The 49613-nt window shown below is 68.5% G+C and carries 43 protein-coding genes and 1 tRNA gene; 21 read left to right on the top strand and 23 right to left on the bottom strand.

What is annotated here, in order from left to right:
• The 5 genes from AC6EI8_RS05410 to AC6EI8_RS05390 all read left to right on the top strand — a co-directional run.
• The coding region (locus AC6EI8_RS05410) for an EamA family transporter (RefSeq protein ID WP_498381455.1) at positions 1 to 567 on the top strand (567 nt) is incomplete at its 5' end.
• 33 nt (positions 568 to 600) lie between these two features.
• Entirely contained in the window at positions 601 to 1056 is a 456-nt protein-coding gene (locus tag AC6EI8_RS05405; protein WP_149316979.1) for a RidA family protein, read from the top strand.
• 103 nt (positions 1057 to 1159) lie between these two features.
• The gene (locus AC6EI8_RS05400) at positions 1160 to 2347 is read left to right on the top strand and encodes an aminotransferase-like domain-containing protein (RefSeq protein ID WP_498381454.1); all 1188 of its coding nucleotides are present in this window, start codon (positions 1160 to 1162) and stop codon (positions 2345 to 2347) included.
• Positions 2348 to 2394: 47 nt separating this feature from the next.
• Complete coding sequence (locus tag AC6EI8_RS05395) at positions 2395 to 3039, top strand: glutathione S-transferase family protein (RefSeq protein ID WP_498381453.1); 645 nt, start codon at positions 2395 to 2397, stop codon at positions 3037 to 3039.
• 381 nt (positions 3040 to 3420) lie between these two features.
• Entirely contained in the window at positions 3421 to 5097 is a 1677-nt protein-coding gene (locus tag AC6EI8_RS05390) for an L-lactate permease (protein ID WP_149316976.1), read from the top strand.
• A 194-nt stretch (positions 5098 to 5291) separates the two neighbouring features.
• Here the strand turns inward: AC6EI8_RS05390 and AC6EI8_RS05385 are convergent, their stop codons facing one another.
• Together AC6EI8_RS05385 and egtD are read right to left on the bottom strand one after the other, a co-directional pair.
• Positions 5292 to 6566, bottom strand: a complete 1275-nt coding sequence (locus AC6EI8_RS05385; protein WP_265632680.1) for an SUMF1/EgtB/PvdO family nonheme iron enzyme — start codon at positions 6564 to 6566, stop codon at positions 5292 to 5294.
• A gap of 220 nt (positions 6567 to 6786) precedes the next feature.
• Complete coding sequence (gene egtD / locus AC6EI8_RS05380) at positions 6787 to 7728, bottom strand: L-histidine N(alpha)-methyltransferase (protein WP_149316974.1); 942 nt, start codon at positions 7726 to 7728, stop codon at positions 6787 to 6789.
• A gap of 34 nt (positions 7729 to 7762) precedes the next feature.
• On the opposite strand from egtD, the gene AC6EI8_RS05375 reads away from it, so the two are divergent.
• From AC6EI8_RS05375 to AC6EI8_RS05360, 4 genes are all read left to right on the top strand, one after another.
• Positions 7763 to 7969, top strand: coding sequence for a hypothetical protein (locus tag AC6EI8_RS05375; RefSeq protein WP_498381452.1), 207 nt, complete (start codon positions 7763 to 7765; stop codon positions 7967 to 7969).
• A 588-nt stretch (positions 7970 to 8557) separates the two neighbouring features.
• Positions 8558 to 9256: a TerC family protein gene (locus tag AC6EI8_RS05370; RefSeq protein ID WP_149316973.1), complete on the top strand. Its 699-nt coding sequence runs from the start codon at positions 8558 to 8560 to the stop codon at positions 9254 to 9256.
• Between the two features lie 169 nt (positions 9257 to 9425).
• Positions 9426 to 10220, top strand: a complete 795-nt coding sequence (locus AC6EI8_RS05365) for a thymidylate synthase (RefSeq protein WP_149316972.1) — start codon at positions 9426 to 9428, stop codon at positions 10218 to 10220.
• Positions 10217 to 10708, top strand: coding sequence for a dihydrofolate reductase (locus AC6EI8_RS05360; protein ID WP_149316971.1), 492 nt, complete (start codon positions 10217 to 10219; stop codon positions 10706 to 10708). Before AC6EI8_RS05365 ends, AC6EI8_RS05360 begins: the two co-directional genes overlap by 4 nt.
• 119 nt (positions 10709 to 10827) lie before the next feature.
• On the opposite strand, the gene pmbA is transcribed toward AC6EI8_RS05360, so the two are convergent.
• Positions 10828 to 12198, bottom strand: coding sequence for a metalloprotease PmbA (pmbA, locus tag AC6EI8_RS05355; RefSeq protein ID WP_226107489.1), 1371 nt, complete (start codon positions 12196 to 12198; stop codon positions 10828 to 10830).
• A 111-nt stretch (positions 12199 to 12309) separates the two neighbouring features.
• On the opposite strand from pmbA, the gene yjgA reads away from it, so the two are divergent.
• Both yjgA and mog read left to right on the top strand, forming a co-directional pair.
• On the top strand, positions 12310 to 12924 hold the full coding sequence (gene yjgA / locus AC6EI8_RS05350) for a ribosome biogenesis factor YjgA (RefSeq protein ID WP_395897226.1): 615 nt from the start codon (positions 12310 to 12312) through the stop codon (positions 12922 to 12924).
• Entirely contained in the window at positions 12921 to 13613 is a 693-nt protein-coding gene (gene mog, locus AC6EI8_RS05345; protein ID WP_498381451.1) for a molybdopterin adenylyltransferase, read from the top strand. The genes yjgA and mog overlap by 4 nt, the downstream gene beginning before the upstream one ends.
• Positions 13614 to 13747: 134 nt before the next feature.
• On the opposite strand, the gene AC6EI8_RS05340 is transcribed toward mog, so the two are convergent.
• The gene (locus tag AC6EI8_RS05340) at positions 13748 to 14629 is read right to left on the bottom strand and encodes an AEC family transporter (protein ID WP_149316968.1); all 882 of its coding nucleotides are present in this window, start codon (positions 14627 to 14629) and stop codon (positions 13748 to 13750) included.
• Positions 14630 to 14796: 167 nt separating this feature from the next.
• Positions 14797 to 15486 (bottom strand): oligoribonuclease, encoded by a 690-nt coding sequence (gene orn / locus AC6EI8_RS05335; protein ID WP_498381450.1) that lies wholly within the window; start codon positions 15484 to 15486, stop codon positions 14797 to 14799.
• A 220-nt stretch (positions 15487 to 15706) separates the two neighbouring features.
• Here orn and AC6EI8_RS05330 point away from each other — a divergent pair, with 220 nt between their 5' ends.
• The 3 genes from AC6EI8_RS05330 (at position 15707) to AC6EI8_RS05320 (ending at position 18330) form a co-directional block, all read left to right on the top strand.
• Positions 15707 to 16954: a M48 family metallopeptidase gene (locus tag AC6EI8_RS05330; RefSeq protein WP_150084899.1), complete on the top strand. Its 1248-nt coding sequence runs from the start codon at positions 15707 to 15709 to the stop codon at positions 16952 to 16954.
• Positions 16951 to 17949, top strand: a complete 999-nt coding sequence (gene rsgA / locus AC6EI8_RS05325) for a ribosome small subunit-dependent GTPase A (protein ID WP_149316965.1) — start codon at positions 16951 to 16953, stop codon at positions 17947 to 17949. The genes AC6EI8_RS05330 and rsgA overlap by 4 nt, the downstream gene beginning before the upstream one ends.
• 75 nt (positions 17950 to 18024) lie before the next feature.
• Positions 18025 to 18330, top strand: coding sequence for a putative signal transducing protein (locus tag AC6EI8_RS05320; RefSeq protein ID WP_498381449.1), 306 nt, complete (start codon positions 18025 to 18027; stop codon positions 18328 to 18330).
• A 148-nt stretch (positions 18331 to 18478) separates the two neighbouring features.
• Here the strand turns inward: AC6EI8_RS05320 and AC6EI8_RS05315 are convergent, their stop codons facing one another.
• Together AC6EI8_RS05315 and AC6EI8_RS05310 are read right to left on the bottom strand one after the other, a co-directional pair.
• Entirely contained in the window at positions 18479 to 19471 is a 993-nt protein-coding gene (locus tag AC6EI8_RS05315) for a CobD/CbiB family protein (protein WP_498381448.1), read from the bottom strand.
• Positions 19472 to 19711: 240 nt separating this feature from the next.
• Positions 19712 to 20410, bottom strand: a complete 699-nt coding sequence (locus tag AC6EI8_RS05310; RefSeq protein WP_149316962.1) for a pirin family protein — start codon at positions 20408 to 20410, stop codon at positions 19712 to 19714.
• Positions 20411 to 20560: 150 nt separating this feature from the next.
• On the opposite strand from AC6EI8_RS05310, the gene AC6EI8_RS05305 reads away from it, so the two are divergent.
• Both AC6EI8_RS05305 and gluQRS read left to right on the top strand, forming a co-directional pair.
• Positions 20561 to 21484 (top strand): LysR family transcriptional regulator, encoded by a 924-nt coding sequence (locus tag AC6EI8_RS05305; RefSeq protein ID WP_149316961.1) that lies wholly within the window; start codon positions 20561 to 20563, stop codon positions 21482 to 21484.
• A gap of 126 nt (positions 21485 to 21610) precedes the next feature.
• The gene (gluQRS, locus tag AC6EI8_RS05300) at positions 21611 to 22531 is read left to right on the top strand and encodes a tRNA glutamyl-Q(34) synthetase GluQRS (protein WP_498381447.1); all 921 of its coding nucleotides are present in this window, start codon (positions 21611 to 21613) and stop codon (positions 22529 to 22531) included.
• Positions 22532 to 22605: 74 nt separating this feature from the next.
• On the opposite strand, the gene AC6EI8_RS05295 is transcribed toward gluQRS, so the two are convergent.
• Positions 22606 to 24105: a DEAD/DEAH box helicase gene (locus AC6EI8_RS05295; RefSeq protein WP_498381446.1), complete on the bottom strand. Its 1500-nt coding sequence runs from the start codon at positions 24103 to 24105 to the stop codon at positions 22606 to 22608.
• Positions 24106 to 24403: 298 nt separating this feature from the next.
• On the bottom strand, positions 24404 to 25399 hold the full coding sequence (locus AC6EI8_RS05290; protein WP_223819878.1) for a LysR substrate-binding domain-containing protein: 996 nt from the start codon (positions 25397 to 25399) through the stop codon (positions 24404 to 24406).
• A gap of 166 nt (positions 25400 to 25565) precedes the next feature.
• Here AC6EI8_RS05290 and dsdA point away from each other — a divergent pair, with 166 nt between their 5' ends.
• On the top strand, positions 25566 to 27011 hold the full coding sequence (gene dsdA / locus AC6EI8_RS05285; protein ID WP_226107476.1) for a D-serine ammonia-lyase: 1446 nt from the start codon (positions 25566 to 25568) through the stop codon (positions 27009 to 27011).
• A 207-nt stretch (positions 27012 to 27218) separates the two neighbouring features.
• On the opposite strand, the gene AC6EI8_RS05280 is transcribed toward dsdA, so the two are convergent.
• Both AC6EI8_RS05280 and AC6EI8_RS05275 read right to left on the bottom strand, forming a co-directional pair.
• Entirely contained in the window at positions 27219 to 28217 is a 999-nt protein-coding gene (locus AC6EI8_RS05280) for a Bug family tripartite tricarboxylate transporter substrate binding protein (protein WP_149316957.1), read from the bottom strand.
• A gap of 308 nt (positions 28218 to 28525) precedes the next feature.
• Entirely contained in the window at positions 28526 to 30244 is a 1719-nt protein-coding gene (locus AC6EI8_RS05275; RefSeq protein ID WP_498381445.1) for an acyl CoA:acetate/3-ketoacid CoA transferase, read from the bottom strand.
• Between the two features lie 237 nt (positions 30245 to 30481).
• Here AC6EI8_RS05275 and AC6EI8_RS05270 point away from each other — a divergent pair, with 237 nt between their 5' ends.
• From AC6EI8_RS05270 to AC6EI8_RS05260, 3 genes are all read left to right on the top strand, one after another.
• Complete coding sequence (locus tag AC6EI8_RS05270) at positions 30482 to 31267, top strand: IclR family transcriptional regulator domain-containing protein (protein ID WP_149316955.1); 786 nt, start codon at positions 30482 to 30484, stop codon at positions 31265 to 31267.
• A 326-nt stretch (positions 31268 to 31593) separates the two neighbouring features.
• On the top strand, positions 31594 to 32562 hold the full coding sequence (locus tag AC6EI8_RS05265) for a LysR family transcriptional regulator (protein ID WP_149316954.1): 969 nt from the start codon (positions 31594 to 31596) through the stop codon (positions 32560 to 32562).
• Between the two features lie 196 nt (positions 32563 to 32758).
• Positions 32759 to 33445, top strand: a complete 687-nt coding sequence (locus AC6EI8_RS05260) for a hydrolase (protein WP_149316953.1) — start codon at positions 32759 to 32761, stop codon at positions 33443 to 33445.
• Positions 33446 to 33506: 61 nt separating this feature from the next.
• Here AC6EI8_RS05260 and AC6EI8_RS05255 read toward each other — a convergent pair whose 3' ends face one another.
• From AC6EI8_RS05255 to AC6EI8_RS05215, 9 genes are all read right to left on the bottom strand, one after another.
• Entirely contained in the window at positions 33507 to 35912 is a 2406-nt protein-coding gene (locus AC6EI8_RS05255; protein WP_498381444.1) for a DNA polymerase II, read from the bottom strand.
• A 221-nt stretch (positions 35913 to 36133) separates the two neighbouring features.
• The gene (locus AC6EI8_RS05250) at positions 36134 to 36808 is read right to left on the bottom strand and encodes a CPBP family glutamic-type intramembrane protease (protein ID WP_498381443.1); all 675 of its coding nucleotides are present in this window, start codon (positions 36806 to 36808) and stop codon (positions 36134 to 36136) included.
• Between the two features lie 113 nt (positions 36809 to 36921).
• Positions 36922 to 37140 carry a KTSC domain-containing protein gene (locus AC6EI8_RS05245; RefSeq protein WP_226107464.1) on the bottom strand — a complete coding sequence of 73 codons (219 nt, stop codon included), beginning with the start codon at positions 37138 to 37140 and terminating at the stop codon, positions 36922 to 36924.
• Positions 37141 to 37275: 135 nt separating this feature from the next.
• Positions 37276 to 37354, bottom strand: a tRNA-Ile gene (locus tag AC6EI8_RS05240).
• 61 nt (positions 37355 to 37415) lie between these two features.
• Positions 37416 to 39995 (bottom strand): RNA polymerase sigma factor RpoD, encoded by a 2580-nt coding sequence (gene rpoD / locus AC6EI8_RS05235; protein WP_226107462.1) that lies wholly within the window; start codon positions 39993 to 39995, stop codon positions 37416 to 37418.
• Between the two features lie 207 nt (positions 39996 to 40202).
• Positions 40203 to 42014 (bottom strand): DNA primase, encoded by a 1812-nt coding sequence (gene dnaG, locus AC6EI8_RS05230; protein ID WP_498381442.1) that lies wholly within the window; start codon positions 42012 to 42014, stop codon positions 40203 to 40205.
• A gap of 241 nt (positions 42015 to 42255) precedes the next feature.
• Complete coding sequence (locus AC6EI8_RS05225; RefSeq protein WP_498381441.1) at positions 42256 to 42705, bottom strand: GatB/YqeY domain-containing protein; 450 nt, start codon at positions 42703 to 42705, stop codon at positions 42256 to 42258.
• Between the two features lie 152 nt (positions 42706 to 42857).
• A complete protein-coding gene (gene rpsU, locus AC6EI8_RS05220) occupies positions 42858 to 43070 on the bottom strand; it encodes a 30S ribosomal protein S21 (protein WP_006576196.1) in 213 nt (70 codons plus the stop codon).
• A gap of 150 nt (positions 43071 to 43220) precedes the next feature.
• Positions 43221 to 44573: a BaiN/RdsA family NAD(P)/FAD-dependent oxidoreductase gene (locus AC6EI8_RS05215; protein ID WP_498381440.1), complete on the bottom strand. Its 1353-nt coding sequence runs from the start codon at positions 44571 to 44573 to the stop codon at positions 43221 to 43223.
• 116 nt (positions 44574 to 44689) lie between these two features.
• Between AC6EI8_RS05215 and tsaD the strand changes: the two genes are divergently transcribed.
• On the top strand, positions 44690 to 45724 hold the full coding sequence (gene tsaD / locus AC6EI8_RS05210; RefSeq protein ID WP_150084913.1) for a tRNA (adenosine(37)-N6)-threonylcarbamoyltransferase complex transferase subunit TsaD: 1035 nt from the start codon (positions 44690 to 44692) through the stop codon (positions 45722 to 45724).
• A gap of 155 nt (positions 45725 to 45879) precedes the next feature.
• Here the strand turns inward: tsaD and folE2 are convergent, their stop codons facing one another.
• The 3 genes from folE2 to AC6EI8_RS05195 all read right to left on the bottom strand — a co-directional run.
• Positions 45880 to 46695 (bottom strand): GTP cyclohydrolase FolE2, encoded by an 816-nt coding sequence (folE2, locus tag AC6EI8_RS05205; protein ID WP_226107456.1) that lies wholly within the window; start codon positions 46693 to 46695, stop codon positions 45880 to 45882.
• 207 nt (positions 46696 to 46902) lie between these two features.
• Positions 46903 to 48840 (bottom strand): 1-deoxy-D-xylulose-5-phosphate synthase, encoded by a 1938-nt coding sequence (gene dxs / locus AC6EI8_RS05200; protein ID WP_150084915.1) that lies wholly within the window; start codon positions 48838 to 48840, stop codon positions 46903 to 46905.
• Positions 48841 to 48911: 71 nt separating this feature from the next.
• The coding region (locus AC6EI8_RS05195) for a polyprenyl synthetase family protein (RefSeq protein WP_498381439.1) at positions 48912 to 49613 on the bottom strand (702 nt) is incomplete at its 5' end.

Genomic DNA, 49613 nt, shown 5'->3' with positions numbered 1-49613 from the left:
CTGGTGGTCGGCTTCGCGCTGTGGCAAGGCGCCGGCGCGCTGCAGCACGCCGACTGGCTGCTGTTCGCCGCGATGGTGCTGGGCGCGCTGGGCTACGCCGAGGGCGGCAAGCTGTCGCGCGAGCTCGGCGGCCTCGAGACCATCAGCTGGGCGCTGGTCGTGTCGCTGCCGGTGGTGCTGCCGACGGTCGCCTGGATGGCCGCGCAGACGCTGCCGCAGATCGCCGCCGCGTCGGCGCGCGCATGGCTGGGCATGGCCTACGTCTCCCTCTTTTCGATGTTCATCGGCTTCGTCTTCTGGTACGCCGGACTGGCGAAAGGGGGCGTGGCCCGCGTCGGCCAGATACAATTGCTGCAGCCGTTCATGACGCTGGCCGGCGGCGCCTTGCTGCTGGCCGAGCCGCTCGACGCGCCGACCATCGGTTTCGCCGTCGCGGTGATCGCGGTGGTGGCGCTGGGGCGCCGGACCGCGGTGCGTGCCGCGCCCGGGTCCGCCACGTCGGCCACGTCGGCCACGTCGGGCCCGTCCGCTGCGTCCGTGGGCCTGCCGCCCGCACGATCCCGCTGAACCCTCACGAACTCTCGCACAACAGGAGTCTGCATGTCCGTCTATGACACCCTCGCCCGCCTGGGCATCGAACTGCCGACCGCCGGCGCCCCCGCCGCCGCCTACGTGATGGCCGCGCAGACCGGCAACACGGTCTTCCTGTCGGGCCATATCGCCCGCAAGGACGGCAAGCCGTGGGTCGGCAAGCTCGGCGACCAGCTGGGCACCGAAGAGGGCAAGGCGGCGGCGCGCGCGATCGCGATCGACCTGCTGGCGACGCTGCACGCGCACGTCGGCGACCTGAACCGCGTGACGCGCATCGTCAAGGTGATGAGCCTGGTCAATTCGACGCCGGACTTCACCGAGCAGCACCTGGTCACCAACGGCTGCTCCGAGCTGCTGGCCGAAGTGTTCGGCGACAAGGGCAAGCATGCCCGCAGCGCGTTCGGCGTCGCGCAGATTCCGCTGGGCGCCTGCGTCGAGATCGAGATGATCGTCGAGGTCCAATAAGGCCAGCCCCAACTTTTCAGGCGTGCGCGCAGCGCGCATCGCCGCACCGATTTGACCGACATCGCGCGGCGCCGCCGCGCGAGAACCACACCAAGAGACCATCATGCATTGGGCCATCTCCCGCCGGGCGCAACAACTGACCAGCTCGGCCATCCGCGAAATCCTCAAGGTCACCGAGCGTCCGGAAGTCATTTCGTTCGCCGGCGGCTTGCCGTCGCCCGCGACCTTTCCGGTCGCCGCGATGGAACAGGCGGTGGCCCGTGTATTCGCCGACAATCCGCACGCCGCGCTGCAGTACACCGCCACCGAGGGTTATCTGCCGCTGCGCGAATTCATCGCGCGCCGCCATGGCGTCGATGTCGAGCGCGTGCTGATCACCACCGGCTCGCAGCAGGCGCTGGACCTGCTGGCCAAGGTGCTGATCGATCCGGGCAGCCCGGTGCTGGTCGAGACGCCGAGCTATCTCGGGGCGCTGCAGGCCTTCTCGCTGTTCGAGCCTGAGTTCGTCTCGCTGCCGAGCGACGACCAGGGCCTGCAGCCCGAGGCGCTGACCGCCGAGCTGACCGCCGGCGCGCGCTTCCTGTACGCGCTGCCGAACTTCCAGAACCCGACCGGCCGCCGCATGCCGCTGGAGCGCCGCCAGGCGCTGGTGCAGCGCGCGCGCGAACTGAACGTGCTGCTGATCGAGGACGATCCCTACGGCGAGCTGAGCTACACCGGCGACCAGCTGCCCACGCTGCTGTCGATGAACCCGGACGGCGTGATCTACATGGGCTCGTTCTCGAAGGTACTGGCGCCCGGCCTGCGGCTGGGCTACGTGATCGCCCCGCCCGAGCTGCATTTCAAGCTGTGCCAGGCCAAGCAGGCCTCCGACCTGCATACGCCGAGCTTCACGCAGCGCGTCGCCTACGAGACGATCCGCGACGGCCTGCTCGATACGCATATCCCGACCATCCGCGAGCTCTACGGCAACCAGTGCCGCTACATGCTCGATGCGCTGGCGCGCCATATGCCGGCCGGCGTCAAGTGGAACCAGCCCGAGGGCGGCATGTTCATCTGGATGTCGCTGCCGGAAGGGCTGGACAGCATGGCGATCCTGCAGGAAGCGGTCAAACGCAACGTCGCCTATGTGCCCGGTGCCCCGTTCTTCGCCACCAATCCGCGGCAGAATACGCTGCGGCTGGCCTTCGTCACGGTGCCGCCCGAGCGCATCGAGCAAGGCGTGGCGATCCTTGGCAAGCTGTTCGCGGAGGCCATCGCGGCGCAGGCCGGCCACGCCAAGGCGGCCTGATCCGGCGCTGACTGGCCACGGCACCGACCAGAACAAGGAAGACCAATATGTTGCGCATCTGGGGCCGGCTCTCTTCGATCAACGTCCAGAAGGTCGTCTGGTGCGCGCGCGAACTGCATCTCGATCACGAGCGGATCGATATCGGCGTCACGCGCGGCGACCTGGATACCGAGGCCTACGTCCGCCTGAACCCGAACCGGCTGATCCCGGTGATCGAGGACTTCCGCGGCACCGATATCGGCGGCGAGCCGTTCGTGCTGTGGGAATCGAATGCGATCGTGCGCTACCTGTGCGCGCAGTACGGCGAAGGCACGCTGTGGCCGGAGGACGTGCGCACCCGCGCCTCCGCCGACCGCTGGATGGACTGGCAGAACACCGCCTTCACGCCGGCCATGGTCGACGCCTTCGTGCAGACCGTGCGCACGCCGGCGGAGCGGCGCGACGTCGACGCGATCGCCCGTTCGATCGCGCGGGCCGAGCCGCTGGCCGCCCTGCTCGACAAGGCGCTGACCGGGCGCGAATTCATCTGCGACGACCGCTTCAGCATGGCCGACATCTCGCTGGCCTGCGCCGCGCATCGCTGGATGGGCATGCCGATCCAGCGCGAGCCGCGCCCCGAGCTGGAGCGCTGGCTGGCGAAGATGCGCGCGCGGCCGGCCGCGTCGGGCATCCTGGTGCTGCCGCTGGCTTGAACACCTCCGATGGTCCCGGCGCTGGCCCCGGCGCTGGCGCCGGGCCAGCCGCCGGAACACCATCTCCGCAGCGGTTCCCTCCCCCCGCAGTTGTTCCTTCCCCCGCCCGCCGTGCCGGCAAGCAGACATTTCCGTTCCGCAACAATTGGAGTACGCTGCACACCGGACGCGCGCCCCGGGCAAACCCTGATTCCTGAATCCGGTTCACGCCCATCGTGACGCGATGTATCGCGGGTGACCTATAGCCGTCCTTAAAATCCTTCGCTTGCTCGTGCGCGAAGCTTGGGTCACCCCTGCGCGTCCCTGTCGTGCGCAGGCAAACCGGCGAGGATCGCCCGCAGAAGGATGGCTCGCCGGCCCATCACTGAGGAGGATTCAATCGTGTGGAGTCAAGTCTACGACCCGCTCGGCAGCATGGCCCTGTCCACGCTCGCCGCGGGCGTGCCGGTCGCGGTGCTGTTGGGCGCGCTGGCGTTCTTTCATTTGCAGGCCCATCTGGCCGCCGGCCTGGCGCTGGTGGTCGGCATCGTGGTCGCCTCGGCGATCTTCGGCATGCCCGCCGCGATGGCCGGCAAGGCCGCCGGCCTGGGCATCGCTTCCGGCCTGTTCCCGATCGGCTGGATCGTGCTGAACATCATCTTCCTGCACCGGCTGACCACGCTGAACGGCTCGTTCAAGGTGCTGCAGGGCTCGATCGCCGGCATCACCGAGGACAGGCGCCTGCAGCTGCTGCTGGTGGCGTTCAGCTTCGGCGCCTTCTTCGAGGGCGCGGCCGGTTTCGGCACGCCGGTGGCGGTGACCGGCGCCATCCTGATCGGCCTTGGCTTCTCGCCGCTGGCCGCGTCGGGCCTGGCGCTGATCGCCAATACCGCGCCGGTTGCCTACGGCGCGCTTGGCTCGCCAATCATCGCGCTGTCGGCCGTGACCGGCCTTGACCTGCTCGACCTGTCGGCGATGATCGGCCGCCAGCTGCCGCTGTTCTCGGTGCTGGTGCCGTTCTGGCTGATCTGGGCCTTTGCCGGCTTCCGCGGCATGCTGGAAGTCTGGCCCGCCATCCTGGTAGCGGGCGTCAGCTTCGCGATCCCGCAGTTCCTGGTGTCGAACTACCACGGTCCGTGGCTGGTGGACGTGATCGCCGCGCTGGTGTCGATGGGCTCGCTGGCGCTGTTCCTGAAGGTCTGGAGGCCGAAGAAGATCTGGACCACCACCAAGATCCTCGGTCGCCACGACGAGTCGAAGGTCGACGATCCCGAAGCGGTCGCCGCCGAGGCGCGCGCCAACGCCGCTGCCGCCGGCATCTCGACCGCCAAGGCGTGGATGCCCTGGGTCATCCTGACCGTGTTCGTCTTCATCTGGGGCGTGCCGCAGATCAAGAAGGCCTTCGACGCGATCTGGTCCTGGAAGTATGCGATCCCGGGCCTGGACAAGGCCGTGCTGAAGGTGCCGCCGGTGGTGCCGCAGCAGGTCGCCGAGGCCGCGGTGTTCAACTTCAACGTGCTGTCGATGGCCGGCACCGGCATCCTGGTCGCCGCCGTCGTCGGCGGGCTGCTGATGGGCTATTCGGTGCCGCGCCTGCTGCGCGAGTACTGGAACACCATCAAGCTGGTGCGCTACTCGCTGCTGACGATCTGCGCGATGTTCGGCGTCGGCTACCTGACCCGCTATTCGGGCCTGGACGCGACGCTGGGCCTGGCCTTTGCCCACACCGGCGTGTTCTATCCGCTGTTCGGCACCATGCTGGGCTGGCTGGGGGTCGCGCTGACCGGTTCGGACACCGCGTCAAATGTGCTGTTCGGCGGCCTGCAGAAGACCACCGCGGAGCAGCTTGGCCTGTCGCCGGTGCTGATGGCCTCGGCCAACAGCTCGGGCGGCGTGATGGGCAAGATGATCGACGCACAATCGATCGTGGTGGCCTCGACCGCGACCAAGTGGTACGGCCACGAGGGCGACATCCTGCGCTACGTGTTCTTCCACTCGGTCGTGCTGGCGATCCTGGTGGGCCTGTTCGTCACGTTGCAGGCCTATGTGGATCCGTTCACCCGCCTGGTGATCCACTGATCGACCGACGACGATGCCGTTCCCGCGCGAGCGGGACGGCAAGTCCGGCAACGAAAAAGCCCCGCTTCGGCGGGGCTTTTTCATGGCGGGACGATCCGCGTCGCCGGTGCTTCGCCGCTTCGTCGCCGGTTCTTCGGGGCGTTACGCACTCGGAGCGCCCACAGTGCTCAAAGCGCCGACAGCGCTGACACCGCTCACAGCGCGCAGGTACGGAACCCCACGAAGGCCGCGTCTTCCTCGGGCGCCAGCGCCAGCCGTGCGCGCGCATGGCGCAGCCGCGTGGGCCCCACGAAGCAGGCGCCGCGCACGGCCTGGCAAAGGCCGAACCGCGCCTGCATCTCGCTGTCGCCGGGACCCGGGTGCGAGGGCACGTCGGCGAAGCCGGCATAGGGCTCGTACGGCGTCGCGGTCCATTCGCGCACCATGCCCCAGCGGAAGCCGCCGCGATTCTGCACCGCGGCCATCTCCCACTCGGCCTCGTCCGGCAGGCGGCGGCCGGCCCAGGCGCACCAGGCCTGCGCCTCGTACAGCGTCACGTGGCGCACCGCCTCGTCGGGATTGAGCGTGCGCAGCGTGTCGAAGCGCTGCGCCATCCAGGCGCGCGTCTGCGCATGGCGCTCCCAGTAGCGCGGCGCCGAGCGCTCCTGCGTCATCAGCCACTGGCGGCCGGCGGGCGACCACCAGTTGGGCCGCTCGTAGCCGCCGTCGTCGACGAATTCCAGGTATTGCGCGTTGGTGACCGGCGCGGCGTCGATCTCGAAGGCCGGCACATAGGTCGGCTGCGCGGGCAGTTCGTCGGGCATCGCGAAGCCGTCCGGCTCGCCCCAGCCCTGCGTGAAGCGGCCGCCGGGAAACTGCAGCGTGCCGGCGTCGGGCACGCTGACCGGCGGGCGGGTCAGCGCGGGATCGTCGGGCGCCATCGCCAGCGCCTGCAGCAGCGCCGCGATGCGCTCGATCTGCGCGTCCTCGTGCTGCAGGGCCCGGCGGAAGGGATACAGCGTGTCGTCGCCATCGTCGGGCAGCAGCGCGATCCGGCGCAGCACCGCGTCGAGCACCGAGGCCGCGTAGTGCTTCAGCGCGGCGACGTCGGGCAAGGCCACTTCCCAGCGCGCATCGGGGCCGATGCGCTCGGGATCGAACCATTCGTCGGCGCCGTCGAGCAGCGCCGGCGCGGCCGGCACCGGCAGCAGCACGCCGCCGCGCTCCTGCCATTGGACGTCGCGCAGGCACCACCATTCGGCATGCCAGGCGAGATGGCCCAGCGTCCATAGCGGGGGATCGGCATCGTACTGGCGCGGCACGATCCAGCCGCGGCGGGCCGCGCCGAACGCGGACAGCCAGGCCAGCGTGCGGTTGCGGCTGTCGACCAGCGCCTGCGCCAGCCCCTCGCGCGGCAGGCGCCGCGCGTCGCTCCAGTCGTGCCGGCCGCCGGTGAAATACAGATCGGGAAGCATGGTGAAGCCGCTCATCGGATTGCCCGTCTCATCAAACGCCGCTGGAAAAACCGCTCGCAGCGCGGGCGGCATGTCAGCGGACATTATGACACCGCGGCTTTTCCCTTCCCCGGGCGAGCCTTTGGCGCCGGGCCTTCGCATCACCCTCAGGCCCGTCAAGCGCGTCGAGACCCTCAGGGCCGTTGAGACCTCAGGCGCAGTGGGGCCATCGGGCCCGGTGAGACCATCACCCCCGTCAAGCCGGCACCCGCGCGTGGAACACCGCGAACCATTGCCGCGCGTCGGTCCAGCACACCGGATCGGCAAAGCCCGCTTCCTCGAGCAGCGCGGCGAAGCCCTCGACGCGGTACTTGTGCGAGTCCTCGGTATGGATGCGCTCGCCGGCATGGAAGGCGCGGCCGCCGCCGGTCCAGTGGACCTCGACGTCGCGCACCGCTTGCAGATGCATCTGGATACGCGAGCCCTGCCGGTCGAAGCTGGCGACATGGCGCCAGTCGGCCAGCGCGAAGTTGGCGTCGATTGCGCGATTGACGTTGCGCAGCACGTTGCGGTTGAACGCCGCGGTCACGCCCAGCGCATCGTCGTAGGCCGATACCAGCTGCGCCTCGTCCTTGAGCAGGTCGACGCCGATCAGCACGCCGTCGCCCTGGCGCGCCGCCGCGCGCAGGCGCTGCAGCAGCGCCAGCGCGGCGTCGGGCGCGAAGTTGCCGATGCTCGAGCCCGGATAGAAGAACAGCCGCCGGCCCTGCCGGATCGGCGCCGGCAGCGCGAGCGGCGCGCACAGGTCCGCGCCCAGTCCCATCATCGGAATCTGCGGATGCTGCTGTTGCAGGCCGGCCAGCGTGTCGCGCAGGAACTCGACCGAGATATCGAGCGCGACGTACTGGGCGGGGCGCAGCACGCCGAACAGCCGCGCAGCCTTCTGGCAATTGCCGGCGCCCAGGTCGATCAGCACGCCGCCGCTGCCGCAGCGCGCGCCGATCGCGGTGGCATGCGCGGCGAAGATCTCGGCCTCGGTGCGAGTCGGGTAGTACTCGGGCAAGGCGGTGATGGCCTCGAACAGCCGCGAGCCCAGCACGTCGTAGAAGTGCTTGGGCTGGACGCTGGCATGCGGCGCCAGCAGGCCGTCGATCAGGTCGGCGCGCTCGGCCTCGTCGTCGTGGCGGTACTGCTGCACGAAGGCGAGCGGATCGCCGAAGCGCGAGCGGGCTTTGGCGAGGGACGAAGCCGCGGCGGCGGCCCCGTTGGTGGTTGGGGAAGACGAAGAAGAAGAAGAAGAAGAGGACGAAGAAGGGGGCGAAGAAGACGAGGACGATGAAGAAGCGGCGCGCGATCCGGATCCATTGTCCTGGCGGAGACGGCGCGATGGCATACCGATGGAATCAGCCGGCATGGAGTTCTTCCTTCTGGTCGGTTGATGTGGCTGGATGTGGCTGGATGTCACTGGGCACTGCACAACCCCGAACCCCCGGCACACCGCCGCGGCAAGCGGCCGGTGCGGGCAGAAGGACGCGCCGCCATCGCTGTCCGGCGGCGCATCGGCCACTGCCGATCCGGTAAGGATAGGCGCTATCGGGCCCCTCTGCCTGCCGGGCTGCCTCCGACACGCCGCGTGGCGGCCCTCGCCGCACCGCCGCCGTGGCCCCGCCGTGGACCCCGCACGATCGCCCCGGGGCCACGCGCCATGGCCCGCCGCGAGGGTAAACGCCATTTGCCGCAAAGGCGACAATCGCCATGGACCTCGTTTATAATCCGTGCCCAAGCAAGGCCGACCACGGCCAAGCCCCTTCAAAGGGGAGTAGCTCCAGGGCAGCCCGCCCTTAGCACAATCGTCATTACGAGCGCCGCGTCCCCATTGCGGCCTCCGGTTGTGCTGACCGTACCGGCGAATCGCCGGTCGGTCGAGCAAGACCTTTGCAACCTGGATTCATGGTTTGCAGAGGCTCCCGTCCGCGGCTGCATGACTCCAGGCGAACCTGTATTTCACGTTTCCAATAGGAGAGTTCATGGAGTGGCTTACCGATCTGTTCACGATGCAGTTTCTGACGGCACTGCTGTCGATCGTCGTCATCGACCTGGTGCTCGCTGGCGACAATGCCATCGTGATCGCGCTGGCGGCGCGTAATCTGCCGCCGCATCTGCAAAAGAAGGCCATCGTCTGGGGCACCATCGGCGCCGTGGTCGTGCGTTCGGCCATGACCATCGGCGTGGTCTGGCTGCTGAAGATCCCTGGCCTGATGCTGGTCGGTGGCCTCGCGCTGGTGTGGATCGCCTACAAGCTGCTGTCGGACGAAAACGGCGAGGACGAGCACGGCGCCCCGGCGACCACGCTGGCCGGCGCGATGAAGACCATCATCATCGCCGACGCCGTGATGGGCGTCGACAACGTGCTGGCCGTGGCCGGCGCCGCGCACGGCAGCTTCCTGCTGGTGGTGCTGGGCCTGCTGATCAGCATCCCGATCGTGGTCTGGGGCTCGCGCCTGGTGCTCAAGCTGATGTCGCGCTATCCGGTCATCATCTACCTGGGCGCCGGCGTGCTGGCCTTCACCGCGGCCAAGATGATCCTGGGCGAACCGCTGGTCAAGCCGTTCTTCGCCGCCAACCCGGCGCTGGCATGGCTGCTGTATGCCGTGATCATCGGCGGCGTGCTTGGCGCCGGCTATCTGGTGCAGAAGCGCCGCGCACCGGCGGTCGAAAGCCAGTAAGCAGCACGCTCGCTTCCCGCCCGCGCGGGAATGACGAGATCGGATCAAGGGGCGGCTCCACAGGGGCCGCCCCTTTTTTCATGCCGGCGCCCGTTCGAGGCGCATCGGCTAGAATGACGGCCTGGCCCGCATGCCGCCGCGCTGCGGCCCTTTTTCCTTTCCGACGCCGATGAAACAGTATCTCGACTTCATGCGCCATGTGTACGAGCATGGCACCGTCAAGGCGGACCGCACCGGCACCGGCACGCGCTCGGTGTTCGGCTATCAGATGCGCTTCGACCTGCGCGAAGGCTTCCCGGTGGTCACCACCAAGAAGCTGCATCTGAAGTCGATCATCTATGAGCTGCTGTGGTTTCTGCAGGGCTCGACCAATGTTCGCTGGCTGCAGGAAAACGGCGTCACGATCTGGGACGAATGGGCCGACGAGAACGGCGAGCTCGGCCCGATCTACGGCTACCAATGGCGTTCGTGGCCCGCGCCCAACGGCGAGCACATCGACCAGATCGCCCAGCTGATCGAACAGATCCGCGGCAATCCGGATTCGCGCCGGCTGATCGTGTCGGCCTGGAACGTCGGCGACATCCCGCGCATGAAGCTGCCGCCCTGCCACGCGTTCTTCCAGTTCTACGTGGCCGACGGCCGCCTGTCGTGCCAGCTGTACCAGCGCAGCGCCGACATCTTCCTCGGCGTGCCGTTCAATATCGCCAGCTATGCGCTGCTGACGCACATGATCGCGCAGCAGACCGGCCTCGAAGTCGGCGATTTCATCTGGACCGGCGGCGACTGCCACATCTACAGCAATCACGAGGAACAGGTGCGCACGCAGCTGGCGCGCGAGCCGATGGCGCTGCCGAAGCTGCAGATCCTGCGCAAGCCCGATTCGATCTTCGACTACCGCTACGAGGACTTCGCGCTGGTCGGCTACGAATCGCATCCGGCCATCAAGGCCCCGGTCGCGGTATGACGCTGCTGACGTTGATCGTCGCGCGCGCGCGCAACGGCGTGATCGGCCGCGACAACACGCTGCCGTGGCGGCTGCCCGAGGACCTCGCGCACTTCAAGCGCACCACGATGGGCGCGCCGGTGATCATGGGCCGCAAGACCTGGGAATCGATCGGCCGGCCGCTGCCGGGCCGCCGCAATATCGTGGTGAGCCGCAATGCGGGACTGCGGCTGGAAGGCGCGGAAACCGCGTCCTCGCTCGAGGATGCGCTGCGCCTGTGCGTCGGCGTCGAGCAGGTCTTCCTGATCGGCGGCGCGCAGCTCTATGCCGAGGCGCTGCCCAGCGCCGACCGGCTGATCGTCACCGAGATCGACGCCGATATCGAGGGCGATGCCCACTTCCCCGAGATCGATCCGCGGCGGTGGATTGCCACCGAGCGCGAGCGGCATCATTCGGAGTCGAACGGCTTCGACTATGCGTTCGTGACGTACGAACGGGCGCCGGAGTAAGCAGCAGCCAGAATCGGCCAGCGCTGAAGCGAGCGCACTGGCGATAACGGTACTCCCTCTCCCGCATGCGGGAGAGGGGAGAACACCGCCGGCTTCGCTTGAGCGAGCGAGCTTTCCGCTCAATTCCCCGCAATCGTCATCTGCTCGATCAGGATCGAGCCGGTCTCCTTGGTGCCGCGCACCAGCGTGTCGGCGCCGATCGCGACGATCTGGCGGAACATCTCCGCCATGTTGCCGGCGATCGTGATTTCCTCGACCGGATACTGAATCACGCCGTTCTCGACCCAGTAGCCCGACGCGCCGCGCGAATAGTCGCCCGTCACGTAGTTGACGCCCTGCCCCATCAGCTCCGTCACCAGCAGGCCGGTGCCCAGCTTGCGCAGCATCGCCGGGAAATCGTCACCCGGCTGCGTCAGCTTGCTGGTCAGCGCCAGGTTGTGCGAACCGCCGGCATTGCCGGTGGTCTGCATGCCGAGCTTGCGCGCCGAATAGGTCGACAGGAAATAGCCTTCCACCACGCCGTCGCGCACCACGTCGCGGGCGCGGGTCTTGACGCCCTCCTCGTCGAACGGCGCGCTGCCCATCGCGCCCGGCACGTGGGGACGCTCGTGGATGTCGATATGCGGGGCGAATACGGCCTTGCCGAGCGTGTCGTACAGGAAGGTCGACTTGCGATAGAGCGCGCCGCCCGATACCGCCTGCACGAAGGCGCCCAGCAGACCCGCCGCCAGCGGGGCCTCGAACAGCACCGGGCAGCGGCGCGTCGACAGCTTGCGCGCATGCAGCCGCGCCAGCGCGCGTTCGGCGGCGTAGCGGCCGATCGCTTCGGGCTCGGCCAGCGCTTCGGGCGCGCGCTTGGACGAATACCAGTCGTCGCGCTGCATGCCGCTGCCGCTGCCGGCGATCGGCGCGCACGAGACGAAATGGCGCGAATACGGATAGCCGCCGACGAAGCCGCGCGTGGTGGCCAGCACGAACTGCGAATGCTGCGCCGACACGCTGGCACCATCGCTGTTGCGGATGCGCGGCGACACCGCGAAGGCCGCGGCCTCGGCGCGGCGCGCGATCTCGATGGCCTGCTCGGCATCGATGGCCCAGGGGTGGAACAGGTCCAGGTCGAGCGGATCGCGTTCGAGCAGTTCCTCTTCGGCCAGCCCCGCGCAGTCGTCCTCGGCGGTGAAGCGCGCGATGTTGTAGGCCGCCTCGGCGGTGGCGCGCAGCGCGGCCGGGGAGAAGTCCGAGGTGCTGGCATTGCCGCGCCGCTTGCCGATCATCACGGTCACGCCGACCACCTTGTCGCGGTTCTGCTCGATCGTCTCGACCTCGCCCTTGCGCACCGAGACCGACAGGCCGCTGCCCTCGGAAATCTCGGTGGCGGCATCGGTGGCGCCCAGTTCGCGGGCGACGCGCAGCACATCGGCTGCCATTTCGCTCAGTTGCGCCTGGGTGTAGGTGAAGTGGACGTTCTGGTCGGTCATGAGATCGGACATGCGTAAGTCTGGCGTAGGTCGGGCGTGGGAGGGGCGATTCCGGCGTCGGGCCGGAAGCCGGGGAGGCAAACGAAACCCAAACGGGAATCATAGCAAGATAAAATGCCGCCCATGACGCGACATCCCCGCCACTCTCCCGGCGCCGGCTTTCCCGGCGCCTTCGCCCCCGAGCCCGACGACGACTCGCCCAAGAGCAAATCGCAGCGCAAGCGCGACATGCATGCGCTGCAGGACCTGGGCAGCGAGCTCGAGGCGCTGCCCAAGGACCGGCTGGCGCGCGTGCCGATGCCCGAGGTGCTCGAGGACGCCATCCGCGAGGCCCGCCGCATCACCAGCCACGAAGGCAAGCGCCGCCAGATGCAGTATGTCGGCAAGGTGATGCGCGGCCTGAACGACGACGAGATCGACGCGATCCGGCGCGCGCTGGACGGCTTCAAGGGCACCAGCAAGGCCGAGACCGCACGGCTGCATCTGATCGAGCGTTGGCGCGAGCTGCTGCTCAAGGACGACGAGGCGTTGACGCGCTTCCTCGCCGAGCATCCGGCCGTCGACGTGCAGGCGCTGCGCAGCCTGATCCGCAACGCGCGCAAGGAGCAGCAGCTGTCCAAGCCGCCGCGGCACTTCCGCGAGCTGTTCCAGGCCATCAAGAGCGCGCTGGAGGCACGCGAGCAGCCCGGCGCGGCAGCGGCCGAGCCCTCACCCGGACAGGACCAGGAGCCAGCATGAGCGACCCCACCCAAACCCTCAGCCAAGCGAGCGGCCAATCGAGCAGTCAGGCGAACAGCCAGCCGATCAGCCAACCGATCGCCCGCAGCCATCCCGACGAGCTGCTGGTCGGCTTCGTGTCGATCTCGGACCGCGCCTCCGCGGGCACCTATCAGGACGAAGGCATCCCCGCGCTGCGCGACTGGTTCGGCCGCACGCTGACCTCGCCGTGGCAGGGCGTCGAGCGGCTGATTCCCGACGAGCAGGCGCAGATCTCGCGCACGCTGATCGAGCTGGTCGACGTGGCCGGCTGCGACCTGGTGCTGACCACCGGCGGCACCGGCCCGGCGCGCCGCGACGTGACGCCCGAAGCCACGCTGGCGGTCGCCACCAAGGAGATGCCGGGCTTCGGCGAACAGATGCGCCAGGTCAGCCTGCATTTCGTGCCGACCGCGATCCTGTCGCGCCAGGTGGCCGTGATCCGCGAGACGCCGAGCCATGCGGCGCTGATCATCAATCTGCCGGGCCAGCCGCGCGCGATTCGCGAGACCCTCGAAGGGCTGCGCGGCGACGACGGCAAGCCGCTGGTGCAAGGCATCTTCGCCGCGGTGCCCTACTGCATCGACCTGATCGGCGGGCCCTACATCGAGACCGACGAGGCCGTGGTCAAGGCCTGGCGGCCCAAGCACGCGATCCGTCCGTCCAGGTAAGCGAGCGCCGGGCCCCTCTCCCCGCGCCTCTGTCGCGCGTCGGAGGGAGAACACCAAGGGCGCTTGCTACCCGCTCCTTCCTTCCCCGCTTGCGACAGCGGGGTTGGCGGAGAGGGCCTGCAGGCCAACGCCCTCTACCGCAGTCCCAGATACAACCCCACCGGCACGAACACCACCGCCGCGATATTGCCCAGCAGCACGATCGAGGCCACCTGGTCCGGCTCCTGCCGGAAATGATCGGCCACCAGGAAGTTCAGCACCGCCGGCGGCAGCGCGGCAAAGACGAACAGCAGCCCGCGCTGCAATTCAGTCAGCGGCACCACCGCCGCCAGCGCCAGCGCGCACACAATGCCGGTCAGCGGGCAGATCACCGCGCCGGCGAGCCCCATGCCCCAGTTGCGCAGATTGACGTCCTTCATCCGCACGCCGAGCGCGAACAGCATCAGCGGCACGGTGGCGTCGCCCAGCAGCTTGATCGACTGGTAGACCGGATCGGGCAGCGCAAACCACGGCCGCATCAACGACAAGGCCACGCCGGCGATCGTCGCCAGCACCATCGGGTTGCGCGAGATCTGCGCCAGCGAGGCATGGCGGTTGACGATCTTCAGCCCCAGCGTGAAGTGCATCAGGTTGGACGCCGCGAACAGCGCCACCGCGGGAGCCAGTCCGGCCGGCCCGAAGGCGAACACCGACAGCGGCAGCCCCATGTTCCCCGAGTTGTTGAACATCATCGGCGGCACGAAGGTGCGCGGGTCCGCGCCCATCAGCCGCGCCGCGCCCAGCGCGAGCAGGCCCGAGCCGAGCACCACGCCGACCGCGCAGGCCAGCAGCGCGAGCTGGTCGGCCAGCACGAACTCCTTGCTGACGAAGGCCGACACCACCAGCAGCGGCGCGATCACGTCCAGCGTGGCGCGATTGATGCCCGCCATGTCGGGATGGGCCTTGCGCCCGTACAGCCAGCCGACCAGGATGATCAGGATGACGGGCGTGATGATCGAGACGATGCGCTCAAGCATGGCGGGATGGATGTAGGTGGAACGAGTGCCGGTGGACGAGTGAGGGCAATGGCGAGCGGGACGAAACCGGCGGCGGCATCATCCGTCGTCCCCGCGCAGGCGGGGACCAGCGGCTCGCGGCAGGTCGCCGGGGCCCCGCATCCAAGCGGACGACGGACCGGGATGGATCAGGCGCCGCCGGCGGAGGCGGCCGTGCCGCCCGCGTCCGCCGCGCCCTGCTCCGCCTGCTGGCTGCTGCGAATGAAATGCGTGCGGTAGTAGCGCAGCTCCTCGATCGACTCGAGGATGTCGGCCAGCGCGGTATGCAGCTGCCGCTTGATGAAGCCCTTGTGGATCGCCGGCTCCCAGCGCTTGCACAGCTCCTTCAGCGTCGACACGTCGAGGTTGCGATAGTGGAAGAAGGCCTCGAGCTTGGGCATGTAGCGCGCCATGAAGCGGCGGTCCTGGCAGATCGAGTTGCCGCACATCGGCGACTTGCCGGCCGGCACCCAGCGCTTGAGGAAGGCGAGCAGCTCGGCCTCGGCCTGGGCCTCGGTCAGCGTCGAGGCCTTGACCTTGTCGATCAGGCCCGAGCGGCCATGGGTGCCCTTGTTCCAGTTGTCCATCGCGTCGAGCACGGCGTCGTCCTGATGGATCACCAGCACCGGGCCCTCGGCGAGGATATGCAGCTCGGAGTCGGTGACCACCACCGCGACCTCGATGATGCGGTCGTTCTCGGGCGACAGCCCGGTCATCTCCATATCGAGCCAGACCAGATTGTTTTCGCTCTTGACCGACTTGACGGCGGGCGTGGCGGAAGCCGGGGCCGGGACGGAGGCGGGAGCGGGTACGGAGGCGGCGGTGCTGGAGCTTGTCATCGGACTGCGTGAGGATCGGGAAGCGGGAGGGATCGAAAGAACCGGACTCATCGGATGATCGGAATGATCGGAATCTTCGGAACATCCGGTACGGACGATCGCGACCGGACGGCGGCACGAATGGGCTGCACGAATGGACAGCACGGACGGCGGCCCGGCGCGAAGACATATAATTCTCGCATATCGATGGCACTAGACCGCCCCACAAGGCAAGGACCCGATGTTCACGCTGCTTTTTCTCGTCGCCCTGGTGGTGATGGTGCTCACCAAACTCTGGCTGGCCGCGCGCCAGGTTCGCCATGTCGGCCTGCATCGCGACACCGTGCCGCCCCGCTTCGCCGACACCATCTCGCTGGCCGCGCACCGCAAGGCCGCCGACTACACGATCGCCCGCACGCGGCTGTCGATGCTCGAGGTGCTGGCCGGCGCCGCCGTGCTGATCGGCTTCACGCTGCTCGGCGGCCTGCACTGGCTGAACCAGTTCTGGTACGGCACCTTCGGTCCCGGCTATGCCTATGGCGTCGCGCTGATCGCCAGCGTCGCGCTGATCGGCGGGCTGGCGGAGCTGCCCTTCACGCTGTACGCGCAGTTCGGCATCGAGCAGCGCTTCGGCTTCAACCGGATGACGTGGCGGCTGTGGCTGCTCGACACCATCAAGATGCTGGTGGTGGCCGCGGTGCTGGGCCTGCCGCTGCTGCTCGCGGTGCTGTGGCTGATGGACCGGACCGGACCGTGGTGGTGGCTGTGGACCTGGGTGGTGTGGATGGCCTTCAACCTCGTGCTGCTGGTGATCTTCCCGACCTGGATCGCGCCGCTGTTCAACAAGTTCGAGCCGCTGACCGACGAGACGCTGAAGCAGCGCATCGAGGCGCTGATGCGCCGCTGCGGCTTTGCCAGCAAGGGCCTGTTCGTGATGGACGGCTCGCGCCGCAGCGCGCACGGCAACGCCTATTTCACCGGCTTCGGCGCGGCCAAGCGCATCGTCTTCTTCGACACGCTGCTGTCGCGGCTGAACGCCGACGAGATCGAGGCCGTGCTCGCGCACGAGCTCGGCCACTTCAAGCGGCGCCATATCGTCAAGCGCATCGTCGTGACGTTCGCGCTGAGCCTGGCCTTCCTCGCGCTGCTGGGCTGGCTGTCGACGCAGGCGTGGTTCTACACGGGCCTGGGTGTGCTGCCGAACCTGATGTCGGACAGCCATGCGCTGGCGCTGGTGCTGTTCTTCCTGACGCTGCCGGTATTCACCTTCCTGCTCGGACCGCTGTCGAGCCTGACCTCGCGCCGGCACGAGTTCGAGGCCGATGCGTTCGCCGCCGAGCACGCCGACGCCGGCCATCTGGTATCGGCGCTGGTCAAGCTGTACAAGGACAATGCCTCGACGTTGACGCCCGATCCGCTCTACAGCGCGTTCTACTACTCGCACCCGCCCGCGGCGCAGCGCATCGACCGGCTGCTGGCGCACGCATGAACCGCCCCGCCCGACAACGAGGCGGCGCCGCCGCCGGCCGCGGCGTGCCTGGCGCATCGCCAGGCGCATCGACGCGCGAGTCGAAACGAGACACCGCGCTGATCGTCGCCGCGCACGGCCGCCATTATGTGATCGAGCTCGACGATGGCGAGCGCACGCGCATGCATGCGTTTCCGCGCGGCAAGAAGAGCGAATGCGCGGTCGGCGATCGCGTGCGCGTCGAGCGTGCCGCGACGGACCAGTGCGTGATCGTCGAGGTCGAGCCGCGCCGCAATCTGCTGCATCGCTCCGACCAGTTCAAGTCCAAGCTGCTGGCCGCCAATATCGACCAGGTGGCGATCGTGCTGGCGACCGAGCCCAGCTTCTCCGAGGACCTGCTGGGCCGCGCGCTGGTTTCCGCCGAGGCGCTGGAGATCGCGCCGCTGATCCTGCTGAACAAGACGGACCTGACCGAACGGCTGGAGGAGGCGCGTCGCCGGCTGACGCTGTACCGCCAGCTCGGCTATCGCACCGTGGAGCTGTCGGTGCACGGCAACCCCGAGGACGCGCTGGCGCAGCTGCGCCCCCTGACCGCCGGGCGCGCGACCATCCTGATCGGCCAGTCCGGCATGGGCAAGTCGTCGCTGCTGAATCTGCTGATTCCCGGCGTGGAGGCGCAAACCCGCGAGATCTCGGCCAAGCTCGATTCGGGCAAGCACACCACGACGTTCACGCGGCTCTACCACCTGCCCGACGACTGGGGCCAGGGCGGCAGCCTGATCGATTCGCCCGGCTTCCAGGAGTTTGGCCTGCACCATCTGTCCGAAGGGATGCTCGAGCGCGCCTTCCCCGAATTCCGCCCGCGGCTGACCGAATGCCGCTTCTACAACTGCCACCACATCAACGAACCGGGGTGTGGCGTGCTGGCCTCGGTGGACGCCGGCGGCATCGCGCCGCGGCGGCATCAGCTGTATCTGCAGCTGCTGCACGAGTCGCGGCAGCAGAAGCCGTGGTAGGCAAGCCGTAGGGGTCTCTCCCCTCTCCCCAACCCCGTGCTAAGGTGTCCCGCATCCCCACTGCCGGTGACGCCGATGAAACTGCTGCTGTCGACGCCCTCGCTGGTGCATGCAGCCCACTGCCGCAATCTGCTGCTGGCGGCGGGCATTCGCGCGCAACTGCGCAATACCTGGCTGGCCGGGGCGACCGGCGATATTCCGTTTCAGGAGAGCGCGCCGCAGGTGTGGCTGCTCGACGATGCGCGCGAGGAGGAAGCGTGGGCGGTGCTCGATGCCGCCGCCAATCCGGCGCCGGGGCCGCGCTGGCGCTGCACGCGCTGCGGCGAATGGCACGAGGCGCAGTTCGGCGCCTGCTGGCAGTGCGGCAGTCCGCAGCCGTGAATCGGCGGCCGTGAGCCTCAGCCCTGAACCGCAGCACTGAGCCGGGGCACTGAGCCAAAGCGCCGAGCCGGGGCACTGTATCCGCAGCCATGAACCGGGACACTGAACCGCGGCCCGGGCATGGGCCGACTGCTCTGGCTGCCGACCCTCAGCCGACCCAGCTCGCCAGCGACAGCATCGCCAGCAGCAGCATCCACAGCACCACCGCGCGCCAGACCAGCCCGACCGCCGACTGCAGCGCCCGCACGCCGGGATCGGCGCCAAGTTCGGGCGCGGCCGGCTCGGGCACGCCGTCGTCCTCCATGCCGGGCGCATAGTCGAACGCGGCGCCGGTGCCGGGGCTGGCCAGCACCACGCTGGTGTCGTCCTCGGGCAGCGGCGTGCCGAGCCGCACGCCGAGCGCGCCGCCCCCGCTGGCCAGCAGGATGCCGTTGGTCTCGTCGCGCCACTTGCGCGCATGGTTGCGCCAGGCGTAGACGGCGTCCTCGAAGTTGCCGACGATCGCAAAGCCGATCGCCGTCAGCCGCGACGGGATCCAGTCCATCAGATGGAAGGCGCGCGCCGCGAAGCGGCCGAAGGCCGGGCTGCGCTCGGACGACGGCAGGTTCCACTGCCGCGACAGGTATTCGGCGACGCGGTACAGCACCACGCCGGCGGGGCCGATCGGCAGCAGGAACCAGAAGAACACCCCGAACACATGCCGGTGCACGGCGACGATGGCCGCCTCGAGCGTGTGGCGCACGATCTCGCTGATCGGCATGTCGACGGTATCGAGCCCGGTCCACTCGTGCAGCAGCGCGCGGGCGGTGGCCGGATCGTCGCGATTGAGCGCGTCGTGGATATCGGTGAAGTAGTGGCTGAACTGGCGGAAGCCCAGCGTCAGGTACAGCAGCAGGACGTTCCAGGCGAGCGTCAGCGCCACGCTGATGGTGGCCAGCAAGTGATGGACTACGAGCGCCGCCAGGGTCAGCGGCAGCGCCGCCGTCATCCACGCCAGCGCCGCGTCGCGCGGCCGGCCGGTGTCGAAGGCGCGCTCGGCCCGTTCGGCGAGCGCGCGCACCATTTCGTGAATGGGATTGTTGCGGCCCAGGGCGCGGAACTGCTCGGCGATCAGCGCAAGAAGGACGGAAACGAAGGTCATCTCGGGTCGAAAATAGGCGGCGAGGCGAGCTGCCGGGGCGTCCCGGACCATGTGCCGGTCCGGGCGCTTATCTATAGCGAGAAGATAGCACAGCGCTTCCGCCTGCCCTGCCGGGCGGGACTTTGCGTTACATCTGCCTGCCGTCATCCCGCCGCCCCCGCGCATGCGGGCGCGCGGCGGCCTGACGGCACAGGGATGAGTCAGCGGGTCCCCGCTTTCGCGGGGACGACGCCTTGCATGTCACGGCAGGTCGAACACCAGCACCTCGGCGCCATCGCCTTGCGCCAGGCTGACCGCATCGACGCCTTCGAGCTTCGCGGCATCGCCGGCCTCCAGCGCCTGGCCGTTGACCGTGATGGCGCCGCGGGCGACATGCACATAGGCGCGCCGTCCCCGGGCCAGCGCCAGCGTGGCGGCCTCGTCGCCATCGAACAGGCCGGCGTAGAGACGCACGTCCTGATGGATCCGCACCGAGCCGTCGGCCCCGTCGCGGCTGCCGACCAGGCGCAGCCGGCCGCGCTTGTCGGCAGCGTCGAAATGCTTCTCCTCGTAGCCCGGCTCGATGCCGTTGCGGTCCGGCACGATCCAGATCTGCAGGAAATGCGTGGTGTCGTGCGCCGCGTGGTTGTACTCGGAGTGCCGCACGCCGGTGCCGGCGCTCATCCGTTGCACGTCGCCGGGGCGGATCACGCTGCCGTTGCCGATGCTGTCCTTGTGCGCCAGCTCGCCGGACAGCACATAGCTGATGATCTCCATGTCCCGGTGGCCGTGCGTGCCGAAGCCCATGCCGGGCGCGACGCGGTCTTCGTTGATGACCCGCAGCGGCCCGAACTGCACATGGCGCGGATCGAAGTAATCGGCGAAGGAGAAGCTGTGATACGACTGGAGCCAACCATGGTCGGCATAACCACGTTCTGCGGACTTGCGAATTTCAATCATTTTGATGTCCTTCCTGGCTAGTGGTCCTCGGCTTCATCCTCCCGGACTTGCATATGGACCGTCTGTTCTGCAACGATGCTAGGAAGTTTAGGACGCCTGCGCTATATTGGCGGCGGGCCATTTGCAAGCACTCATTCAGAATTTCTGAATATGCCACTCTCTCTCGAATCCCTGGAAGTTCTCGACGCGATCGAACGCAAGGGCAGCTTCGCGGCCGCCGCGCATGAAATGGGCAAGGTGCCGTCGGCGCTCACCTATGTGGTGCGCCGGCTGGAGGAAGACCTCGACGTGCTGCTGTTCGACCGGCGCCGCCACCGTGCCGAGCTGACCCCGGCCGGCCGCGCGCTGCTCGACGAGGGCCGCCACCTGCTGCACGCGGCCGACGACCTGGCGCGCCGGGTCAAGCGCCTGGCCACCGGCTGGGAGGCCAGTCTCAATATCGTGGTCGACGACCTGATCAATTTCCGCGCGCTGCTGCCGGTGATCCAGGACTTCTACGCGGAGAACAGCGCCACGCGGCTGCGCTTCGCCAAGGAGGTCCTGGGCGGCTCCTGGGACGCGCTGGTCAGCAACCGCGCCGACCTGGTGATCGGCGGCGCCTACGACGCGCCCAGCACGCAGGGCTTCCAGATCCGCTCGCTCGGCGCGATGCCGTTCGTGTTCGCGGTCGCCGCTCACCATCCGCTCGCCACCGAGCCCGGCCCGCTGACCAGCACGCAGATCGCCCGCCACCGCATCGTCGCGGTCGGCGACACCTCGCGCAATCTGCCGGCGCGCACGCATGGCGTGCTGGCCGGGCAGGACATGCTGGTGGTGCCGACCATGCGCGACAAGCTCGATGCGCAGATCCGCGGCCTGGGCTGCGGCTGGCTGCCGGCGCCGATGGCGCAGCCGCATATCGAGAGCGGCGTGCTGCAGGTGCGCGAGACCGTCGAGGTGCGCGCGCCCGGCACCTTCACCATCGCCTGGCGCACCAGCCATCGCGGCAAGGCGCTGCAATGGTGGACCGACAAGCTGCAGAATCCCCGGCTGGCGCAGGCGCTGCTGTCGCAACAACCGGGCGCGCCGGAGTAGCCGGACATGACAGCAGTACCGGGGCAGACCGATCAGCCATCGGATCGTCGGCCGTCAGAACCCCGGCCCGCCGGCCGTCGGTCGTCCGATCTTCAGCCGTCCGATCTTCCGCCGTCCGACCGTCAGTTGCCGGATAGCCGGCCGCGAGATGGCCGGCCGTCAGATCCACCCTACCGCGGCCGCTTCGCCCCCTCCCCCACCGGGCCGCTGCATCTGGGCTCGTTGGTCACCGCGCTGGCAAGCTGGCTCGACGCGCGCGCCCATCGCGGCCAGTGGCTGGTGCGCATCGAGGACATCGACTATCCCCGCTGCGTGCGCGACGCCGACCGCCAGATCCTGCAGACGCTCGACCGCCTGGGCCTGCATCCGGACGAGGAGCCGGTCTGGCAGAGCCGGCGGGAGGCGCTGTACGCCGACGCGCTGCACCGGCTCGAGGCGGCGGGGCTGGTCTATCCCTGCGGCTGCTCGCGCAAGGAGATCGCCGACTCGCTGCGGCACGTGCGCGAGCGCCATCAGACCCTGGCCTATCCCGGCACCTGCCGCAACGGCCTGCACGGCAAGCTGCCGCGCGCCTGGCGCGTGCGCGTGCCGGACGGCGAGGCGGCGCTGCTGTGCTTCGACGATCGCTGGCAGGGCCGGCAATGCCAGGACCTGGCCACCGAGCTCGGCGACTTCGTGCTGCGCCGGGCCGACGGCCTATGGGCGTATCAACTGGCGGTGGTGGTCGACGACGGGCTGCAGGGCATCACGCATATCGTGCGCGGCGCCGACCTGCTGGACTCGACGCCGCGGCAGATTCATCTGCAGCGGCTGCTGGGATTGCCGACGCCGGCCTATCTGCATGTGCCGGTGGTGGTCAACGAGATCGGGGAGAAACTGAGCAAGCAGAGCGGCGCCGAAGCGATCGACGCGCTGGCGCCGCTGGACGCGCTGCGCGCGGCCGGCGCGCATCTGGACTTGCGCAGCGGCCGCACCGATGTGGAGGGCTGGCTGGCCGAGGCGACGGCGCAGTGGGCCGCGAGGTGGGTGACACCGGCGGCCAGTTAGGGAACCGCGCCGTCGTCAGGGGGCGCGTCGTGACGAAACGCTTCGCCGGGAAGCGCCCGGAAGGCGAGCAGGAATCAGGACTTGCTCGGCACGCCGCCGAGCAGCGCGGCGACGGGGCGCTTCGGCCGGGCGCGTGCCAGGCCGACCTGGCGCGGATCGAGCGTCGGCTCCGCAGGCGCGGACGATGCGCTCGGGCTCGGCTCGTAGGGCCGCGAGAAGAAGGGATCGTCGGCCGGCCGGAAGGCGTTGCGTGCATTGCCGTGATCGGTCTTGCGCGGACGGTCCTCGCTGTCGGCGCGCGGGCGGCGCGGTTCGCTCGAGCGGCCGCGGCGGCGGTCGTCATCGGCGGCACGGAAGCGCGCAGCCGCCGGATCGAAGCCCTCGAGCTGCGCCCGCGGAATCTGCCGCTTCAGCATCTTTTCGATATCGGCCAGCAGGCGCTCGTCGCCCGGCACGAAGATCGACAGCGCGTCGCCGGTGGCACCCGCACGGCCGGTACGGCCGATCCGGTGCACATAGTCCTCGGCGTTGAACGGCAGATCGAAGTTGATCACGCAGGGCATGTCGGCGATGTCGAGGCCGCGCGCGGCGACGTCGGTCGCAACGAGCGCGTCGATGTTGCCCTGCTTGAAGCCTTCCAGCGTCTGCATCCGCTCGGTCTGGGTCTTGTCGCCGTGGATCGCGGCGGCATTGATGCCCTCGCGCTCCAGATGGCGCGCCAGGCGCGAGCAGCCGATCTTGCTGTTGACGAAGACGATGCACTGGCGCGACAGGCCCTGTTCGGCGCGCTGCTTCAGCAGATGCACCACGGCCTCCTGCTTCTGGCCGTCCTGCACCTGGTACACGGTCTGGCGCACGTTCTCGTTGGCCGAATTGCTGCGCGCCACTTCGATCGTCACCGGCTGGTGCAGATAGCTGGCCGCCAGCTTCTTGATCTCGGGCGAGAAGGTCGCGGAGAACAGCAGCGTCTGGCGCTTGGCCGGCAGCAGGTTGATGATGCGCTGCAGGTCTGGCAGGAAGCCCATGTCGAGCATGCGGTCGGCTTCGTCCAGCACCAGCATCTGCACCTGCGACAGGTTGACCGACTTCTGCTGCACGTGGTCGAGCAGGCGGCCCGGGGTCGCGACCAGGATCTCGACGCCGCGCCGCAGCGCGTCGGTCTGCGGATTCATGTCGACGCCGCCGAACACCACGGTGCTGCGCAGGTCGGTGTGGCGCGCATAGCGGGCCACGTTGTCGTAGACCTGGTCGGCCAGTTCGCGCGTCGGCGTCAGCATCAGCGCGCGCACCGGGTGCCGCGCCGGCGAGGCGCTGGCGTTGGCCAGCGGCAGCAGGCGCTGGATGATCGGCAGCGCGAAGCCCGCGGTCTTGCCGGTGCCGGTCTGCGCCGCGCCCATCACGTCCTTGCCCAGCAGCACCACCGGGATCGCCTGCGCCTGGATCGGCGTCGGCTTGGTATAGCCCTGCTCGGTCAGCGCCCGCAGCACGCGCGGGTCGAGCCCGAAGCTGTCGAAGGTGATGTCGTCGGTGGAAGTCGGTACAGCAGTGGTGTTCGTGTTCGTGGTGGTGGTCATGGTATGGGTGTCTGGCGAAGGCGAACCCGGCGCCAGCGGACACGCATCGATCGAACGCAATGGAACTGGCGGAAGCCGCGCAGCACTTGGCCTGGGCGGCAAGGGCGGAGTGGGGCTGTGGGGTCGGCACCGCATTCCGGCGCCGATTTCGAGGCCCCTGCCGCGTCGAGATCGGCAACATCTGGCAAGCCGATCAATAGCGCTACAGAATCAAAGACTTAGATTCTACAACAGCGGGCAGGTGCGGGGTAGTGCGGCGCTCGGGAGTGTGGTACGGGCGCTCCCTGGCCTCGGCAAGCTATCGGGGGCGCCGCGGCGGTGGCCGGCGCCTCTTGCCCGGCGCGGCGGCCCGCGTCAGCCACAGCGTCCGTGCCGCGCGAAAGCGCGCCCCCTCGGCCTCCAGCCAGCTTTCGATGGCAGCCACCTCCGGGCTCTGGCCGTGAGCCGAGACGAAGTAGTAGGCGGCCTGGCTGGGCAGATGCAGGCCGAACAGGTCGACCAGCCGGCCGGCCTGCAGGTCTTCCAGCACCAGCGCGGTCCGCCCCATCGCGACGCCCTGCCCCGCCAGCGCCGCGCCGATCGCCAGCTGCGACAGGTTGAAGCGCTGGCCCTGCGCCAGGTCCGGCACCGTGACGCCGGCCTGCGCCAGCCACGCGCCCCATTCGTCGAACTCTCCGGCGCCGTCCCAGGGGCTGGCGTCGTGCAGCAGCAGCTCGCCGCGCAGGTCGGCCGGCGAACGCAGCTCCGGATGCGCGGCGACGAAGGCGGGGCTGGCCACCGGCAGCAGCCATTCGTCGAGGAAGCGCCGCGCGTGCACGTCGCGGTAGGCACCCGGATCGAAGCGCACCGCCGCGTCGATGCCCTCGCGCAGCATCCGGCCGCGGTCCAGCGCCTGGAATTCGCCCTGCACGCGCAGGCCGATATCGGCATGGTCGCGGAAGAAGCTGCCCAGCCGCGGCGTCAGCCAGCGCATCGCGAACGAGGGGGAACAGGACAGTGACACCGGCCCCATCTCGCCGCGGCGGCGCAACTGGCCCAGCGCGCCTTCGATCGCTTGGAAGGAATCGCGCAGCACCACGCGCAGCCGCTCGCCCTCGGGCGTCGGCACCAGCGCGCGCGGCGTGCGCACGAACAGCGGGCGTCCGAGCCATTGCTCCAGGTGCTTGACCTGCTGACTGACCGCGCCCTGGGTCACGCACAGCTCGCCGGCGGCACGGGTGAAGCTGTGGTGGCGCGCCGCCGCCTCGAAGCAGCGCAGCCAGGCAAGGAGGGAGGCGGAGAGCGTCGTGGTCATCGTTGTCATTAGTGCAGCTAATGCATGGCGCAGCAGGAATGGTTTGCCGGAATCGGTGGTTGCGCGAACAATGCGGGAAAAGCGCCCGCGCAAGGTCGGCCTGCCTGACACCCGAAGAACGACGCCAACTGTTTTACAACCGCACAGCAGCCGCGCTCCCGCACCGATGACCGAAGTGAACAACTCCAGCCCCAACTCGACGTTTTCCCCGCCCGAAAACACCGGTTCCGCCCCGGCGGCAAGCGCGGCGGCTCCCGCGGCCGATGCCGCGCTGCTGGCGGCGCTCGGCGCGGCCCGGCCCTGCCTGTGGACCAACCCGCTGCTGGCGCCGCAAACCCCGGCGGCAGTCCGCACGGGCGAGAAGGACATTAGTCTAGCTGATGTCCATGCAGCCCACGCCCGCTTCCCGCGTTTCGCCCCGCTGCTGCAGCGGCTGTTTCCGGAGCTGGCGGACAGCGCCGGCGCCATCGAATCGCCGGTGCTGCCGGCCGCCGCGCTGGCGCCCGCCATTGGCTTGCCTTCCGGCAGCGGCGCGCTGTGGATCAAGGCCGATCACAGCCTGCCGGTGGCCGGTTCGATCAAGGCCCGCGGCGGCATCCACGAGGTGCTGGAATTCGCCGAAGGACTGGCGCTGCAACACGGACTGGTCACCAAGGATGCGAGCCCCGACGACTATCGCCGGCTGGCCGAACCGACGGCGCGCGCGGTCTTCTCTCGCTACCAGGTCGCGGTGGGCTCGACCGGCAATCTGGGCCTGAGCATCGGCGTGATGGCGTCCGCGCTGGGCTTTCGCGCGGTGGTGCACATGTCGGCCGACGCCAAGGCGTGGAAGAAGGACCGGCTGCGCTCGCGCGGCGTCGAGGTGATCGAGCACGCGGGCGACTACCAGCAGGCGGTGGCCGCCGGCCGTGCCCAGGCGCAGCAGGACCCCTTCTGCCATTTCGTCGACGACGAGCGCTCGCTGTCGCTGCTGCTCGGCTACAGCGCCGCGGTGTTGCGGCTCGACGCGCAGTTGCGCGAGCACGGCATCGCGCCCGACGCGAAGCGTCCGTTGTTCGTCTATCTGCCTTGCGGGGTCGGCGGCGCGCCGGCCGGCATCGCCTTCGGCCTGAAGCAGCTGTACGGGCCGCACGCGCATTGCTTCTTCGCCGAGCCGACGCAGTCGCCCTGCTTCCTGGTGCAGATGATCGGCGCCGAGGTCAACGGCGCCGGCGGCAATCCTTCGGTCTACGACTACGGGCTCAGCAATCGCACCGAGGCCGACGGCCTGGCTGTGCCGCGCGCCTCCGAGCTGGCCGCGGCGGCGATGCGCGAACTGCTGTCGGGGGTCTATACCGTGGCGGACGAACAGCTGTTCCGCGACCTGTATCTGGCCAAGCGGGATGCCGGCATCGAGATCGAACCGTCGGCGGCCGCCGGCTTCAGCGGCCCCGCGATGCTGACGGGCACCGAGGCCGGGCAGGCCTATCTGGCCCGCCATGGCTTGACGGAGGCGATGCCCACCGCCACGCATCTGGTCTGGACCACCGGCGGGCTGTTCGTTCCCCCCGAGGAATACCGGCGCTTTCTCGCGCGCGGCGAGGCGCTGGCGACTTCGCCGGCACGGCAGTAGGCGCACCCGAGCGGGCCGCGTTCGACGGCGGCCATCGAGCGGAGCCACCGACCGCAGTCATCCAGCGCAGTCGTCGAGCGCCGACATCTACGGCAGCCACCGACGCCCGCCACAAAGAGCAAGGGCCGGCGACCATACGATCGCCAGCCCTCACCCTACCCCGCTAAGAAGGCAAGCCACGGTGCGCCCATGACGGGCGCGGGCGTATCAGTCGCCCTTGATGCCGTTGTCCTGGATGACCTTGCCCCACTTCTTGTCGTCGGCGCGCATGCGTGCGGCCAACTGTTCCGGCGGCATATAGGCCGCCACCGTGCCCGCGCCCAGCATCTTCTGCTGGACGGTCGGATCGGCCAGCGCGGCCTTCAGCTCGGCCGACAGCTTCGCGATGATGTCCTTCGGCGTGCCGGCCGGCGCCAGCAGGCCGCCCCAGGCGGTCGCCTCGAAGCCCGGGAAGCCCTGCTCGGCCACGGTCTTGACCTCGGGCGTGAAGCTGACGCGCTTGGCCGAGCCCACCGCGATCGGACGCAGCTTGCCGGCCTTGATGTGCGGCAGCGCGGCGATCATGTCGGAGAACATCATCGGCACCTGGCCGGCGAGCAGATCCGAGATCGCCGGCGCGCTGCCCTTGTACGGCACGTGCTGCACGTCGAAGCTGCCCAGGTTCTGCAGCAGCTCGGTCGACAGATGGCCGAAGCTGCCGTTGCCGGCGCTGGTGTAGTTCATCTCGCCCGGCTTGGCCTTGGCCTTGGCGATGTACTGCTGCAGCGTGGTCACGTCGGGCAGCGCGTTCGGATTGACCACCATCACGATCGGCAGATCGTAGGCGGCGCCGATGGGCGCGAAGTCCTTGAACAGGTCGTAGCCCTTGCGGTTGATCAGGTGCGGCGCGATCAGCGTGGGCGTGGCCAGCACCAGCAGCGTGTAGCCGTCCGGTGCGCTCTTGGCCACGGTCTCGGCGCCGATGGTGCCGGAGGCGCCGGGGCGGTTGTCGACCACCACGGGCTGCTTCAGCGAATCGCTGAGCTTCTGCCCGATGATGCGCGCGGCGGTATCGGTCGGGCCGCCCGGCGGGAACGGCACCACCAGCCGGATCGGCTTGGAGGGATAGCTGTCGGCGAACGCCTGGGTGGCGCACAGCGGCAGGGAAAGGGTCAGCATGGCGGCGCCGAGGCGGCGCGCGAAGGTACGGCGGCTTGTGTTCTGCATGGCAACAAGAGAAACGTCATCCGAAATCGGCGCGGTCCGCGTCGGGCGCGCCGGCGAAACAGGCAACTCTCGGCGACTCGCGGGGCAGTCCATGGCCCGTGGAGCGCAAATCGATCCCGTCATTTCCAGTCGAAACAAGGCGTGGTTGGTCTCCTTGGCGTACTGCGTGGCCGGTGGTCCGGCCTTGTCGTTGTTGTGGAGGAAGGGCGGGCGGTGCTCCGCCCCGCGAAATCTTCGGGCTGCCGGCGAGCATCGGGCGTCGGCGGGTGTCGGCTCGCCTCGGCCCGCGTCGGCCGCGCCGGCCCGCGTCAGCCCGCCGTGGCGATCGAGAACGGCCCCGGCCGGAACAGGCAGGCATCCATCGTGCGCAGATCCGGCGCGACCGCGATCGGCGTCGCGCACTGCGCCAGCACATCGCGCTGCAGGTCCACGCCGGGCGCGATCTCGATCAGCGTCAGGCGCGCTTCGCCATTCGCATCGGCTCGCATCTCGAACACCGCTCGCTCGGTGATGTACAGCACCGGCACGCCCAGCGAGGCCACGTACGGCCCGTTGAAGCTCAGGTGCGAGACCTCGGGAACGATCTTCTTCACGCGTCCCTCGCGCGCGATCTGCAGCTGGCCGCCTTCGGCGCGGACCTCGAGCCCGCCCGCCGTCAGCGTGCCCATGAAGACCACCGCCTTGGCGCTCTGCGTGATGTTGATGAAGCCGCCGACGCCGGCGATCAGCGCCTGCGTGCCCTCGCCGAACTTGCTGACGTTGACGTTGCCGTGGCCGTCGAGCTCGGCGAGACCAAGGATGGCCAGGTCGATGCCGCCGCCCTCGTAGAAATCGAATTGCGCGGGCTGGTCGATCACCGCCTCGGGATAGGCCGACGCGCCGAAGCTCAGGCCGTCGGCCGGCGTGCCGCCGATCGGGCCGGCCTCGACCGTCAGCGTGAAGCCGTCCAGCCCCGCCTGCTCGGCCAGCATGCCGACCGCCGCCGGCATGCCGACGCCTAGATTGACCACGCGCGGCCGGCGCCTGGCCAGCTCCAGCACCGCACGGCGCTGCGCGATGGTGCGGGCGTCGAGTGTTGGGGGCGCGGGATCGATGTCGGGCACAACATCGGCATCGGGCACAACATCGGCATCGGGCGCGACGCCGGCTTTGGCAACCGCACCGGCCTCGGCAGTCGCCGCCTGCTGCGCCGCCGCCTCGCCGCGCCACGGCGTCACGTAGGCCGGATTGAAGCGCTCGGCGAAGGTCATCTGATGATGGGCCGGATCCTCGCTGACCACCACGTAGTCGACCAGGATGCCCGGCACATGGATGGCCTGCAGATTGTCGTGATGGTCGACCAGCTGCTCGACCTGCGCGATCACGATGCCGCCGGAGTTGTGCGCGGCCTGCGCCATCGCCAGCAGCTCGTGGTGGAAGGCTTCGCGATGCGTGCTCAGGTTGCCGCGCGGATCGGCCGCGGTGCAGCGGATCAGCGCGCAATGGATCGGGAAGCTTGGATAGAACAGGTAGTCGTCGCCGCGGAAGGACACCGCCTCGACCCAGTTGGCGCGGCCCTCGGCGATCGCCTCGCGGGCGCGCCGGTTGACGGCGCCGCCGTGGTAGCGCGGATCGCGCTCGCTGCGCGGATCGACGAAGGTGTGCAGGCCGATTTTTGTCATCACGCCGGGCTTGCCGCCGGCGATCGCGCGGTACAGGTGCGTCAGCACGCCCTGCGGCAGGTTGTAGCCCTCGCACTGCTCGGCCATTGCCAGATCCGCCAGCCGCGTCGCGGAGCGCCAGTGGCCGCCGACGATCGACGCGGTCATGCCGGCATTGCCGAAATGATTGACGCCGCGTGCGCCGCGATCGCCCTGCCCGGCCGAGTAGACCAGCGTCAGGTCGCGCGGCAGGCCTCTCTGCAGGAAGCGCCGCTCCAGCGCCTCGGTCACCGCCTCGGCATGGCCGGCCCCGACGAAGCCGGCGCTTGCCACCGTCCATCGGTCCTGTACCAGGGCCGCCGCCTGGTCTGCGGTGATCACCTTCATGCTGTCTCCTGATGCTGCGGCGCGCGGGGCGCCGCTGTCGCCGTCGGCGCCCGGCATCGGAGCGCGCTTGTCGGCGGAATATTGCGGTTCGCGTTTTGCGAACATTTGTTCGCGGATCGCCGTATCATACGGACGACTGGCCGATTCGCGCAAGCCCGAAGTCGGCACTAGAATCGCCGCAATTCCATTTCGACGTATATTTCACGTCACTTCAACGCTCGATCCAGGACGCTCTCCATGCCCGAAGCCGAGGCCCCGACGCAGAAAAAGGATGAGTTGCTCGACTCCCTGAACAAGGGGCTGGCGCTGCTGCGGCTGTTCGCCAGCGGCGTCGAGAGCCTGTCGATGCAGGACGTGGCCGACCGCCTCGATGTCACGCGGGCAGCGGCGCGCCGGCTGCTGTTGACGCTTCACCACAACGGTTATCTGGCGCAGAACGGCCGGCAGTTCTCGTTGACCCCTCGGGTGATGGAGCTCGGCTACGCCTATTTCGCCTCGATGAGCCTGCCGCGGCTGGCGCAGCCGCATCTGCGCGCGCTGGCGAGCCGCTGCGGCGAGACCTGTTCGATCGGCATGCTGGACGACGACGCCGTCGTGCTGGTCGCGCGGGAAGAGCCGCGCCAGATCCTGCGCGTGGACATGGCGATCGGGCGGCGCATGCCGGCCTACGCGCATTCGCTGGGACGCGTGCTGCTGGCGGGCCTCGATGACGCGGCGCTGGAGCGCTACCTGGCGCACGCCGAGCTGCGCAAGCTGACGCCGTTCACCATCGATTCGCGCGAGGCGCTGCGCGCCACGCTGGCGCAGGTGCGCGAGGACGGCCATTGCGTGCTGGTCAGCGAGCTGGTCGACGGCTTCGCCGGCATCTCGGTGCCGCTGCGCGACCAGACCGGCAAGGTGGTCGCCGGCCTGGGCTTCAGCATGGTGCTCGGCAGCCGCAGTGCCGCCACGCTGGTCGAGCGCTATCTGTCGCCGCTGCGCGAGGTCGCCGCGGCGATCGAGGCGGTACTGCGCGCCCGCTGAGCCCAAACCCCGCCCCGTTCGGGCAGGCCCAGGGCGCAAACAAAAAAAGCCCCGCAAGCCGGGGAGCTGCGGGGCATCAGTGGTAGCGGGGTCGAATTGCATTCGCACCCACGGGCGCTATCTTGCTCAAGGATTGTCCGAAGCACATCACCCGAACGTAGGGCGCGATGGCGTTGCCGCTCACGAGAGGCGGCATTCGGCGTGTGCGCGGCCGACAAAACGCACACCGGCCAGACACCGGGCGCGCGACACAGCCGAGGAGCGCAAAGCCATCTTCGCTACCATGCAGCCTTCGAAGACGACAAGAACAGGCAAGGGACCGCGCCATGGAACTCAGACAACTGCGCTACTTCGTCACCGTGGTGCAGCACGGGAGCATGGGCAAGGCGGCGCTCGAACTGGGCGTCGTCACCTCGGCCCTGAGCCAGCAGATCAGCCGCCTCGAGAGCGAGCTGTCGACGCGGCTGCTGCAGCGGACCTCCAGCGGCGTGGTGCCCACCGATGCCGGCCTCGCGTTCTGGCGGCAGGCTCAGCTGGCGCTGCGGCATATCGACGATGCCGCCGAGGCGGCCAGGCATGCGCGGCTGTCCGGCCATGTCAGCGTCGGCCTGGCGCCGACCACGGCAAGCGTGCTGGGCCTGCCCTTCATGCGCGCGATGGCCGAGCGCTACCCCGACGTGCGGCTGCGCATGGTCGAAAGCCTGTCGGGCTATCTCGCCTCGATGCTGAACGCACGCCAGATCGATCTGGCGATGCTGTTCAATGACGAGCCGGCGCAACGCTGGACCGTGCAGCCGCTGCTCGACGAGCGCCTGTTCGTGATCGGCGTGAGATCGCTCGCCGGCATGCCCGACGGCGAAGGCGTCGCCATGGCATCGCTGGCGGGGCTGCCGCTGGTGCTGCCAAGCGGCACGCACGGCCTGCGCGCGCTGGTGACGAGCTGCTTCCACGATGCCAAGGCGCAGCCGCGCATCGTCGCCGAGGTCGATGGACTCGCGGTGCTGATGGACGCGGTGCAAGGGGGCCTGGGCGCGACGATCCAGCCCGGCGCGGCGCTGGCCCGCACCCACAGCGACCAGCTCGCCAGCGTGCCGCTGCTCGACGAGCGCGCGAGCCGGCCAAACCTGCTGGTCAGCCTGAACGACGATGAGCTGTCGCCCGCCGCGCTGGCCGCGCGCGTGGTGCTGACCGATGTCGCGCGCACGCTGGTGCGCGAGGGGAAATGGCCGGGGGCGACGCTGCGGGTGGAGACGGCCGACGATGCCGACGGCGACGCCGACGCGGCGGCGAGCTGAAAAATGACCGTTCCTCGTAAATTCAAAATTATTGAATAACTATTTCGCAAAGAGCCTGGCTCGTCGAATCCTTTGGTCCGTATAGTTCACCCATCGCAGCAACACATCGGCACCACGGCGCGGCACCACAGCGCCAACAAACTGCAACAAGGCGCGCGCTGCGACGAATTCAATCAATTTCACCAAAGGAACCATCATGTCGAACCCGAAGCTCGAAGTCCTGACCCCGCAAAACAGCCAGCTGATCATCATCGACCACCAGCCGCAGATGGCCTTCGGCGTGCAGTCGATGGACCGCCAGTTGATGAAGAACAATGTGGTGGGCCTGGCCAAGGCCGCCAAGATCTTCGAGATTCCGACCATCATCACCACGGTCGAGAGCGAATCGTTTTCGGGCTACACCTATCCCGAGCTGCTCGATGTGTTCCCGAACCAGAAGACGCTCGAACGCACCTCGATGAATTCGTGGGACGACCAGAAGGTCCGCGACGCGCTGAAGGCCAACGGCCGCAGGAAGGTGGTCGTGGCCGGCCTGTGGACCGAGGTCTGCAACACCACCTTCGCGCTGAGCGCGATGCTCGAGGGCGACTACGAGATCTACATGGTCGCCGACGCCTCGGGCGGCACCACCAAGGAAGCGCACGACTACGCGATGCAGCGCATGATCCAGGCCGGCGTGGTGCCGGTGACCTGGCAGCAGGTCGCGCTGGAATGGCAACGCGACTGGGCGCGCCGCGACACCTACGACGCCGTGATCGGCCTGGCGCAGGAACATTCGGGCGCCTACGGCATGGGCATCGACTACGCCTACACGATGGTCCACAAGGCCGCGCAGCGCACCGCCACGCCGCACGAGTCGATCGCTCCGGTGGCGGCGAACTGAACGCCCGCCTGAACGCCCGCCTGAACGCGACACGGAACGCGATCCATGGATGCGCCGGCGGCTAGAACAGCCCCAGCTGCCGGCTGACCACGTTGTCGAAGGCGTCGCCGACGAAGGGCAGGATCGCGTCGGCGACCGGCTGCAGCTGCCGGCTCAGGTAGTGATCGTAGTCGATCGGGGCCCGGCGGACCTCCAGCGGTTCCGGCCCCGCGATCGTCATCACGTACTGGATCCACGCGCCCTGCCGGTATTGCAGCGGCCGGCCACGCTCGCGATTGAAGTCGTCGGCCACGCGCGCCGCCCGCGCATGCGGCGGCACATTGCGCTGGTAGTCGTCGAGCTGCCGGCGCAGGCGCTTGCGATAGACCAGCAGCGCATCGAGCTCGCCGCGCAGCAGCCTGGCGACGTACTCGCGCACATAGTCCGCATACGGCTCGCCCTGGAAGACGCGCCGATACAGCTCCTGCTGGAAGGCCTGCGCCAGCGGCGACCAGTCCGTGCGCACCGCCTCCAGCCCCTTGAACACCATCTGCTCGCTGCCGTCCGCGCCGCGCACCAGACCGGCATAGCGCTTCTTGCTGCCATCCTCGGCGCCGCGCACGGTGGGCATCAGGAAGCGCCGGTAGTGGGTCTCGTACTGGATCTCCAGCGCGCTGTCGAGCCCGTATGCCTCGCGCAGGTGCGCGCGCCACCAGTCGTTGATGTGCGCGACCAGCTCGCGCCCGATGCGGTCCGCCTCCTCGTCGGCGTGGCGGCGGCCGAGGGCCACAAAGGTCGAATCGGTATCGCCGTAGATCACCGTGTAGCCGCGCCCCTCGACCAGCTCGCGCGTCCTGCGCATGATCTCGTGGCCGCGCATCGTGATCGACGAGGCCAGCCGCGCATCGAAGAAACGGCAGCCGGTCGAGCCGAGCACGCCGTAGAACGCATTCATGATGATCTTCAGCGCCTGCGACAGCGGCTTGTTGCCGTCGCGCTTGGCGGCGTCGCGCCCCTGCCAGATCTCGGCGACGATGGCCGGCAGCGCGTGGCTGTCGCGCGAGAAGCGCGCGCCGCGAAAGCCCGGCACGGTCTGCGCCGGATCGGCGCTGTGCATGCCCTCCACCAGCCCGACCGGATCGATCAGGAAGGTGCGGATGATCGACGGATACAGGCTCTTGTAGTCGAGCACCAGCACCGAGTCGTACAGCCCCGGGCGCGAATCCATCACGAAGCCGCCGGGACTGGCCTCTTCCGGCTGGTCGCCCAGGTTCGGCGCCACATAGCCGAGCCGATGCATGCGCGGCAGATACAGATGCGTGAAGGCCGCCACCGAGCCGCCACTGCGATCGGCCTCGAGGCCGGTGACGGTGGCGCGGTCCAGCAGGAACTGCAGCAGCTCGGCCTTGTGGAAGATGCGCGTGACCAGCTCGCAGTCCTTCAGGTTGTAGCGCGCCAGCGCCGCCTTGTCGGTGGCGAACATGCGGTCGATCGCATCCATCCGGTCGTACGGATCGTCGATGTCCTTGCCCTCGCCGAGCAGCGAGCGGGCGACGAATTCCAGGCTGAACGAGGCGAAGCTCCAGGTCGCCGAGCGCATCGCCTCGATGCCGTCGATGATCAGGCGTCCGGGCAGCGCGGCGAAGTAGTGATGCTCGCGCGTGCCGTGCTGGCGCCATTCGAGCGGCGCGCCGCCGCGGCCCAGGCGCAGCGGCACCTTCAACTGCTCGGCATGCTGGCGCAGCACGCGCAGGTCGAACTGCACCAGGTTCCAGCCGATGATCGCGTCGGGGTCGTGGCGGTCGAACCAGGCGATCAGCCGGTGCAGCATCTCGGCCGGGCTGTCGCAGTATTCGAGGTGGAAATCGACACCGGGATCGAGGCGGGGATCGACGCGGGGATCCTGCGTGCCGGCATCGCTGCCGGTCGGCGGACCGAGCATCAGCACCGTGCGATCGCCGCAGCCTTCCAGCGCGATCGAATAGAGATCGCCCTGCATGCTGGTCTCGATATCCAGCGACACGCAGCGCAGCTGGGGGCGATAGCTGGCGGCGGGCCGGATCTGCACGTCGACCAGCGCGCCGTCCGCATCGGGCCGCCCGGAAAACTGCACCGGCGCGGTGATGAAGCGCTCCATCAGGTAGCGCTCCGGCGGACGGATGTCGGCCTCGTAGACATCGATGCCGGCCTGCCGCAACGTCTTCTCGATGCGCAGCAGTTGCCGGTAGTGGTGGCAATAGACGCCGGTGACGGGACGCAGCCGGAAGTCCTTCAGCGCCAGCGGCTTGAGCTCGACCTGCGGCTCGCCGCGCAGCAAGGCATCGGCGCGTGGCTGCTGTTCCTCGGGAATGAAGGCGACGCACGGCTGCGGCGGCAGGCGCAGGCGCCGCGGACCGTCATCGGTGGCCAACCAGATTTCGATCTCGGTGCCGGCCGGCGTGTCGTGCCAATGGCGGGTCAGGATGAAGCCGTGCTGCGGCGGGACCACGGTGGGGTGTCGGGGAAGGGTCGGAATCTGGACGTCGCCGGCGCATGCGGCCGGGGATCGGCGGCGAGTCTAACATGGGGCCTCGTGGGCCGAGGGACGCTGACCTGCCGCTCACCTGCCGCTCACCTGCCGCTCACCTGCCGCTCACCCCCCGCTCACCCGCCGCTCGCCTGCCGCTTACCCGCCGCTCGCCCGCCGCTTACCTGCCGCTTACCTGCCGCTTACCCGCCGACCATCGCGGCCAGCGTCAGGTGCGCCACGACATGGGCGACGATCGCTGCTTCCAGGCCGTAGCGCCAGAACAGGCAGCCCGCGATCACGCCGAAGGCCGCGTTGGCCCCGGTCAGATGCAGCACCACCGGCCACGCCAGCGGTCCGGCCAAGCCTGCCGCGGCGGGCAGATGCGCGAGCCCGAACACCACGGCGCTGAGCGCTAACGCGATCCAGAACAGCCCCGCGCCGGGGTTGGCGGCACCGCGTCGGAATACGCGCCACAGCGCCCACACCAGCAGACTCATCAGTCCCCATCGGACCAGGACTTCCTCGGTCACGCCGCCGTACAGCAGCCGCACGGCCAGCGGCATCGTCGTGCCGTGAATCGGCGCCGCCGCTTGCGGCGCGGTCGCGATCAAACCCCACAGCAATACGCCGGCAAGCAGGCCCCCTATCAAGCCCGGCAAGCACTGCGGACGCAACGCGCCCCACGGCGCCCGGCCCGCCGCCAGCTCGGCCATGGCCTGCGCCCGCAGCCCGGCCTTGCCGGCGAGCCGGGCACCGGCGAAGGCCGCCAGCGCGAGCAACAGCGCGCTCTGCACGCCGCTGGCCACGCCCACCACCCACATCGGCACGGGAAGGACCTGGTGCTGCAGCAGCACCGGCACCCCCAGCCATGCCATGGCGATCACGCCGGGAAGGCCGGCACACCAGGTGAGGAGAAACAGGCGGCGGTTCAGGGTTCGCTGAGCGGTCCGCTCGGGGATTGGCTTCGTGTCGATCGCTTGGGTCTGCATCATGGTTCGTGGATGGACTCGTATTCGTAGGCGCCCAGGATGTAGTCGTTGAAGTATCCGCCCTTGGAGTCGGCGTCCATGAAATCGCGGTACACGCTGGCCGGGACGTCGAGATAGTGGTAGAGCTTGCCGCTGACGAACTCGATGCCGAGCACGCGCTTGCGGTAGTCGTAGCCGATGGCGGCCACGACGGACGATTCGACGGGATCGAAGTACATGGCTGTCGTTCTCATCCGGTGCCGAAGGCAGTGCTCAAGCCAGTGCTCAGGCCAGTGCTGAAACCAATGACGGAGCCGATGCCGGAGCACCAACAAAAAGGGGTTACGTTTGCACGTAACCCCTTTTTACTACAGTGGTGGGCCTCCCGTGAGTCGAACACGGCACCAATGGATTATGAGTCCACTGCTCTAACCAGGCATGAGCTAGAGGCCCCAAAAACCGATCCCAATGGCCGCCGCACCATGGATGCTTGCCGGCCATCAGGGCAGTTCTATCAGCTGCCTTCCAGGAAGCTCTTCAGCTTGTCGGAGCGGCTCGGGTGGCGCAGCTTGCGCAGTGCCTTGGCCTCGATCTGACGGATCCGTTCACGCGTGACGTCGAACTGCTTGCCGACCTCTTCCAGCGTGTGGTCGGTGCTCATTTCGATGCCGAAGCGCATGCGCAGCACCTTGGCTTCGCGCGGCGTCAGCGAATCGAGCACGTCCTTGACCACGTCGCGCATCGAGCCGTGCAGAGCGGCCTCGGCGGGCGCCAGCGTGTTGGTGTCCTCGATGAAGTCGCCCAGATGGGAATCGTCGTCGTCGCCGATCGGCGTTTCCATGGAGATCGGCTCCTTGGCGATCTTCATGATCTTGCGGATCTTGTCCTCGGGCATCTCCATCTTCTCGGCCAGCGTCGCCGGATCCGGCTCGTTGCCGGTTTCCTGCAGGATCTGGCGCGAGATGCGGTTCATCTTGTTGATCGTTTCGATCATGTGCACCGGGATACGGATGGTGCGCGCCTGATCGGCGATCGAACGCGTGATGGCCTGACGGATCCACCAGGTCGCGTAGGTCGAGAACTTGTAGCCGCGGCGATATTCGAACTTGTCCACCGCCTTCATCAGGCCGATGTTGCCTTCCTGGATCAGGTCCAGGAACTGCAGGCCGCGGTTGGTGTACTTCTTGGCGATCGAGATCACCAGACGCAGGTTGGCCTCGGTCATCTCGCGCTTGGCCTCGCGGGCGCGCTTCTCGCCCTCGGACATCTTGCGGTTGACTTCCTTGAGTTCCTTCAGCGGCAGCACCACGCGCGCCTGCAGGTCGATCAGCTTCTGCTGCAGCTCGTGCACGGCCGGCACGTTGCGCTCGACGATCGTGCTGTACGGCTTGTTGTCGGCGACGACCGTGTGGATCCAGTCCAGGTTGGTCTCGTTGCCCGGGAAGCGGGCCACGAAGTCGGCGCGCGGCATGCCGCACTTGTCGACCACGATGTTCAGGATCGCGCGTTCGAGCTTGCGCACTTCGTCGACCTGGCCGCGCAGCGTGTCGCACAGGCGCTCGACGTTGCGCGCGGTGAAACGGATACCCATCAGTTCGTTCTGGATGGCTTCCTGCGCCTTGATGTAAGGCTTGGACTTGTAGCCTTCCTTCTCGAAGGCGCGGCGCATCTTGTCGAACTGGTCGGCGATCACGCGGAATTTTTCCAGCGCGGCCACCTTGAGCTCTTCCAGCTGGCGTGCCGAGGCACCGCCGCCGGCGGCGTCGTCGTCCTCGTCCTCGTCGGCTTCCTCGTCGTCCGATTCGAGTTCCTCGTCGTCGGAGGCCGCGGCGGCCGCCGGCGTCACGCCGACTTCCTCGACCGCCTCTTCGGCGTTCGGATCGATCAGGCCGTCGACGAACTCGTCGATCTTGATCTCGTCATTGGCGACGCGCTCGGCGTGCGCCAGGATTTCCGAGATCGTGACCGGGCAGGCCGAGATGGCCATCACCATGTCCTTCAGGCCGGCCTCGATCCGCTTGGCGATCTCGATTTCGCCTTCGCGGGTCAGCAGCTCGACGGTACCCATTTCGCGCATGTACATGCGGACCGGGTCGGTGGTGCGGCCGAATTCGGAGTCGACCGTCGACAGCGCGGCTTCGGCCTCTTCCTCGGCTTCTTCCTCGCTGGTGGCGGACGGGGCATTGTCGTTGAGCAGCAGCGTCTCGGCGTCGGGCGCCTGCTCGTAGACGGCGATGCCGATGTCATTCAGCGTCGCGACCAGGGTGTCGATCGTTTCCGAATCGACCATGTCGTCCGGCAGGTGATCGTTGATCTCGGCGTAGGTCAGGTAGCCGCGCGACTTGCCCAGCTTGATCAGCGCCTTGAGCTTCTGGCGGCGCGCCTCGAGCTCTTCCTCGGTGCCCTGCTGGGCCGAGGCGAACTCCTTGAGCAGCGCCTTTTCCTTGGCCTTGCGGTCCTTGGCTTTCTGCTTCTCGGTCTTCGGAGCGGCCGCCGGCGCGGCGGCACGCGTGTCGTCTTCGTAAAGCTCGTCGTTCACGTCGTCAGTATGGCTTTCGTCTTGCAGCATCTCGGCCTTGGGCTTGCGGCCGCGCTTCTTGGGCTCCGGCGCGACGGCCGCAGCGGGACGCTGGGATGCTACGGGTGCGGAGGTGGCGGCGCGCGCCTTGGACGCCGCCGCGGTCGCGCCGGACTTGGCGCTGGCGGTCTTGGCGCCGGCGGCTGCCGTTCGCTTGCTCTCGACTTCGGTGTTCTGCTGTTTCGCCACGGGGATACTCTTGCCTTTAACAGGTTCGGACGCGGCACGTTTGCCGCCCGCTGTTGCCGTATGCGCGCTTGCGCTCGCGCTTGCATTGGCGTTCTTGCCGCTCTCGCGTGCCGAAGTCGAGGGCTGTTTCTCGGATGCGCGGGTTCTGGTGGGTGTCGTCGTTGCGGCCGCCTTGGCGGGACGCGCTGACTTGGCTGGCGCAGACCTGGCTTGCGTCGCAGATCGCGTGGCGGGCTTTTCCGCCGCGGTCGCTTGTGTCGACGCCTTGCCGCTCCCCGCTCGGGGAGCCTTAGTGGAAACCTTTTCGGTTGCTTTGGCCTTTGCCATTGGCACGCTCACTTTCACCAGAACTGGAGAGAAAGATTTCGCAATCCAAACCGGCTATTGTAGCACGTCGCCACTAGCCGGCCTTCCCGACAGGTGAGGTTTTCACCTGAAAAATCAAGGCTTAAGCCCAAAATCGATGGACTTTTGCCCTGTTTGTTGCCAGTTGGCCGCGTACCTGTCTCCGGTATGGCGGCCGAATTCCGTTTTTCAACCAAGGCGCTTGCGCCGGTGGATCTCCGCGATGAGCCAGCGCATGCGCGTCTTGCCCGCCTCGTCCGCGGTGCCGTTCTCGATCGCGGACTGCAGCTGCGTCAACTCGCGCTGCAGCGGCTCGACCAGCAGCTTGGCGATCGCCGCGTCGAACTCCAGCGTCGCCGGCTCCTCGTCGATGTCCTCGCGCAACACGCCGGCGCGCACATTGGCATAGACGTCGGCAAACGGCGACTGCGCCAGCTGCTCGCTGAAGGCGGCGAAGTTGACCTCGCCCTGCAGGGCGTCGCAGCTCGCCACCAGATGGGCCAGCACTTCGGAACCGCCGGTATCGGCATCGAGCAGCAACGCACGCGCGTCGTCGTCGAGCCGCGCCGACAGCGCCGGATAGCGCATCAGCAGCTGCAGCACACGCTGCTCCAGTCCCGCCGGGGCCTGCCGGCGTGCCCGCGCACGCGGCTGGGCGAAGCGGCCGACCCGCGCGGCGTCGCTGCCCAGACCGCACACCGCCTCGATCTCGGCCGGCGTGGTACCGGTGGCCTCGGCGAGCTCGCGCACGATCTGCAGGCGCAGGCCGCCGGGCGGCATCGCCTTGAGCAGCGGCTTGGCCTCGTACTGCGCACGCGCCCGGCCTTCCGGCTGCCGCAGGTCCTGCTCCTCGGTCACGCATTGCAGCAGGAAGCGCGACAGCGGCATCGCATCGCGCACCTGGGCGGCGAAGGCCTCGGTGCCTTCCTCGCGGACGTAGCTGTCGGGGTCGTGCTCGGCGGGCAGGAACAGGAAGCGGATGGTCTTGTTGTCGGCGACGTAGGGCAGGCACGCCTCCAGCGCACGGCGCGCGGCGCGGCGCCCGGCGGCATCGCCGTCGAACGAGAACACCACCGCGTCGGTCTGGCGCAGCAGCTTCTGCACATGCACGGGAGTACAGGCGGTGCCCAGCGTGGCCACCGCATTGGCGAAACCCAGTTGAGCCAGCGCCACCACATCCATATAGCCTTCGACCACCAGCACATAGCCGGTTTCCCGGATCGCATGCCGCGCCTCGAACAGCCCGTACAGCTCGGTGCCCTTGCTGAACAGCGGCGTTTCGGGCGAATTCAGATACTTGGGCTCGCCCTGCCCCATCACGCGGCCGCCGAAGCCGATCACCTGTCCCTTGGTATTGCGGATCGGGAACATGATGCGATCGCGGAAGCGGTCGTAGCGGCGCGGCTTGCCGTCGGCGTCGCGCTTCTCGCTCTCGATCAGCAGGCCGGCCTCGATCAGCGGGCCGGCAATGGCGTCGTCGCGATAGCTGCCGAACACCGACTCCAGCCCCTGCCAGTCGTCCGGGGCATAGCCCAGGCCGAACTGCGCGGCGACCTCGCCCGTCAGGCCGCGGCCCTTCAGGTACTGGATCGCCGTCGGCGCCCCGCGCAACTGGCGGCGATAGAACTCGCTGGCCCGCGTCATCGCCTCGGACAGCGCCAGCGACTTCGCCTGCTGCTCGGCGCGCTGGGCCGGCGGCAAGCGGTCGCGCTCCTCGGGCACGCTCAGGCCGACGGACTGCGCCAGCTCGCGCACCGCGTCGGGATAGCTCTGCCCGGAATACTCCATCAGGAAGCCGATGGCCGACCCATGCGCGCCGCAGCCGAAGCAATGGTAGAACTGCTTGGCCGGCGACACTGTGAACGATGGTGACTTCTCGTTATGGAACGGGCACAGCCCCATGAAGTTCGCGCCTCCCTTCTTCAACTGGACATACTTGCCCACCACATCGACGATATCGACGCGGTTCAGCAGGTCCTGAATGAAGGATTGCGGAATCACCCGGTTGGCCGTCCTGACGACGGGGCCGCCGCAAACGTCGGGCAGCCCTTGTAGAAATGCAAGCCGGGCGGTGTTCCACCCGGCGAAGTGTGAAATTATTGTAGTGCGTCGATCGCAGCTTGCCAGAAATTTGTGACTATATTGCCACTATGCTGTGCCGCGGCATGCGATCGCACCGGCGCCGCGCCCGATTTTTGCCGCACTACATGCCGGCGCTATTTGCCGGCCTTACTTGCCAGCGTTACTTGCCGGTCAACGCGGCCTTGACCTGGGCCGACACGGCGCTCATATCGGCGCGGCCCGCCAGCCGGCCTTTCAGCAGGGCCATGACCTTGCCCATGTCCTGCGGACCCGCGGCGCCGCTCTCGGCGACCGCCTTGGCGACTTCGGCCGCCACCTCGCCCTCGGACAGCGCCGCCGGCATGTAGACCTGCAGCACCTCGACCTCGGCGCTTTCCTTGTCGACCAGATCGGTGCGGCCGGCCTGCTGGAACTGCGAAATCGAATCCTTGCGCTGCTTGATCAGCTTCTCGACGACCGCCAGCACGGCGGCATCGTCCAGTTCCGTCCGCTCGTCGACCTCGCGCTGCTTGATCGCCGCCAGCAGCAGCCGGATCGTGCCGAGCCGCTCGGACTCGCGCGCCCGCATGGCGGCCTTCATGTCATCGCTGATTCGTTGCTTGAGGGACATGGCAATCTTTCCAGGTGAACTCGTCGGCACAAAACCGCGACGAGCGAGGGCGGACAGGGAAGCGCAGCACCAACACAAAAACCCGCCGGAGCAAGGCCCACAGCGGGTCGGGATGCTGACGCGGAAAGGCGATCAGCCGATCGACTGGTCGATCAGTACAGCTTCTTCGGCAGCATCTGGCTGCGAATGCGCTTGTAGTGGCGCTTCACCGCCGCTGCCTTCTTGCGCTTCCGCTCTGCCGTCGGCTTTTCATAAAACTCGCGCGCCCGCAGTTCAGTAATCAAACCGTTCTTTTCAATGGTGCGCTTGAAACGACGCATTGCAACTTCAAACGGCTCGTTTTCTTTGAGGCGAATCGTGGTCATGTGCCAAAAAAGGAGTTAGCGGTTTTACGAAGACTTGGAGTCTAGCACGAAATCCGTCAAGCGTACCAGTTTACTTCGCGGCCGAGTTGCTTTTCGGCGGGTTCAGTTGGCGGCGGGTTCAGTTGGCGGCGGGTTCAGTTGGCGGCGGGGTCACTTCGCGGCGGCGGGTCTGGTCCGCAAGTACGTCGAAGACGCGACCCCATCGCCGGATGCCTGGGCCACGGCCCGAACGTTCTCGGCCACCGCCTTGCCGGCCGCGACGCCGGACGCCCAGGCCCACTGGAAATTGTAGCCACCGAGCCACCCGGTGACGTCAACCACCTCGCCGATGAAGTACAGGTTCGGCACCGAGCGCGCCATCATCGTGCTGGACGACAGCGCGCGCGTATCGACCCCGCCGCGCGTGACCTCGGCCTTGCGGTAGCCCTCGGTGCCGGACGGCACCAGCTGCCAGCGGTTCAGCGCCTCGCCCAGCTTGCGCAGCGCCTTGTCGGGCAGATCGTGCGGCAGCCTGGCGGCGTCCAGCCCTGCCGCCTGGCACCAGGCGTCGGCCAGCCGTGCCGGCATGCGCGCGGCCAGCAGATTGCCAAGATGCTTGCGGGTGCCGTTCTTGGCCTCCAGCAGCCAGGCCGCCGCGTCCTCGCCCTCGAACAGGTCGATGGTGATCGGCGTGCCGGGGCGCCAATAGCTGGAGATCTGCAGCACCGCCGGACCGGACAGCCCGCGGTGGGTCCACAGCAGATCCTCGCGAAAGGCGCCGGCCTCCTTGCCCTTGCCGGTGGCGATATCGACTTCCTTGGACAAACCTGCCAGCGGCGCGAACGGCTGCCAGGCGGCCCCATCGAAGGTCAACGGCACCAGCGCCGGCCGGGTTTCCACGATCGGCAACCCAAACTGGCGAGCGATCCGGTAGCCGAAATCGGTGGCGCCGATCTTCGGGATCGACAGCCCGCCGGTCGCGACGACCAGGGCGCCCGCGCGCACCGGGCCGTGGGGCGTCAGCAGTAGAAAATCGTCCCCTTCGCGCCGGACCTCGGCGACCGTGCAGCCGGTGCGCCAGTGCACCTGCCCCGCGCCGCACTCGGCGCGCAGCATCTCGATGACCTGCTCGGCGCTGTCGTTGCAGAACAGCTGGCCGCGGTGCTTCTCGTGCCAGTCGACCTGATGGCGCCGCATCAGCGCGAGAAAGTCCTGCGGCGTATAGCGCGCCAGCGCCGAGCGGCAGAAATGCGGGTTGTCGGACAGGTAGTTCGCGGGACCGGCATGCAGATTGGTGAAATTGCAGCGCCCGCCGCCGGAGATGCGGATCTTCTCGGCGAGCCGCGTGGCATGGTCGATCAGCACCACGCGGGCGCCCTGCTGGCCCGCGACCGCGGCGCACATCATTCCCGCCGCCCCGGCGCCGAGCACGGCGACGTCGTAGCGCCCGGCCCGGGACGATGACGACGGCTGGCGCGATAATGGGCGCGCCGATGGGGGCACTGCTGGGTGCGACTGTGGCATGACTGTCCTGCTGGAGAATCGGCGATTGTAGCGAAAAGCGGGCAATGGCCTGCTGTGCTACCCTCACAGGCTTTGCGCCGCAGCCACCTGGGGACTCCTGGACCCCGCCTTACACCATGCTCGTTCTCGGCATCGAATCCTCCTGTGACGAAACCGGCCTGGCCCTCTACGACACCGAGGCCGGCCTGCTCGCGCACGCGCTGCATTCGCAGATCGCGATGCACCGCGACTACGGCGGCGTGGTGCCGGAGCTGGCCTCGCGCGACCATATCCGCCGCGTGCTGCCGCTGCTGCAGCAGGTGCTGGACGAGGCCGGCCGCAAGCGCGGCGATATCGACGCGATCGCCTTCACGCAGGGCCCGGGCCTGGCCGGCGCGCTGCTGGTCGGCGCCTCGGTGGCGAACGCGCTGGGATTCGCCCTCGATGTGCCGATGCTCGGCGTTCATCATCTGGAAGGCCATCTGCTGTCGCCGCTGCTGACGCCGAATCCGCCCGCCTTCCCCTTCGTCGCGCTGCTGGTATCGGGCGGCCATACGCAGCTGATGGAAGTGCGCGGCATCGGCGACTACGCGCTGCTCGGCGAGACGCTGGACGACGCCGCGGGCGAGGCCTTCGACAAGACCGCCAAGCTGCTCGGCCTGGGCTACCCCGGCGGGCCGGAAGTGTCGCGGCTGGCCGAGTTCGGCCTGCCGGGCGCCTACGAACTGCCGCGGCCGATGCTGCATTCGGGCAATCTGGATTTCTCGTTCGCCGGCCTGAAGACCGCCGTGCTGACGCAGGCGCGCAAGCTAGGCAATATCTGCGAGCAGGATCGCGCCAACCTGGCGCGCGCCTTCGTCGACGCGATCGTCGATGTGCTCGCCGCCAAGTCGATGGCGGCGCTGAAGGTGACCGGCCACAAGCGGCTGGTGGTCGCCGGCGGCGTCGGCGCCAACCGCCAGTTGCGCGAACGGCTCGACGAGCTGGCGGCGAAGCGCCGCGCGCAGGTGTTCTATCCCGACCTCGCCTTCTGCACCGACAACGGCGCGATGATCGCCTTCGCCGGCGCGATGCGGCTGCAGGCCGCGCCGCAACTGGCGCAGCGCGAGTACGGCTACGGCGTCACGCCGCGCTGGGATCTGTCGGATCTGCGGCTGCCTGCGGTGCAATGAGCGGCGCCATGTGCCAGGCCGTGCCATGAGCCGCGCGCTGACCTGCCCCGTGGCCCGCCCCATGACCCCCGCCTGAACCGCAGGGCGCATCAGCGAAAAAAAACGCCACCCGGCCGGGTGGCGTTTTTCTTGGTGGGTGGCGACGAAAAGATCGCTCAGCCGGCCAGCTGGCTCACCCGCTTGTCGCGCTCGATCACCGCATACGCGCTGTGGTTGTGGATTGACTCGAAGTTCTCGGCTTCCAGCACATAGGCGACGATGCGCTCGTCGGCATTGAGCCGCATCGCGATGTCGCGCACCAGGTCCTCGACGAACTTCGGGTTCTCGTAGGCGCGCTCGGTCACGTACTTCTCGTCCGGGCGCTTGAGCAAACCCCAGAGCTCGCAGGAGGCCTCTTCCTCGGCCATGCGGACCAGCGCCTCGATCGGCAGATCAGCCGCCAGTTCGACGCTCATCGTGATGTGCGAGCGCTGGTTGTGCGCGCCGTACTGCGAGATCTTCTTCGAGCACGGGCACAGGCTGGTGACCGGCACCAGCGCCTTCAGCCACACCCGGGTGACGCCGTCGCGCGCTTCGCCGATCAGCGTGACTTCGTAGTCCATCAGCGAAGCGACGCCCGACACCGGCGCGATCTTGTTGATGAAATACGGGAAGGTGACTTCGATACGGCCGGCCTGCGCTTCAAGGCGCTGCAGCATCTTGTCGAGCAGCGCGCGGAACGAGGCCAGGTCGAGCGGCTCGCGCTCGTCCTCGAGCAGCGCGACGAAGCGCGACATGTGCGTGCCCTTCTGGTCGGCGGGCAGATGCACGTCGAGGTTGAAGGTGCCGACGGTCGGATGCACGCCCTGCGCGGTACGCATCGTGAGCGGATAGCGCACGCCGCGCACACCCACGCGCTGGATCGGGATCTGGCGGGTGTCCAGGCTCGATTGCACATCGGGCATCACGAAGGCCGGATTGATGTCATTCATGACGGATTTCCTCGGTTTCCTTTACGGTCGCGGCATCTTCGCAGTCCACCTTGCCGCGCAACGAGTGTGAAACCACGGGCGCGCCGGAAAACACGGCGGCGCCAGCCCGCAGCTGCGAACACGAAACCCGCGATTCTAAGGGAATTCGGGTGATGCCGCCCGCACCGGGCCGACAGCGGCCGGTGCGGGTGCGCGGGAAGAACCCGCTCAGGCGGCCTTGGTTGCCGCGGCAGAGGCGGCGGTGGCGGCCGTGGCAGCGGGCGCCGCCAGGCCGAAACGCTCGCGCACCGAGCGTTCGATGCCGCCCGCGTCCAGGCCGCATTGCGACAGCAGGAAGGCGGGATCGCCGTGGTCGATGAAGTGGTCCGGCAGGCCGAGCTGCAGCACCGGAATCTCGATGCCGGCCGCGGCCAGCGCCTCGAGCACCGCGCTGCCGGCGCCGCCCATCACCACGCCCTCTTCCACCGTGACGAGGTAGTCGTGCTCGCGCGCCAGCGTCTTGACCAGCTCCACATCGAGCGGCTTGACGAAGCGCATGTTGGCCACCGCGGCGTCGAGCTTGTCGGCCGCGCCGAGCGCGGGATGCAGCATCGAGCCGAACGCCAGCACGGCGACCCGCTGGCCGGCACGCGCGCCGCAGCTGCGCCGCATCTCGCCCTTGCCGACCGGCAGCGTCTCCAGGGTGGCCGCGGTCGCCACGCCCGGACCGGCGCCGCGCGGATAGCGCACCGCGGTCGGGCAGTCCTGCGCAAAGGCGGTGCTCAGCAGCTGGCGGCATTCGTTCTCGTCCGCCGGCGTCATCACCATCATGTTGGGGATGCAGCGCAGGTAGGCGATATCGTAGGCGCCCGCGTGGGTCGCGCCATCGGCGCCGACCAGGCCTGCGCGGTCCAGCGCGAACACCACCGGCAGGTTCTGCAGCGCCACGTCGTGGATCAGCTGGTCGTAGCCGCGCTGCAGGAAGGTCGAGTAGATCGCGACCACCGGCTTCAGGCCCTCGCAGGCCATGCCGCCGGCGAAGGTCACCGCATGCTGCTCGGCGATGCCCACGTCGTAGTAGCGGTCCGGGAAACGCTGTTCGAACTCGACCAGCCCCGAGCCTTCGCGCATCGCCGGCGTGATGCCGATCAGGCGCGGATCGGCCGCGGCCTGGTCGCACAGCCATTCGCCGAACACCTGCGTATAGGTCTTGCGCGCCGGCTTGGCGGCCGGGCGGATGCCCTCGGCCGGATTGAACTTGCCGGGGCCGTGATACAGGATCGGGTCGGCCTCGGCCAGCTTGTAGCCCTGGCCCTTCTTGGTGACGACATGCAGGAACTGCGGGCCGGCGCCCTCGAGCGCGCGGCGGCGGATGTTCTGCAGCGTCGGCACCAGCGAATCGAGATCGTGGCCGTCGATCGGCCCGATGTAGTTGAAGCCGAATTCCTCGAACAGCGTGGCCGGCACCACCATGCCCTTCGCATGTTCCTCGAAGCGCTTGGCGAATTCGAGTACCGGCGGCGCGACCGACAGCACGCGCTCGATGCCCTTCTTGGTCGCGGCATAGAACTGCCCGCTCAGCAGGCGCGCCAGGTGCCGGTTCAGCGCGCCGACCGGCGGCGAGATCGACATGTCGTTGTCGTTGAGCACCACCACCAGCGGCAGGTCCTTGTAGACGCCGGCGTTGTTCATCGCCTCGAAGGCCATGCCGGCGGTCATCGCGCCGTCGCCGATCACCGCGATCGACACGCGCTGCTCGCCGAGCGTGCGCGCGCCGAGCGCCATGCCCAGCGCGGCCGAGATCGACGTCGACGAGTGCGCGGTGCCGAAGGTGTCGTACTCGCTTTCGCTGCGGCGGGGAAAGCCCGAGATGCCGTTCCACTGGCGCAGCGTGTTCATGCGCTCGCGCCGCCCGGTCAGGATCTTGTGCGGATAGCTCTGGTGGCCGACGTCCCACACCAGCCGGTCCACCGGGGTGTCGAACACGTAGTGCAGCGCGATCGTCAGCTCGACCGTGCCGAGATTGGACGACAGATGGCCGCCGGTCTGCGAGACCGACTCCAGCACGAAGGCGCGCAGTTCGTCGGCCAGCGTGGTCAGCTGGCGGCGGTCGAGCTTGCGCAGGTCCGCGGGGTCGTCGATGGTATTGAGCAATGCGTAAGTCATGGTATCCGTCCTGCCGCCGGATTCTCCCGTCCGGCTCGTCGTTTTACGGCGATCGGTCGCGCGGCGCGCAGTCAATGCGTGCGCAGCACGATCAGGTCGGCCAGGTCCGCCAGTCTTGCCGCGGGGGCGCCGAAATCGCCCAGCGCCTTGCGCGCGTCGTCGCGCAGCCGGGCGGCCAGTTCGCGGGCCGCATCCAGGCCCAGCAGCGACACATAGGTGGGCTTGTGCTGCTCGGCATCCTTGCCGGCGGTCTTGCCCAGTGTGGCGGTATCGGCGGTAACGTCCAGAATATCGTCTACCACCTGGAACGCCAAACCGATCGCGGCGGCGTAGCGGTCCAGCGCCGCCAGTCCGGCCTCGTCGATGCGGCCGCACAGCGCGCCCATGCGGATGCTCGCGCGCAGCAACGCGCCGGTCTTCATCCGGTGCATCGTTTCGAGCTGGTCCAGCGACATCGCCTGGCCGACATGCTGCAGGTCGATCGCCTGGCCGCCGGCCATGCCGATCGAGCCCGAGGCGCGCGCCAGTTCGCCGACCAGCCGCAGCCGCGCGGCGGGTTCGAGCGCGTCGGTCTCGGCCAGCACGATGAAGGCCTGGGTCTGCAGCGCATCGCCGACCAGCAGCGCGGTGGCCTCGTCATAGGCCTTGTGCACGGTCGGCCGGCCACGGCGCAGGTCGTCGTCGTCCATGCACGGCATGTCGTCGTGCACGAGGGAATACGCGTGGATCATCTCGACGGCGCAGGCCGCGGCATCGCAGGCCCGCGGGTCGGC

The sequence above is a fragment of the Cupriavidus sp. R6-3 genome (assembly GCF_059772245.1).
This window is presented reverse-complemented; position numbering and strand designations above follow the sequence as displayed.

Coding starts and splice junctions, on each gene's coding strand:
- AC6EI8_RS05405 (WP_149316979.1), top strand. CDS start 601: ATGTCCGTCTATGACACCCTCGCCCGCCTGGGCATCGAACTGCCGACC.
- AC6EI8_RS05400 (WP_498381454.1), top strand. CDS start 1,160: ATGCATTGGGCCATCTCCCGCCGGGCGCAACAACTGACCAGCTCGGCC.
- AC6EI8_RS05395 (WP_498381453.1), top strand. CDS start 2,395: ATGTTGCGCATCTGGGGCCGGCTCTCTTCGATCAACGTCCAGAAGGTC.
- AC6EI8_RS05385 (WP_265632680.1), bottom strand. CDS start 6,566: ATGAGCGGCTTCACCATGCTTCCCGATCTGTATTTCACCGGCGGCCGG.
- AC6EI8_RS05370 (WP_149316973.1), top strand. CDS start 8,558: ATGGAGTGGCTTACCGATCTGTTCACGATGCAGTTTCTGACGGCACTG.
- AC6EI8_RS05365 (WP_149316972.1), top strand. CDS start 9,426: ATGAAACAGTATCTCGACTTCATGCGCCATGTGTACGAGCATGGCACC.
- AC6EI8_RS05360 (WP_149316971.1), top strand. CDS start 10,217: ATGACGCTGCTGACGTTGATCGTCGCGCGCGCGCGCAACGGCGTGATC.
- pmbA (WP_226107489.1), bottom strand. CDS start 12,198: ATGTCCGATCTCATGACCGACCAGAACGTCCACTTCACCTACACCCAG.
- yjgA (WP_395897226.1), top strand. CDS start 12,310: ATGACGCGACATCCCCGCCACTCTCCCGGCGCCGGCTTTCCCGGCGCC.
- mog (WP_498381451.1), top strand. CDS start 12,921: ATGAGCGACCCCACCCAAACCCTCAGCCAAGCGAGCGGCCAATCGAGC.
- AC6EI8_RS05340 (WP_149316968.1), bottom strand. CDS start 14,629: ATGCTTGAGCGCATCGTCTCGATCATCACGCCCGTCATCCTGATCATC.
- orn (WP_498381450.1), bottom strand. CDS start 15,486: ATGACAAGCTCCAGCACCGCCGCCTCCGTACCCGCTCCCGCCTCCGTC.
- AC6EI8_RS05330 (WP_150084899.1), top strand. CDS start 15,707: ATGTTCACGCTGCTTTTTCTCGTCGCCCTGGTGGTGATGGTGCTCACC.
- rsgA (WP_149316965.1), top strand. CDS start 16,951: ATGAACCGCCCCGCCCGACAACGAGGCGGCGCCGCCGCCGGCCGCGGC.
- AC6EI8_RS05320 (WP_498381449.1), top strand. CDS start 18,025: ATGAAACTGCTGCTGTCGACGCCCTCGCTGGTGCATGCAGCCCACTGC.
- AC6EI8_RS05315 (WP_498381448.1), bottom strand. CDS start 19,471: ATGACCTTCGTTTCCGTCCTTCTTGCGCTGATCGCCGAGCAGTTCCGC.
- AC6EI8_RS05310 (WP_149316962.1), bottom strand. CDS start 20,410: ATGATTGAAATTCGCAAGTCCGCAGAACGTGGTTATGCCGACCATGGT.
- AC6EI8_RS05305 (WP_149316961.1), top strand. CDS start 20,561: ATGCCACTCTCTCTCGAATCCCTGGAAGTTCTCGACGCGATCGAACGC.
- AC6EI8_RS05295 (WP_498381446.1), bottom strand. CDS start 24,105: ATGACCACCACCACGAACACGAACACCACTGCTGTACCGACTTCCACC.
- AC6EI8_RS05290 (WP_223819878.1), bottom strand. CDS start 25,399: ATGACCACGACGCTCTCCGCCTCCCTCCTTGCCTGGCTGCGCTGCTTC.
- dsdA (WP_226107476.1), top strand. CDS start 25,566: ATGACCGAAGTGAACAACTCCAGCCCCAACTCGACGTTTTCCCCGCCC.
- AC6EI8_RS05280 (WP_149316957.1), bottom strand. CDS start 28,217: ATGCAGAACACAAGCCGCCGTACCTTCGCGCGCCGCCTCGGCGCCGCC.
- AC6EI8_RS05275 (WP_498381445.1), bottom strand. CDS start 30,244: ATGAAGGTGATCACCGCAGACCAGGCGGCGGCCCTGGTACAGGACCGA.
- AC6EI8_RS05270 (WP_149316955.1), top strand. CDS start 30,482: ATGCCCGAAGCCGAGGCCCCGACGCAGAAAAAGGATGAGTTGCTCGAC.
- AC6EI8_RS05265 (WP_149316954.1), top strand. CDS start 31,594: ATGGAACTCAGACAACTGCGCTACTTCGTCACCGTGGTGCAGCACGGG.
- AC6EI8_RS05260 (WP_149316953.1), top strand. CDS start 32,759: ATGTCGAACCCGAAGCTCGAAGTCCTGACCCCGCAAAACAGCCAGCTG.
- AC6EI8_RS05250 (WP_498381443.1), bottom strand. CDS start 36,808: ATGGCATGGCTGGGGGTGCCGGTGCTGCTGCAGCACCAGGTCCTTCCC.
- AC6EI8_RS05245 (WP_226107464.1), bottom strand. CDS start 37,140: ATGTACTTCGATCCCGTCGAATCGTCCGTCGTGGCCGCCATCGGCTAC.
- rpoD (WP_226107462.1), bottom strand. CDS start 39,995: ATGGCAAAGGCCAAAGCAACCGAAAAGGTTTCCACTAAGGCTCCCCGA.
- AC6EI8_RS05225 (WP_498381441.1), bottom strand. CDS start 42,705: ATGTCCCTCAAGCAACGAATCAGCGATGACATGAAGGCCGCCATGCGG.
- rpsU (WP_006576196.1), bottom strand. CDS start 43,070: ATGACCACGATTCGCCTCAAAGAAAACGAGCCGTTTGAAGTTGCAATG.
- AC6EI8_RS05215 (WP_498381440.1), bottom strand. CDS start 44,573: ATGCCACAGTCGCACCCAGCAGTGCCCCCATCGGCGCGCCCATTATCG.
- tsaD (WP_150084913.1), top strand. CDS start 44,690: ATGCTCGTTCTCGGCATCGAATCCTCCTGTGACGAAACCGGCCTGGCC.
- folE2 (WP_226107456.1), bottom strand. CDS start 46,695: ATGAATGACATCAATCCGGCCTTCGTGATGCCCGATGTGCAATCGAGC.
- dxs (WP_150084915.1), bottom strand. CDS start 48,840: ATGACTTACGCATTGCTCAATACCATCGACGACCCCGCGGACCTGCGC.